The 54,351-nt window shown below is 67.0% G+C and carries 59 protein-coding genes (2 of these 59 cut by a window edge); 28 read left to right on the forward strand and 31 right to left on the reverse strand.

The annotated features are described in order from the left end of the window. From gdoA to ACFQI8_RS01160, 7 genes are all read right to left on the reverse strand, one after another. A protein-coding gene (gene gdoA, locus ACFQI8_RS01130; RefSeq protein WP_390242287.1) for a gentisate 1,2-dioxygenase crosses the window boundary here: on the reverse strand, positions 1–759 show its 5' portion. The gene continues 318 nt to the left of window position 1, outside the view; only the first 759 of its 1,077 coding nucleotides appear in the window; it begins with the start codon at positions 757–759; the stop codon falls past the left edge of the window. Between the two features lie 96 nt (positions 760–855). Then, the gene (locus ACFQI8_RS01135) at positions 856–1,032 is read right to left on the reverse strand and encodes a Trm112 family protein (protein WP_004967944.1); all 177 of its coding nucleotides are present in this window, start codon (positions 1,030–1,032) and stop codon (positions 856–858) included. A 70-nt stretch (positions 1,033–1,102) separates the two neighbouring features. Next, positions 1,103–1,513, reverse strand: a complete 411-nt coding sequence (locus ACFQI8_RS01140; RefSeq protein ID WP_390242289.1) for an acyl-CoA thioesterase — start codon at positions 1,511–1,513, stop codon at positions 1,103–1,105. After that, a complete protein-coding gene (locus ACFQI8_RS01145; RefSeq protein ID WP_390242291.1) occupies positions 1,510–2,211 on the reverse strand; it encodes an acetate--CoA ligase family protein in 702 nt (233 codons plus the stop codon). Before ACFQI8_RS01145 ends, ACFQI8_RS01140 begins: the two co-directional genes overlap by 4 nt. Beyond that, positions 2,204–3,619, reverse strand: coding sequence for an acetate--CoA ligase family protein (locus ACFQI8_RS01150; protein ID WP_390242292.1), 1,416 nt, complete (start codon positions 3,617–3,619; stop codon positions 2,204–2,206). Before ACFQI8_RS01150 ends, ACFQI8_RS01145 begins: the two co-directional genes overlap by 8 nt. A gap of 87 nt (positions 3,620–3,706) precedes the next feature. Beyond that, a complete protein-coding gene (locus ACFQI8_RS01155) occupies positions 3,707–6,733 on the reverse strand; it encodes an FAD-binding and (Fe-S)-binding domain-containing protein (protein ID WP_390242958.1) in 3,027 nt (1,008 codons plus the stop codon). A 420-nt stretch (positions 6,734–7,153) separates the two neighbouring features. Beyond that, positions 7,154–8,032 (reverse strand): fumarylacetoacetate hydrolase family protein, encoded by an 879-nt coding sequence (locus ACFQI8_RS01160; protein WP_390242294.1) that lies wholly within the window; start codon positions 8,030–8,032, stop codon positions 7,154–7,156. A 116-nt stretch (positions 8,033–8,148) separates the two neighbouring features. Here ACFQI8_RS01160 and ACFQI8_RS01165 point away from each other — a divergent pair, with 116 nt between their 5' ends. From ACFQI8_RS01165 to ACFQI8_RS01195, 7 genes are all read left to right on the forward strand, one after another. Next, complete coding sequence (locus tag ACFQI8_RS01165) at positions 8,149–8,658, forward strand: gamma carbonic anhydrase family protein (protein ID WP_390242295.1); 510 nt, start codon at positions 8,149–8,151, stop codon at positions 8,656–8,658. A 341-nt stretch (positions 8,659–8,999) separates the two neighbouring features. Then, positions 9,000–9,503: a hypothetical protein gene (locus ACFQI8_RS01170; protein ID WP_390242297.1), complete on the forward strand. Its 504-nt coding sequence runs from the start codon at positions 9,000–9,002 to the stop codon at positions 9,501–9,503. Next, a complete protein-coding gene (locus ACFQI8_RS01175) occupies positions 9,500–11,014 on the forward strand; it encodes a UbiD family decarboxylase (RefSeq protein WP_390242298.1) in 1,515 nt (504 codons plus the stop codon). The genes ACFQI8_RS01170 and ACFQI8_RS01175 overlap by 4 nt, the downstream gene beginning before the upstream one ends. Further along, positions 11,014–12,519 (forward strand): UbiD family decarboxylase, encoded by a 1,506-nt coding sequence (locus ACFQI8_RS01180; RefSeq protein WP_390242299.1) that lies wholly within the window; start codon positions 11,014–11,016, stop codon positions 12,517–12,519. The genes ACFQI8_RS01175 and ACFQI8_RS01180 overlap by 1 nt, the downstream gene beginning before the upstream one ends. Continuing rightward, positions 12,516–13,493, forward strand: coding sequence for an MBL fold metallo-hydrolase (locus tag ACFQI8_RS01185; protein WP_390242300.1), 978 nt, complete (start codon positions 12,516–12,518; stop codon positions 13,491–13,493). The genes ACFQI8_RS01180 and ACFQI8_RS01185 overlap by 4 nt, the downstream gene beginning before the upstream one ends. Before the next feature lie 56 nt (positions 13,494–13,549). Next, on the forward strand, positions 13,550–14,704 hold the full coding sequence (locus ACFQI8_RS01190; RefSeq protein ID WP_390242301.1) for an acyl-CoA dehydrogenase family protein: 1,155 nt from the start codon (positions 13,550–13,552) through the stop codon (positions 14,702–14,704). Positions 14,705–14,713: 9 nt separating this feature from the next. Beyond that, on the forward strand, positions 14,714–15,145 hold the full coding sequence (locus tag ACFQI8_RS01195) for a pyridoxamine 5'-phosphate oxidase family protein (RefSeq protein ID WP_390242303.1): 432 nt from the start codon (positions 14,714–14,716) through the stop codon (positions 15,143–15,145). A gap of 27 nt (positions 15,146–15,172) precedes the next feature. Here the strand turns inward: ACFQI8_RS01195 and ACFQI8_RS01200 are convergent, their stop codons facing one another. From ACFQI8_RS01200 to ACFQI8_RS01220, 5 genes are read right to left on the reverse strand one after another with little or no spacing between them, the layout of a single operon-like run. Further along, a complete protein-coding gene (locus tag ACFQI8_RS01200; RefSeq protein WP_390242304.1) occupies positions 15,173–15,436 on the reverse strand; it encodes a PaaD-like zinc ribbon domain-containing protein in 264 nt (87 codons plus the stop codon). Then, complete coding sequence (locus ACFQI8_RS01205) at positions 15,433–16,212, reverse strand: Phenylacetic acid catabolic protein (RefSeq protein WP_390242306.1); 780 nt, start codon at positions 16,210–16,212, stop codon at positions 15,433–15,435. The genes ACFQI8_RS01200 and ACFQI8_RS01205 overlap by 4 nt, the downstream gene beginning before the upstream one ends. Beyond that, positions 16,209–16,370 (reverse strand): phenylacetic acid degradation PaaB family protein, encoded by a 162-nt coding sequence (locus ACFQI8_RS01210; protein ID WP_255516603.1) that lies wholly within the window; start codon positions 16,368–16,370, stop codon positions 16,209–16,211. The genes ACFQI8_RS01205 and ACFQI8_RS01210 overlap by 4 nt, the downstream gene beginning before the upstream one ends. Positions 16,371–16,408: 38 nt before the next feature. Next, the gene (locus tag ACFQI8_RS01215; protein WP_390242308.1) at positions 16,409–16,783 is read right to left on the reverse strand and encodes a metal-sulfur cluster assembly factor; all 375 of its coding nucleotides are present in this window, start codon (positions 16,781–16,783) and stop codon (positions 16,409–16,411) included. A 1-nt stretch (position 16,784) separates the two neighbouring features. After that, the gene (locus ACFQI8_RS01220; RefSeq protein ID WP_390242310.1) at positions 16,785–17,660 is read right to left on the reverse strand and encodes a Phenylacetic acid catabolic protein; all 876 of its coding nucleotides are present in this window, start codon (positions 17,658–17,660) and stop codon (positions 16,785–16,787) included. A 198-nt stretch (positions 17,661–17,858) separates the two neighbouring features. Here ACFQI8_RS01220 and ACFQI8_RS01225 point away from each other — a divergent pair, with 198 nt between their 5' ends. The 4 genes from ACFQI8_RS01225 (at position 17,859) to ACFQI8_RS01240 (ending at position 20,674) form a co-directional block, all read left to right on the forward strand. Next, on the forward strand, positions 17,859–18,344 hold the full coding sequence (locus ACFQI8_RS01225; RefSeq protein ID WP_390242311.1) for a GNAT family N-acetyltransferase: 486 nt from the start codon (positions 17,859–17,861) through the stop codon (positions 18,342–18,344). A gap of 1 nt (position 18,345) precedes the next feature. After that, on the forward strand, positions 18,346–18,630 hold the full coding sequence (locus ACFQI8_RS01230) for a 2Fe-2S iron-sulfur cluster-binding protein (RefSeq protein ID WP_390242312.1): 285 nt from the start codon (positions 18,346–18,348) through the stop codon (positions 18,628–18,630). A 438-nt stretch (positions 18,631–19,068) separates the two neighbouring features. Next, entirely contained in the window at positions 19,069–19,890 is an 822-nt protein-coding gene (locus ACFQI8_RS01235; RefSeq protein WP_390242313.1) for an enoyl-CoA hydratase/isomerase family protein, read from the forward strand. A gap of 4 nt (positions 19,891–19,894) precedes the next feature. Further along, positions 19,895–20,674: an SDR family NAD(P)-dependent oxidoreductase gene (locus tag ACFQI8_RS01240; RefSeq protein ID WP_390242314.1), complete on the forward strand. Its 780-nt coding sequence runs from the start codon at positions 19,895–19,897 to the stop codon at positions 20,672–20,674. A gap of 70 nt (positions 20,675–20,744) precedes the next feature. Here the strand turns inward: ACFQI8_RS01240 and ACFQI8_RS01245 are convergent, their stop codons facing one another. The 3 genes from ACFQI8_RS01245 to ACFQI8_RS01255 form a co-directional block, all read right to left on the reverse strand. Further along, positions 20,745–22,385, reverse strand: a complete 1,641-nt coding sequence (locus ACFQI8_RS01245; protein ID WP_390242316.1) for an acyl-CoA synthetase — start codon at positions 22,383–22,385, stop codon at positions 20,745–20,747. A gap of 138 nt (positions 22,386–22,523) precedes the next feature. Then, entirely contained in the window at positions 22,524–23,369 is an 846-nt protein-coding gene (locus ACFQI8_RS01250; RefSeq protein ID WP_390242317.1) for a thioesterase family protein, read from the reverse strand. Positions 23,370–23,428: 59 nt separating this feature from the next. Further along, a complete protein-coding gene (locus ACFQI8_RS01255; RefSeq protein WP_390242318.1) occupies positions 23,429–23,890 on the reverse strand; it encodes a MaoC family dehydratase in 462 nt (153 codons plus the stop codon). Between the two features lie 282 nt (positions 23,891–24,172). Between ACFQI8_RS01255 and ACFQI8_RS01260 the strand changes: the two genes are divergently transcribed. From ACFQI8_RS01260 to ACFQI8_RS01270, 3 genes are all read left to right on the forward strand, one after another. Then, complete coding sequence (locus ACFQI8_RS01260; RefSeq protein WP_390242320.1) at positions 24,173–25,420, forward strand: ABC transporter substrate-binding protein; 1,248 nt, start codon at positions 24,173–24,175, stop codon at positions 25,418–25,420. Positions 25,421–25,505: 85 nt separating this feature from the next. Beyond that, on the forward strand, positions 25,506–26,366 hold the full coding sequence (locus ACFQI8_RS01265; protein ID WP_390242322.1) for a branched-chain amino acid ABC transporter permease: 861 nt from the start codon (positions 25,506–25,508) through the stop codon (positions 26,364–26,366). Next, complete coding sequence (locus ACFQI8_RS01270) at positions 26,363–27,388, forward strand: branched-chain amino acid ABC transporter permease (protein WP_390242324.1); 1,026 nt, start codon at positions 26,363–26,365, stop codon at positions 27,386–27,388. The genes ACFQI8_RS01265 and ACFQI8_RS01270 overlap by 4 nt, the downstream gene beginning before the upstream one ends. A 166-nt stretch (positions 27,389–27,554) precedes the next feature. Here the strand turns inward: ACFQI8_RS01270 and ACFQI8_RS01275 are convergent, their stop codons facing one another. Next, complete coding sequence (locus ACFQI8_RS01275; protein WP_390242325.1) at positions 27,555–28,247, reverse strand: ABC transporter ATP-binding protein; 693 nt, start codon at positions 28,245–28,247, stop codon at positions 27,555–27,557. Further along, positions 28,244–28,969, reverse strand: coding sequence for an ABC transporter ATP-binding protein (locus tag ACFQI8_RS01280; RefSeq protein WP_390242328.1), 726 nt, complete (start codon positions 28,967–28,969; stop codon positions 28,244–28,246). The genes ACFQI8_RS01275 and ACFQI8_RS01280 overlap by 4 nt, the downstream gene beginning before the upstream one ends. A gap of 212 nt (positions 28,970–29,181) precedes the next feature. Between ACFQI8_RS01280 and ACFQI8_RS01285 the strand changes: the two genes are divergently transcribed. Then, positions 29,182–30,411, forward strand: coding sequence for an FAD-dependent monooxygenase (locus ACFQI8_RS01285; RefSeq protein WP_390242330.1), 1,230 nt, complete (start codon positions 29,182–29,184; stop codon positions 30,409–30,411). Here the strand turns inward: ACFQI8_RS01285 and ACFQI8_RS01290 are convergent. Then, on the reverse strand, positions 30,405–30,746 hold the full coding sequence (locus tag ACFQI8_RS01290; protein ID WP_390242331.1) for a hypothetical protein: 342 nt from the start codon (positions 30,744–30,746) through the stop codon (positions 30,405–30,407). The two genes, ACFQI8_RS01285 and ACFQI8_RS01290, sit on opposite strands and share 7 nt — an antisense overlap. Positions 30,747–31,540: 794 nt before the next feature. After that, the gene (locus ACFQI8_RS01295; protein WP_390242959.1) at positions 31,541–31,762 is read right to left on the reverse strand and encodes a hypothetical protein; all 222 of its coding nucleotides are present in this window, start codon (positions 31,760–31,762) and stop codon (positions 31,541–31,543) included. A 209-nt stretch (positions 31,763–31,971) separates the two neighbouring features. Here ACFQI8_RS01295 and ACFQI8_RS01300 point away from each other — a divergent pair, with 209 nt between their 5' ends. The 3 genes from ACFQI8_RS01300 to ACFQI8_RS01310 all read left to right on the forward strand — a co-directional run bounded on the left by ACFQI8_RS01300 (position 31,972) and on the right by ACFQI8_RS01310 (position 34,508). Beyond that, a complete protein-coding gene (locus ACFQI8_RS01300; RefSeq protein ID WP_390242332.1) occupies positions 31,972–32,724 on the forward strand; it encodes a pirin family protein in 753 nt (250 codons plus the stop codon). Positions 32,725–32,817: 93 nt separating this feature from the next. Beyond that, the gene (locus tag ACFQI8_RS01305) at positions 32,818–33,786 is read left to right on the forward strand and encodes a ring-cleaving dioxygenase (protein WP_390242333.1); all 969 of its coding nucleotides are present in this window, start codon (positions 32,818–32,820) and stop codon (positions 33,784–33,786) included. Then, positions 33,786–34,508 carry an alpha/beta hydrolase gene (locus tag ACFQI8_RS01310; RefSeq protein WP_390242334.1) on the forward strand — a complete coding sequence of 241 codons (723 nt, stop codon included), beginning with the start codon at positions 33,786–33,788 and terminating at the stop codon, positions 34,506–34,508. The genes ACFQI8_RS01305 and ACFQI8_RS01310 overlap by 1 nt, the downstream gene beginning before the upstream one ends. 79 nt (positions 34,509–34,587) lie before the next feature. Here the strand turns inward: ACFQI8_RS01310 and ACFQI8_RS01315 are convergent, their stop codons facing one another. The 4 genes from ACFQI8_RS01315 to ACFQI8_RS01330 form a co-directional block, all read right to left on the reverse strand. Then, positions 34,588–35,172 (reverse strand): NAD(P)/FAD-dependent oxidoreductase, encoded by a 585-nt coding sequence (locus ACFQI8_RS01315; protein ID WP_390242335.1) that lies wholly within the window; start codon positions 35,170–35,172, stop codon positions 34,588–34,590. 393 nt (positions 35,173–35,565) lie between these two features. Next, positions 35,566–36,165 (reverse strand): superoxide dismutase, encoded by a 600-nt coding sequence (gene sod, locus ACFQI8_RS01320; protein ID WP_390242336.1) that lies wholly within the window; start codon positions 36,163–36,165, stop codon positions 35,566–35,568. Positions 36,166–36,302: 137 nt separating this feature from the next. Further along, positions 36,303–36,908: a DJ-1/PfpI family protein gene (locus ACFQI8_RS01325; RefSeq protein ID WP_390242338.1), complete on the reverse strand. Its 606-nt coding sequence runs from the start codon at positions 36,906–36,908 to the stop codon at positions 36,303–36,305. A gap of 84 nt (positions 36,909–36,992) precedes the next feature. Continuing rightward, positions 36,993–38,441 (reverse strand): cryptochrome/photolyase family protein, encoded by a 1,449-nt coding sequence (locus tag ACFQI8_RS01330; protein WP_390242339.1) that lies wholly within the window; start codon positions 38,439–38,441, stop codon positions 36,993–36,995. A gap of 388 nt (positions 38,442–38,829) precedes the next feature. On the opposite strand from ACFQI8_RS01330, the gene ACFQI8_RS01335 reads away from it, so the two are divergent. Continuing rightward, complete coding sequence (locus tag ACFQI8_RS01335; protein ID WP_390242960.1) at positions 38,830–39,591, forward strand: DUF8054 domain-containing protein; 762 nt, start codon at positions 38,830–38,832, stop codon at positions 39,589–39,591. Positions 39,592–39,647: 56 nt separating this feature from the next. Here the strand turns inward: ACFQI8_RS01335 and ACFQI8_RS01340 are convergent, their stop codons facing one another. Then, entirely contained in the window at positions 39,648–40,331 is a 684-nt protein-coding gene (locus tag ACFQI8_RS01340) for a 6-hydroxymethylpterin diphosphokinase MptE-like protein (RefSeq protein ID WP_390242340.1), read from the reverse strand. A gap of 188 nt (positions 40,332–40,519) precedes the next feature. Next, on the reverse strand, positions 40,520–41,659 hold the full coding sequence (locus ACFQI8_RS01345; RefSeq protein WP_390242342.1) for a dihydropteroate synthase: 1,140 nt from the start codon (positions 41,657–41,659) through the stop codon (positions 40,520–40,522). A 180-nt stretch (positions 41,660–41,839) separates the two neighbouring features. Between ACFQI8_RS01345 and ACFQI8_RS01350 the strand changes: the two genes are divergently transcribed. Genes ACFQI8_RS01350 through ACFQI8_RS01370 form a run of 5 tightly spaced genes read left to right on the forward strand, consistent with a single transcriptional unit; the run spans position 41,840 to position 47,089 of the window. Then, positions 41,840–42,409, forward strand: a complete 570-nt coding sequence (locus tag ACFQI8_RS01350; protein ID WP_390242343.1) for a response regulator — start codon at positions 41,840–41,842, stop codon at positions 42,407–42,409. A 22-nt stretch (positions 42,410–42,431) separates the two neighbouring features. Beyond that, positions 42,432–44,576, forward strand: a complete 2,145-nt coding sequence (locus ACFQI8_RS01355; protein ID WP_390242345.1) for a HAMP domain-containing sensor histidine kinase — start codon at positions 42,432–42,434, stop codon at positions 44,574–44,576. A gap of 52 nt (positions 44,577–44,628) precedes the next feature. Next, a complete protein-coding gene (locus ACFQI8_RS01360; RefSeq protein WP_390242346.1) occupies positions 44,629–45,642 on the forward strand; it encodes a PstS family phosphate ABC transporter substrate-binding protein in 1,014 nt (337 codons plus the stop codon). Between the two features lie 44 nt (positions 45,643–45,686). After that, positions 45,687–46,274: a hypothetical protein gene (locus tag ACFQI8_RS01365; protein WP_390242347.1), complete on the forward strand. Its 588-nt coding sequence runs from the start codon at positions 45,687–45,689 to the stop codon at positions 46,272–46,274. After that, complete coding sequence (locus ACFQI8_RS01370; RefSeq protein ID WP_390242349.1) at positions 46,271–47,089, forward strand: RNA methyltransferase; 819 nt, start codon at positions 46,271–46,273, stop codon at positions 47,087–47,089. The genes ACFQI8_RS01365 and ACFQI8_RS01370 overlap by 4 nt, the downstream gene beginning before the upstream one ends. Before the next feature lie 4 nt (positions 47,090–47,093). On the opposite strand, the gene ACFQI8_RS01375 is transcribed toward ACFQI8_RS01370, so the two are convergent. Continuing rightward, positions 47,094–47,561, reverse strand: a complete 468-nt coding sequence (locus ACFQI8_RS01375; RefSeq protein WP_390242351.1) for a MaoC family dehydratase — start codon at positions 47,559–47,561, stop codon at positions 47,094–47,096. 174 nt (positions 47,562–47,735) lie between these two features. Here ACFQI8_RS01375 and ACFQI8_RS01380 point away from each other — a divergent pair, with 174 nt between their 5' ends. Beyond that, positions 47,736–48,656, forward strand: coding sequence for a M48 family metallopeptidase (locus ACFQI8_RS01380; RefSeq protein ID WP_390242961.1), 921 nt, complete (start codon positions 47,736–47,738; stop codon positions 48,654–48,656). 1 nt (position 48,657) lies between these two features. Next, a complete protein-coding gene (locus ACFQI8_RS01385; protein ID WP_390242353.1) occupies positions 48,658–49,185 on the forward strand; it encodes a hypothetical protein in 528 nt (175 codons plus the stop codon). 39 nt (positions 49,186–49,224) lie between these two features. Here ACFQI8_RS01385 and gatE read toward each other — a convergent pair whose 3' ends face one another. The 4 genes from gatE to ACFQI8_RS01405 all read right to left on the reverse strand — a co-directional run bounded on the left by gatE (position 49,225) and on the right by ACFQI8_RS01405 (position 53,342). Continuing rightward, positions 49,225–51,099, reverse strand: a complete 1,875-nt coding sequence (gene gatE / locus ACFQI8_RS01390) for a Glu-tRNA(Gln) amidotransferase subunit GatE (RefSeq protein ID WP_390242355.1) — start codon at positions 51,097–51,099, stop codon at positions 49,225–49,227. A gap of 47 nt (positions 51,100–51,146) precedes the next feature. Then, complete coding sequence (locus tag ACFQI8_RS01395) at positions 51,147–51,311, reverse strand: HVO_2901 family zinc finger protein (RefSeq protein WP_013035362.1); 165 nt, start codon at positions 51,309–51,311, stop codon at positions 51,147–51,149. A 234-nt stretch (positions 51,312–51,545) separates the two neighbouring features. Beyond that, the gene (locus ACFQI8_RS01400; RefSeq protein WP_390242357.1) at positions 51,546–52,955 is read right to left on the reverse strand and encodes a class II fumarate hydratase; all 1,410 of its coding nucleotides are present in this window, start codon (positions 52,953–52,955) and stop codon (positions 51,546–51,548) included. A gap of 123 nt (positions 52,956–53,078) precedes the next feature. After that, positions 53,079–53,342 (reverse strand): BolA family protein, encoded by a 264-nt coding sequence (locus ACFQI8_RS01405; protein WP_004044717.1) that lies wholly within the window; start codon positions 53,340–53,342, stop codon positions 53,079–53,081. 93 nt (positions 53,343–53,435) lie between these two features. Between ACFQI8_RS01405 and ACFQI8_RS01410 the strand changes: the two genes are divergently transcribed. Further along, positions 53,436–53,870, forward strand: a complete 435-nt coding sequence (locus ACFQI8_RS01410; protein WP_390242359.1) for a DUF7988 family protein — start codon at positions 53,436–53,438, stop codon at positions 53,868–53,870. Between the two features lie 20 nt (positions 53,871–53,890). Here the strand turns inward: ACFQI8_RS01410 and ACFQI8_RS01415 are convergent, their stop codons facing one another. Then, the gene (locus tag ACFQI8_RS01415; RefSeq protein ID WP_390242360.1) at positions 53,891–54,214 is read right to left on the reverse strand and encodes a hypothetical protein; all 324 of its coding nucleotides are present in this window, start codon (positions 54,212–54,214) and stop codon (positions 53,891–53,893) included. A 105-nt stretch (positions 54,215–54,319) separates the two neighbouring features. Between ACFQI8_RS01415 and ACFQI8_RS01420 the strand changes: the two genes are divergently transcribed. Beyond that, positions 54,320–54,351, forward strand: the beginning of a protein-coding gene (locus tag ACFQI8_RS01420) for an HhH-GPD family protein (protein WP_390242362.1). 886 nt of this gene lie beyond the right edge of the window; the window shows 32 of its 918 coding nt (coding positions 1–32); the start codon lies at positions 54,320–54,322; its stop codon lies off the right edge, out of view.

Genomic DNA, 54,351 nt, shown 5'->3' on the forward strand with positions numbered 1-54,351 from the left:
GTGCGGGTCCGGCTCGTCGTTTTCGGCTCGCTGTCGGAGGGTCTGGAGGGTGTCTTTCCAACTGAATCGGTACGGCGGCGTCGCGGCGCAGTTCCCCTCGAAGGGTCCGGGAATCCCGTCTTCCTTCGTGTCCTCGAACGGGCGGGCACGCCCGTACTGCGACTCCCAGTAGCCCTGCGACTTCGTCACTGGCTGGCGGTCCAACTCGTGGTTTTCGAAGGTGTTGCGCGCGTTGAGCGAGTCGAGGACGAGCGGGAGGTCGAGCACGTCGAGCCACGCGGCCGTCTCGTCGCCGTCGTTGACGTGGTCGTGCCACTCCCACTGCGGCGTCGTGATGAGGTCGTTGTCCCGCATCGGGAACTCCTCGCCCGCGACGACGGTCTTCATGTCCTCACTCCCGTCGATAGTGAACCGAAGCGCGTTCGCCCCGTGTCGGTGTGCCGGCGCGGTCTCGCCGGGCGAGACGGTCTGGACGCCGAGGTAAATCGTGTTCGAGATGGCGTTTCGGTATCCCGTGTTGACGGGCACGGCGACGCGTCGCTGGAACCCCGGTGGGAGGTCCGCGATGGGGACGTCGTCTTCGATGGCGTCGATCGACGCCTGAATATCGTCCCACTTCCAGATGTCCGCCTCGAACCCGCCGAATTGGTTTCCGAAGTCCTTTTCGACTTCCCAGAGAGGTCGCAGGTCGTTCTCCTCGAGGAGACGCTCCGTGTCGGTACTCATCTCTAGGAGTTCCTCCGGCTCTTGTTCGGCCATGACGAAACGTTTCCGAGGATTGTTCATAAATGTATGGGTCCATTCTCGTCGCGTGACGCCGCTTCGGGCGGACGTCGTCGCCCCACTCCCGGGTCGCTACTGGCTCACCTGCGCGTCGAATATCTCCTTCGAGGGGTACAGCTCACGGCAGTCCTCGCAGACCATCTGCCCCTGAATGGCGTACTCCCAGAGCTTTCCGCCGCAGGTCGGACAGTCGAAATGGGCCCGGACGAACGGGTTCGATTTGGCGTAGATGTTTTCGAACTCGGCCATACGGCCACACGGTTCGGACGTCACAAAAACATGTCGTCGGTCGCCTCGACCACGGCGGCTCCGGCGTGAGTCACCCCTCGGTGTACGGTTCGATGGCCTCCCGGAGTTCGACCGGGAGGTCGCGCGAACTGACGTCGTCCGTGCTCGCACAGACGCGCGTCTCGTGTCCGGTGAACGTCACCGCGCCGTCTTCGTTGCGCGCGACGTAATCGAAGCGGAGGCTCCGGGTGCCGAGCGTCGGTGTGATGGTTATCTCGATGTTGTCGCCGGCTTCCATCGGGCGCTCGAACTCGAAGTCGATTTCGACGAGCGGGAGCCCGAAGTCGTAGTCCAGAGAGATTTCCCAGAGCGGAAAGCCGACCTCCTCCATGAACATATCCGAGCTCTCGTGGAGCGTATCGACGATGCGGGGGTAGTGCGCGATGCCGAAGGGGTCCGTATCGGAGAACCGGACCGTCCACGTGCGCTTGAAGCCGGTCATTCTTCGAGCACCACGAGCGCGTCGAGCGCGGTCGCACCGCTCGGCGTCACCAAAACCGGGTTCACGTCGATTTCGGCGATCTCCTCCCGCTCGACGAGCAGGTCGCCGACGCGCTTGACGACGCCCGCGAGCGCGTCGATGTCCGCTCGGTCGCGCCCGCGGTAGCCTTCGAGAAGCGGCACCGACCTGAGCTCCTGTACCGCCGCCCGCGCCGTCGCCTGCGTGACGGGGGCCAGCCGATGGGCGGTGTCTTCGAATATCTCGGTGAAGACGCCGCCGAGTCCGGTGAGCACGACGGGACCGAACGAGGGGTCCCGAAGCCCGCCGACGATGACCTCGGTGCCGGCGTCGACGTCGGCGGCGGCTTCGACCAGCACGTCGGCGTCGATACCGCTGTCGGCGGCGGCATCGAAGACGTCCGCCGCGACGGCCGCCGCCTCGTCAGCGTCCGAGACGCCGACAGTCACGCCCAGTCCACCCATCCACTCGCTTTTGTGGGTCACCGCCGGGGAGGAGACTTTGAGCACGACCGGGAACCCGATTCGCTCGGCCGTCGCGGCGACCTCGTCGGGTGTCGATGCGACCTCGAACGCGGGGGTTTCGACGCCCGCGTCGGCGAGGAGCGCCTTCGCCTCGGCCTCGGTGAGAGTCGTCCGGCCGTCGGCGCGAGCCCGTTCGATGGGGTCCGACTCACGCATTGTCGACCACCTCCGCGGGCGCGGCTTCCGCGTTGACGCGCGCGTACTCGGCCAGCGCGGCGACGGTATCGGCGGCCCGTTCGGGCGACTCGAAGACGGGGACGCCGACGGATTCGAGTTCCTCGCGGTCCGGTTCGAGGAGCGATTCCGGGCCGGCCGTCGCGAACACGACCGGCTTTCCGACGGACTCCGCGAGCCCGTCGAGGTCCTCGGTGGGGAACCCGAGCGCGGCCTCGTGAAGCTCGTACACGAGGACGGCGTCGACGTTCTCGTCGGCCGCGACCGCGCGGACGACCTCGCCGAACTCCGGCATCGGCCGCCCCGTATCGACGGGGTTCGCCGAGTACGTGATGCCGGGGAGAATCTCGTTCACCGTCGCCGTCGTCTCGTCTTCGAGCGGCGGGAGCGAGACGCCGGCCTGTTTCAGGCGGTCCGCGATGATGATGCCGGGACCGGCCTGCGCCGTCACGACGCCGACGTTCGTCCCGTCCGGAAGCGGCGCGGTCGCCGCGACGTGTCCGGCGTCGAGGAGCTGACTCGTCGAGTCGACCGTCGGCACCCCGTACTGTGCGAACCCGGCCTGATAGAGCGCGTGGTCGCCGGTGAGCGCGCCGGTGTGCGATTCGGCGAAGTCGCCGACGTCCGCCTCGCCGACCTTGTAGGCGAAGACGGGCGTCTCCGCGTCGTAGCAGGTTTCGAGGAGCGACCGCGCGTCGTCGGTGCCCTCGACGTGGAGCACGATTGCGCCGGTGTCTGGGTCGCCGTCGAGATATTCGATGACCTCCTCGAAGCCGACGTTCGCACGGTTGCCCAGCCCGACCATCGCGGAGAGCCCGCGTCGCTCGCGAGTCGCCTGAAACGCGATGGAGTGGGCGACGCCGCCGCTCTGGGCGACGATTGCGAGGTCGCCCGCAGGGAAGCTCTCGACGCCGGTGGCGAACGAGCCGTACAGCCCCGTCCGCGGGATGACGAACCCGCTCGTGTTCGGGCCGAGCAGGGCGATGCCGTGTTCGTTGGCCGTCTCGGTGAGGCGGCGCTGTATCTCCGCGCCGTCGTCGCCGGCCTCGGCGAAGCCGCCGGAGTAGATGACGGCGGCACCCACGCCCGCCGCGCCGCACTCTTCGATGACCTCCGGCACGACCGGCGCGGGAACACAGAGCAACGCGAGGTCGACGTCGTCGTCGATGTCGGTCACCGACGCGACGAACGGTTCGCCGAACGCGGCGCCCTCCGCGGACGGGTTGACTGGGTAGACCCGCCCGCCGAAGTCGTGGACGTTCTCCATCGCCTCGTAGCCGATTTTCCCCGCTTTCGTCGACGCCCCGACGACCGCGATAGAAGACGGGTCGAACAGCCTGTCGAGTTCGAATTTATGAGTCACGTCAGCACGTATTCGGAACAGGAGCATAGTGCTTTCGACCCCGCGAACCCCCGGCCGCGGGCGTCCGCGCGTCGCCGCTCAGGCCGACTTCGATGCGGTTCGGGACTGGCCGTTCTACCGTGTGGTCCGGACGGCCCGTTCGACCTGTTCGATTGGTGTCGGGGGGCGTTCCGCGTCGTCGTCGCGGTCACCGAGTTGGGTCCGGCAGGACGCGCCCGGCGCGACGACCCGCTGTCCGTCACTCGCCGCCACCTGCTCGAACAGAATCTCCCCGATGGCGTCGCTCATCGACCGGTGTTCGGCCTCGTAGCCGAAGCTCCCGGCCATCCCGCAACAGCCGGAGTCGAGCGGGTCGACGGCGTAGCCGGCGCGCCTGAGCACGCCGACCGCGTGGTGGTCTTTCTTCACGGACTTCTGGTGACAGTGGCCGTGATAGGCGAGCGACTCGCTCGGCGCGTCGAACGCCAGTCGCTCGTCGAGTCGGAACGAATCGAGGTACTCCATCACGCCGTAGGTGTTGCGAGCGACCCGCTCGACGGCGGGCCCCGAGAGCAGGTCGAGGTAGTCGGACTGGAGCATCACCGCGTCGGACGGCTCGACCAACACGACGTCGCGTCCCGCTTCGACCTTCGGGGCGAGTTCCGCGACGTTCTCGCGCGCCGTGTCCCGCGAGACGTCGAGAAAGCCCTTCGAATGTGCGGGCCGGCCGCTGTCGGTGTGGTCCGCGAGTTCGACGCGAACGCCCGCCGCCTCCAGCACGCGCACGGCCGCTTTTCCGGGGTCCGGGTGACTGTAGTTCGTGTACGTGTCGACGAAGAAGACGGCCGTCCGCTCGGCGTCCGCCGGGGCGACCTGCGACCCGCCGCGGGCCTCGAACCAGTCGTGGAGCGTCTCGCGCTCGAACGACGGGAGCGTCGCCTCGGACGTGATACCGACAGCGGACTCCAACAGGGACCGCGCGCCCGGGATTTTCGTCGCCCAGTTCGAGACGGGAGCGAACGCGCTTCCCACCTTCGAGAGCGTGTCGACGTTGGCGAACAGCTTATCGCGGAGGCTCGCCCCCTCGCGCTGGTGGTACTCGTGGGTCATCTCGGCTTTCAGCTTCGCCATGTCGACCTCGCTCGGACAGTCGTTCGAACAGCCCTTACAGCCGATACAGAGGTCGAGAACCTCGTGCATGAACTCGTCGTCGAACTGCTCGTCCGCCGAGAGGTCGCCGCTCATCGCCTGCCGGAGGAGGTTCGCGCGGCCACGCGTCGACTGTATCTCCTCGCCGCTGGCCCGGTAGGTCGGACACATCACGCCGCCGGTCGTGGCCTGGTCGCCGCGACAGCCGGCACAGCCGTGACAGAGCTCGGCCATCCCCTCGAACCCGTTGTCGTTCGCCCATTCGAGCGCGGGGTCGAAGCCGGCGTCGAACTCGTAGTCGGGGTCGTATCGCAGGTTTTCGGTCATCGAGACGCGCCGGGCGCGCTCGGGCGCGTCGTCCGGGAGCGACTCGTCCGGTTCGTAGCCGCAGACCTGACCGGGGTTGAGGAGCCAGTCGGGGTCGTACGCCGCCTTCAGCCCTCGGAACGTCTCCCACAGCGAGTCCCCGTAGAGTCTGCGGTTCCACTGGGTCCGCGCCCGGCCGTCGCCGTGTTCGCCCGAGACGCTTCCGCCGAGTTCGACGACGAGTTCGGTCACGCGGTCGGAAATCTCCTCGTACGTCGCGAGTCCCTCGGCGGTCTTCGTGGTGACGAGCGGGCGGACGTGCAGGACGCCCGGTCCCGCGTGGCCGTAGAACGCCGCGAACGTCCCGAGGTCATCGAGCACGTCGCGGAACCCGGTGACGAACTCGGGGAGGTGCTCGGCCGGGACGGCGCAGTCCTCGATGAACGAGAGGTGTTTCTCGTCGGTCGTCCGCGAGAGGAGAATCGGGTTCCCGGCCTTCCGGAGCTTCCAGACCCGGCCGCGGGCCGCCTCGTCGTGGGCCTCGATGGCGTCGACGGCGCTCTCGCCGACGCGGTCCGCGACGAGCGCGTCGACCTTCTCGCGGCCGGTCTCGCCGTCTTCGGCGTAGAACTCGACGAGGAGCGCGGCCCGCGTGCCGTCGGGGAGCATCCCCACGACGTCTTCGAACTCCGAGGTGTCGCCGGCGAGGTCGATGAGCGTGTCGTCGATGAACTCGACCGCCGCCGGGTCGTGTTCGAGGACCGCCACGACGTCTCTGACCGCCGTCATCAGCTCGTCGTAGGTGAGAAGCGCGACCGCTTTGGTCTCCGGGACGGGTTCGAGCGAGACGGTGACCTCGGTGATGAGCGCGAGCGTCCCCTCGGAGCCGGCGAGCAGTCGAGCGAGGTTCACCGACCCCGACTCGGCCTCGTCGACGAGCCAATCGAGGTTGTAGCCCGAGACGTTGCGCTTCAGGTCGGGGTAGCGTTCGCGGACGAGGTCCGACTCCGATTCGAGGATGCGGTGGACTTCGGCGTAGACGCGCTCTCGGATGCTCCCGTTGGGGTCGGCCCCCTCGCGAAGCGCGTCCAGCGTGACCTCGCCGAACGTCGTCACCGTCCCGTCGGCGAGGACGGCTTCGACTTCCTCGACGTAGGCGTCCGTCTTGCCGTACTTCAGCGAGTGCGACCCCGTCGAGTTGTTCCCGATAGCGCCGCCGATGACGCTCCGGTTCCCGGCGGCGGGGTCGGGCGCGAACTTCAGGTCGTGCGGCGCGAGCGTCTCGTTCAGCTCCGACAGCGTGACGCCCGGCTGGACGCGCGCCGTCCGCGCCTCGGGTGCGACCGAAAGCGGCGCGTCCATATATCTCGTGAAGTCGAGGACGACCGCCTCGTTCACCGTCTGTCCGGCGAGACTGGTCCCGCCGCCGCGCGGGAGCACGGGAACGTCTTCTCGCGCGCAGTATTCGACGACCGCCGCGACGTCCGCGGTGTCCGCCGGGAAGACGACCCCGATGGGCGTCACCTCGTAGGCGCTGGCGTCGGTCGCGTACAGCTGGCGGGAGTAGGAGTCGAAGCGAACGTCGCCGCTGACGCGCCGTTCGAGCGCGGCGACGAGGTCCGGCCGTTCGATATCGTCGCTCACGTAGTCGTAGTTCGTGTCCGATGCGTCTGCCGGGTCGGTGGCGGCTGTCTGTCGCGTCGTCATGCGGTGTTCTCGGATAGTAATCGCAACGTCTTGGTCGGTGGTCGCGTCGGCCGACGCCGAACGGCGAGCGCCGGTGTGGTTCGGGCGGGCGCTACCGGGCGTCTCCCCGGACCGGTCGAAGTCGGCGAACTCGGTGTCGGCTCGGTTCCGTTCGTCCGCGATGAGACCCCCGTCTCGGAGAGCCCCGAACCGACACCGGCGGCGGTCGAGTTGACTCTCGTACACGCGAACGGACGGCGTCATCGTATTAGTGGCTTACGCTACCACACGTCACCCGGTCGCTCGTCGCACCGGCGGCTGACCGGACCGTCGGGCGGCCGAAGCGACAGGACTGCCGACGACCGGAGCGACAGGACTGCCGACGACCGGAGCGACTGACGCGTGGGCGGTCAGTCGGCCCGCAAAAAACCGTGGCGAGGGTCAGTTCTGTCCGTGCTTTTGGACGTCCACGTCGGCGAACGACACGTCGCGTTCTTCGACGCCGACGGTCATCGAACCGATGTTCTCGATTGTCGCGTCGACGGTGTCGCCGTCCGCGAGGGGGCCGACGCCTTCCGGCGTCCCGGTCGTGATGACGTCGCCGACCTCTATCGTCGCGCCGATGGAGGCGTACTGGACGACGTCCGCGCACGTGTAGACCATCTCACTGGTGTTTTCGGACTGACGGACCTCGCCGTTCACGGCGAGTTCGAGGTCGAGCGACTGGGGCTCACCGATCTCGTCGGGCGTGACGACGCAGGGGCCGACGACCGTGAACGTGTCGTAGGACTTCCGGTTCGAGCGGTCTTGGTCGCCGCGGACGGAGATGTCGAGGAGAATCGTGTAGCCGAAGATGTTCTCCCACGCCTCGTCGTTAGAGACGTCTTTCGACTCCTCGCCCATGACGAACGCGAGTTCGATTTCGTGGTCGATTCGGCGGTCGGAAAACGGGATGACGATGTTCTCCGAGGGGCCGATGACGCTCGACGGAGCCTTCAGGAAGTAGCCCTTATCCTCGATGGAGAACCACTCGTCGGTCGTGATGTCTTTGTCCGCGATGGCCTCTGCGATGTGGTTCTCGTAGTTGAGCGGCGCGGCGATGACCTTCCCGGGGCGTTCGACCGGCGCGTCGAGCGTGACGTCCGACACGTCGAAATCGGCGTCTGCGTCGACGTACTCGCTCGCGTCGTAGTCTCCCTCCATGTACTCGACGAGCGGTTCGTCGCTCGTGAGCCCGAGGCGGTCGGTCACATCGACGATACCCTCGCCGTCGTCGGTCAACAGACCGAGTCGGCGCTGATTGAATCGAACGAACTTCATTACACTCGTTGATTCACCCGCAGGTGTTTAAATCACACCGGTTCAGGTAGAACGGGAACGCCATCCCGTCGCCGTGACACGAACCACTATACCGGTCGGCGTCGCATCGTGAGGTGATGCAACACACGTTCGACGGGATGGAACCCGTGATAGACGAGCGCGCGTCCGTCTCGGAGATGGCCTACCTCGTGGGAGACGTCGTCGTCGGGGCGCGCGCGAGTCTCTGGCCGTTCGTCTGCCTCCGCGGCGACCGGGGGTCCGTGACGGTCGGCGCGGACACCAACGTGCAGGAGTTCACGATGCTCCACGGCGCAACGGTCGGAGACGGCGTGAGCATCGGTCACGGCGCGGTCGTCGATTTCGCGACTGTCGAGGACGACGCGCTCGTCGGGATGGGGAGCCGCGTCCTCGGCGGGGCGACCGTCGAATCCCACAGCATCGTCGCCGCGAACGCCGTCGTCACCCACGACCAGACCGTGCCGTCGGGCCATCTCGCGTACGGCGTCCCCGCGGAAACCCGACCGCTTTCGGACGCGCAACTGGCCGAAATCGACGACACGCGCGACCACTACGTCGAACTCGGCCGGGAGTTCGTCGAAGCCGGGCCGCATCGCTACGTGGAGTGACCGCCGCCGCGACCGCCACCCCTGCGGGGCCACGCAATCGACAGCTCACCGCTGTTTAGACAATACCGTAGACGAACCGACGTGACGCGCCGACCGCGGTGAGGGGTCGCTACGAACCCAACCGTGCGGTTCGGCGGGTATCGCTCCGCCGAGACGGTGCCCGACTCGATTTTAAATCCCGAACAATCGTGTACAATCGGATGTATACTGTCCAGTATACTCATATAGTATTCTACGCTCTCGGACCGGATAGCCGCCGGTATCGGCACGATGACTTTATGCACCAGCAGTACGAGCGTGTCACCAATGGTGCTGGAAACCGAAGAAGGGGAGTGTGTCGGATGAGTCCGCAGTACATCACGTCTGAGGACCACCTACCGTCGGACACGGGGGGAGAAGTGACGGTTCAGGTGACGAATCAGGAGACAAAGGAGATTTTTCAGACGCGTGCGCGCCTCTCGCGGGACAGTCACGAACTCGACGACCCCGAGCCGCTGACGGTGCTCCGCGGCCCCCACGAGAACGTCGAAGAGCAGTGGTACATCGAGATAATCGAGGCCGACCTCGACGGGGCCCCGGTCGACGACCGAGTCCTCGACCGGTGCATCGAGCAGAGTCGAACGCAGTCCGACGTGGTCACGGTGCGAAGCGAGGACGTCCGCGCCCTCGTCACGTACCTCGTCGAGACCGGGGAGTACGACTCCGTCTCCGAGGCAGTCCGAACGTTCGTGACCCAACACCTCGCCGAGACCCGTCCGTTGCTCCTCGACCGATACGTCGAACGGCGGGTCCGCCTCGAACAGGACGACCTCTCGCGGCGGCTCACAGGTGGTGACGAGACGTGAACGCCGACCACCCCACAGAGAGCCTCCGCGAGTACGTCTCGCGTCTCGAACGCCGGGGCGACGTCGCTCGAATCGACCGGTCGGTCTCGTGGGACCTCGAAGCGAGCGCGATAACGATGCTCGCGAACCAGCGCGACGACCGGATTCCGCTCTTCGAGTCGGTCGCGGACACGGACATCGACGCGCGACTCGTCGGAGACCCGTACCGCGGCAGTCGGCGGCGGCCGTGGGACCGAATCGCCCTCGCGCTCGGACTGGACCCGGGGCTCTCTGCCGACGAGTACTACGAGACGGTCATCGACCGGCTCAAGCGACCCATCGCTCCCGAAACCGTCGACGGCGACGGCGCGCCCTGTAAGGAGGTCGTTCGGCGCAACGGGGACGCCAATCTGCTGTCGCTCCCGTGGCCGTACATCCACGCCGGCGACGGCGGACGGTACTCCAACCTCCACACGATGGTCGTGAAGGACCCCGACTCGGAGTGGATAGACTGGTCGGTTCACCGGGCGATGGTGCAGGACGGCGAGCGCGCGAGCCTGCTTCTCCTCGCGGGTGAGCAGACGCCGAACATCTACTACTACAAGTACGAACGACGGGGCGAGCCGATGCCGGTCGCGCTCGTCATCGGGGGAGAGCCCGCGACGCAGGTGACCTCCTCGATGTGGATACCCACGGGGCGCGACGAGGCGGGGTTCGCCGGCGGGCTGAAGCGCGAGCCGGTCGAACTCGTCGAGTGCGAGACGAACGACCTGCTGGTGCCGGCGAACGCCGAAATCGTCGTCGAGGGGCACGTCGTGCCGAACGAACGACTGGACGAGGGGCCGTTCGGTGATTACTTCGGCTACATGCACGGTCCCCGCCGCTCGATGCCGGTCCTCCAAGTGGACGCGATTACCCACCGACGACGCCCCGTGATACCGTTCTGCGTCGAGGGCTCGGGCGTCGGCCACACGCTGAACACGAGCGCGACAGTCGAAGTGGCGTGCGTCGGACCCGACGCCACGCTCGGTCTGCGAACGGCCGGCTACGACGTCGAGAAGTGCGTTCCGTGGCGGTTCACCTCCCGGACCGTCTACGTCGTTTCGACCGACGTGTCCCGCCCCGGCTACCTCCACGAACTGGCGAACTTCATCTTCACCACGTGGGGGATGCTCCACGTCGACTTCTTCGTGTTCGTCGACTCGGACGTGAACCCGCTGTCGGTTCGGGAAGTGCTCGAATCGCTCGCGCTCCACGCCGACCCGGAGTCGGATTTCCACCAGTTCGGCACGGTCGCGATGCCGAAAGTCCCCCTGAACATCTACCAGACGCCGGAGGAGAAGGGAGACGGCGAGACCGGCACGTCCAAGACCAAGACGACGAAAGCGTACATCGACGCCACCTCGGGCGACGACGACGGGAACCGCGCCGACGCAGGCCTCGTCGACGACGACTTCGTCCGGGAACGCGCCCGTGACATCCTCTCGGCGGCCGGTGTCACCGTCGACGGCACCGACGGAGGGAGCCTGTAATGCTCGGTGTTCGCGACCTGCTCGACCGACTCGACGACGCCGACGACCTGGTCCGAATCGACGAGCGAACGCACTGGGCGGACACCGCGTTCGCGGTGAGCGCCGAGGCGGCGCGGGCCAACGGGCCGGCCGTGCTCCTCACGGACGCCGGGGGCCACGCGCGACTCCTCGCCGGGGGACTCGGCGGCCCCGACCGGCTCGCAGTGCGTTCGCGCGACCCCTGGTCGCGTCTCGGCGCGGCGCTGGGGCTCGGCTTCGACGCGGGCTACCTCGACGTGCTCGACGCGCTGGTCGCCGCCCGTCACGGCGGTCCCGTGCCCGCGGTGGAATCCGCGGCCGCCACGGAGACGGTGTCCGACCTCCGCTCGCTGGGACTCCCGGCGGTATCGGACACCGGCGTCCCGTCGGTCACCCTCGGACTCGGCGCACACTCGGAAACGGCCAACGGTGGAGGCGATGCCGACAACGAGCGGGCGTCCGACGCGGTCGACACCAACGCAGTCGAGTGGTTCCCGGTTCGGGGCTCCGTCCGCGGGAGCAACGGGCTCAGGCTCTCGGTTCCGGCGGAGCTCGCCGCCGACGTCGCCGCGGGAACGACCGTCTCGTTCGCGCTCGGAACGCCGCCGGCGGCGCTCGTGGGCGCAATCATGCGCTGGGTCGGCGAGACGCAGGTCGCCGGCGCGCCGGCCATCGCGAACGTGTTCGGACCGGTTCCGGTGGCCTCGACGGCCGCGGGAGCCGTCCCGGCGGAAAGCGAGGTGCTCGTGGAAGCGACGATTACGGGTCGCGCCGACGGCGACGACGCGGGTCGAGCGCCCGAGACGCGTCGGGAGCCGTGGGAGGACGCGATGGCGACGGCGACCGTCGAGGCCCGCGCCGAACGAGTGACCGTCCGCGAGAACCCGGTCGTCCCGTTCTCACCGACCGGCGCACCGATGGCCGACGGCCGCGTGCTCCTGTCCGTCATCGAGGCCGCCCGTCTGTACGGCCGCGTGAACAACTACTGGGGCGTCGCGCCGGTCGAGTGGCTCGCGTTGCCCGCGGAGACCGGACTCGGCATCTGCCTCGTCGCCAGCGAAATCCTGTACGCGGGCTTCGAGTGGCAACTCGCCAACACGCTGTTTTCGTTCTCGCGGCTCTTCGACAAAATCGTCGTGCTCGACACGGAGACCCGCCCGATGGACCTCGCGCGGGCGTTCGACGACATCTGGGTGAAGGCGCACCCGGCAAACGACTGGGAGTTCTCCGACTCCGCCGCGCCGGCGGCGAGCGCGCCGTACTACCGACAGGACGGCTCGACGGGCGCGAACGTCTACGTCAACGCCGCGTGGGACCCTCGGTGGGACGAGGAGTTCATCGCCCCGCGGGTCACCTTCGAGACGATGTATCCCGAGGCGCTTCGAGAGGCCGTCCGGGCCGACTGGGCCGACATGGGGTTCGACCACGGCGACGAACACGAACCCCGGGGACAGCGAGGCGACGCGACGGACGGTGGTGACGAGTGAGCCCCGACGGGAGGACGGAACGCATCGCGCACACAGCCGCGAGCCCCGAAGGCGAAAACAGCACGTACGTGCTCCCGGACCGCGGCGTCGTCGTCGACCCGGGGCCGCCGGGAGACGCGTCGTGGGCGGTTCTGCGGTCGGGGTTGGCGGCGGCGGGACTCCCCGTCGAGCGGGTCGAGACGGTCGTCGTCACGCACTGGCACGCCGACCACGCCGGGTTGGCTCCCAGACTCGCGGCGGCCGCCGACGCGAGGCTCGCCCTGCACGAAGCGGACGCGCCGTTGGTCGCGGAGTACGCCACCGCGCGGAACTGCCGACTGGACCGAGACGCCCGCCGCCTCCGCGAGTGGGGGGTTCCCGACGCCCTCGTTTCGGGGCTTCGAGACGCCGACGAGCCGTCTCCGATGCCCGACGAACATCCCGTCGTCACGCTCACTGACGGCGCGACGGTGGGGGGCGTCGAGGTCGTTCACGCGCCGGGACACACCGCGGGACATGTCGTGCTCGACGCCGGTGACGCCCTGTTTCTCGGTGACGCGGTCCTCCCGACGTACACGCCGAACGTCGGCGGGACCGACACCAGACTGACCGACGCGCTCGCGACGTACCTCGCCACGCTTGACCGCGTTCGCGAGCGCGCCCGCGCGGCCGACGCCCCACCGGTCGCGTTCCCCGGCCACGGCTCGTCGGTCGAACTCCTCGACCGAATCGACGCGATTTGCGCCCACCACGACGAGCGGGTCCGCAACGCCGTCGCGGCGCTTCCCGACCGGGACGGTGACGGGGTGACTCCGTGGGCCGTCGCGCGCTCGCTGTTCGGCGAGATGCGCGGTATCCACGCGAAGATGGGGGCCGGCGAGGCCGCCGCGCATCTGGCGTTCGCCGCCGACCGCGGGCTGGCCGAACGGGTCGGTGTCGGTCCGGACAGATACGTCAGGGGCGACGCCCGGTCGTTCGACGGCGTCGACCGCTGACCGAGCGGTCGCCGTTTCGCGTTACAGATAAGGTCCTCGACACACGAGGGGAGGGTATGACGTTACTGGAGCGTGCTCTCTCCGAGGAGCACCACGACGTGCTGGACCGCGCGGAATCGTTTGCGACGGAGTCGCTCGCCCCCCGCGCCGAGGAAATCGAGCGAACTCGGGCGTTCCCCCGCGACGTCGTCGAGGCCGCCGGCGACGCCGGACTGTTGGGGATTCCCGTTCCCGAGGAGTACGGCGGCCTCGGCGGGGACTTCCTCTCGTACTGCCTCGCGATAGAGCGCATCGCCGAGGAGAGCGGCGCGGTGGCGGAGACGATTCAGGGCCACACGTTCGCGATGCTCCCCGTGTTGAACTTCGGCACCGACACACAGCGCGAGCGACTGTTACCCGATATGGTCGCCGGCGACGCTATCGGCTCGATGCTGTTGACCGAACCCGGCGCGGGGTCGTCGCCGACGGAACTCGGGACGGTCGCCGAGGCGACCGACACCGGCTACCGCATCTCCGGAGAGAAGTCGTTCGGGACGAACGCGGGCGTCGCCGACATCCACCTCGTCGTCGCGCGGAAACGGCCGCAACCCGAGGACTCCCACGGCGTGAGCGTCTTTCTCGTTCCCAACCCCGACGAGGTCGACGGGTTCTCGTTCGAGCGGGGAGAGTACCTCGGAATGCACGGTCACGTCACCGGCGATTCGACGTTCGATGACGTCGCGGTCGACGCGGACGCGCTCTTGGGAGCCGTCGGTCAGGGCTTCCGCATCGCGATGGGTACCATCGACATGGCTCGGACGGGGCTCGGGGCCATCGGCTGTGGAATCGGCCGAGCCGCGTTCGACGAGGCGGTCGAATACGCCGGCGACAGGCGGCAGGGCGGCAAGGCCGTCGGCGAGTATCAGGCCGTGCAGGTGCTCGTCGCGGAGATGGACTCCCGACTCGAATCGGCCCGCAGTCTCGTCTACGACTCCGCGGTCCGCATCGCCGACGGAGAGGGGGACACCCGCGTGTCGTCGCGGGCGAAGTTCACGGCGAGCGAGGCCGCGGAGTTCTGTGCGCGAAACGCCATGCAGGTGTACGGCGGGAAGGGCTACCGGACGGACTACCCCCTCGAACGGTACTACCGCGACGCCCGCATCCTCGCGATTATCGGCGGCACCACCGAGATTCAAAAGACCACGGTGGCGAGCGCGGCGCTGGGGCTCTGAGCGTCGTCTATGCCTCGAAACTACGACAGAATCGCCCTCTCTCGGGCGGAGCAGGTAGCGCTCATCGAGGAGGCGTCGGTCGCTCGCGTCGCCACCGTCGGTTCGGACGGGTTGCCGCACGTCGTGCCGGTCGCCGCGGCGGTCGTCGACGGTCGCCTCTGTTTCGAGACCGACGCGGACTCGGTCAAGGTCGAAAACATCAGGTCGACGGGCGTCGCCGCGGCGGTCGTCGACGCCGGGGAATCGGAATACGCCGAGCATCGCGGCGTCCAGTGGCGCGGCCCGGCCGCCGTCGTCGACGACCCAGAACGGGTGGCGGACATCGAGCGCGCGCTGTTCGGCACCGTGAAGTCCATCCCGGACGCGAGCGGTCACGAGCGCGTCAAAATCGCGGTGACGCCCGAGCGAACCGTCTCGTGGGACTTTCGAAAACTCGGCTAAGGCGGGGGCGAACGGGCGCGCTCCGGTTCAGCGCGTGCCGTCTCGGTCGCGGCCGGTCGACGGAATCGCGCCGTCGTACTTGATGCGCTCGAAGACGGTTCGACAGCCGTTGCAGTAGTACTGGCTCTTCGAGACTTCGCCGCCGAATCTCGACTCTCGTTCGGTGTCGCCGGAGCCGCAGAACGGACAGACGGCCTCGGGCGCGTCGCCGTCCCCATCGCCGTCGCCCGTGTCGGCTCCGCGGTCCGATACGCCGCCGCTCCCGTCGCCGAACGACTCGGTGGAACTCATTCGATGACGTACTCCCTGTTCGTGACGCCCTGCAGTTGGTCGGCGACGCTCCGGTCGATATGACCGTCACCGCTCCGGCGTCGTTTCTCGTCCCACTCGTCGGGGTCCGGCACGTCGTCCGTCAGCGCGGGGACGGTGACGTCGGTCCCCGCGAACAGGTCCACGTAGTGCTCGCGGAACGCGCCGCGAATCTCGGCGACCGCGCGGTCGGTGAAGCCCGCCTCGACGAGCGGGTCCTCGCCCGCGCCGTGGGTCGCAGGACCGATGAACGCGAGGATGCCCGGGAAGTAGCGTTCGAGCGCGGCTTCGACGGCCTCGGGCTGGTCGACCGCCAGCGTTTCGAGACGAGCGTCGTGGTGTTCGAGATGGAAGTACTCGTCTTCGCCCATCTTCTGGACCATGCCGGTGAAGTCCTCGTGTTGGATGGCGTCGAGCAGGAGCCACGCGGCCCGGTCGGCGAGGGCCACCTGAACCATGAACGTCGGCCACGCCTCGGCTTCCTCGTCCAGCGGTTGGGCGTTGGCGTACTCCGCCGGCTCGCGGTCGGTTTCGAGCCAGTCGCGGTCGACACCCTGCTTTTCGAGCAGGCGGAACAGCTGTCGGACCTGCCCGATTTCGTCCTGCCCGTTTGACGCGCCGGAGATGTCGTCTTCGAGGTTCGGACCCTTCAGCATCCACTCCCCGTAGCGCTGGCCGAGGAGCAACTTCGTGTCGGCGATGGCCTGCACGTAGTCGCGGGCGACCGCCGGCCAGCGACTCTCGGCGTCTGCGCTCATGCGACACCCCGACTGCTGATGGGTTCTTCGTCGACTTCGAGTAGGTCCTCCTCGCGGACGACGCCCATGAAGTCCCAGTCTTCTTCGTCGTACGTTCGGTGGGCGTAGATTCGCGCGAGGCGGTCCGAATCCGCCTGAACGGTTCCTGCGTGTATCATGTCGTCTCCGGATCTGTTGCGGGTGAATACGTGGTACTTCATAGGCCGATTCCTGCGTCTCGCAGTTCCTCTCTCGCGCGGTCGGTGAGCATGTCTTTCGACCAGACGGGGTCCCACGTCACCTCGATGGTGACGCCGGTGACGCCGCGGACGGTTCGAAGGACGGCGCGAACGTCGTCCTGAATCATGTCGTAGGCCGGACAGCCCATACAGGGGTAGGTCATCGTGACGGTGACCTCGCCGGCGTCGGCCTCGATGTCGTAAATCATCGCCATGTCGACCAGACTGACCGGGATGTGCGGGTCGGGCACCTCGTCGACGGTCGCCCAGAGCTCCTGTTCGAACTCGTCGGCGTCCTCCTCGGGTCCGATGGTGAATCCGGCCGTTCCGGTACCTGCGGTGTTCGCGCTCATACTACACTTCCACCTCTAACTTGCCGGACTGGAGCATGTTGACGTACTTCTCGTTGGCGGGGCCGCGCGAGCGCCACCGGTCGAGGACGTCGTCCCAGCCGATTGGCTCGTCGAAGCGCCACTCCTTGTTGTCGGCGTCGAACGCGACCGGCATGTCGTATTCGAGGACGTACTCCTCGCTCTCGTCGTCGAAGTGCGCGGGCACGTCGAGGTCCAGTTCGTTCGCGAGGGGAACGGTGTGGCTCATCCACTCCTGTCGGAGTTCGTCGTTGGTTTTCCCCTTGATGCGGTAGTCGAGCTGGTCCGTGTTGTGCTTTTTGCCGTCCGGCATGCCGAACCACTCGATTCCCATCGGGAACATCCAGTCGACCGCGTCCTGCACGCGCTGTTTCGTTTTCTCGGAGTTGTTGACCAGCCGGCGCATCCACGTTTCGCCGTGACGGAGGTGGAACTGCTCTTCTTTGCCGACTTTCCGGAGCGCACGTTTCCACGGGGCGTACGAGGTGTTCGCCTCGATGTCGCTCAGAAGCACCATCCCCGCGCGGTCGAACATCCCGTGCCCGCAGACGAGTTCGGCGAACGTCTCGAGGTGCTGGTCGAAGCCGTAGGTGTTGCGGAACTCGTGCGGCTCGCGCTCGTAGATGAGCTCTTCGCGGTCCTCACCGAGGTCTTCGAGCAGTCGGTAGGCGATGTGGCCGTGCCCGAGTTCGTCTTGGATGACGCTGATACACGACGCACGCGAGTCGAGCGTCGGCGCGTTCATCGACATCTCGTAGTACGCGGGCGCACTCATGAGTTCGGTGTCCGCCGAGACCTTGAGGGTCGCCTTCAGCGCCTTCTTGTACCCCTCGGTCATCTCCGACTCGTCTTCGATCATGCGACCGTTCTGTAGCTGGCTCTTAAATTGTTTTTCCGTTGGCATGGCTTATCTAATTGAACTCATCAGACAATTAGAGCCGAACGTTATGAATGTTTCTCTGTCTCACCCCCGACGCGAGCGACGCGCCGGCCGTAATGTAACTCGGTATATAGTTCGATACGAATATTTTAGGCAGTCCGGTCCAGTATCGGTTGTATGGGTATTCAGACGCGTCATGCTGAGAACGAAGATGGAAGCGATATACTGGAGCTCTGGCACGGGTTCACGAATCACCTCTCGCGGTTAGACGACCGATACGGGCACAGCGACCAAGCCGACGAGCGCTGGCTCCGCTACTTCGAGAACCAGCTCGTCGATTCGAAGTACGGCACCGTGCTCTTGGCCGAGGTCGACGGCGAGGACGACCCCGTCGGCGTCCTCGAAGCCCGCGTGATGGGCGACCACCCGATTTTTCGACTCGCGAACCACGGATACGTCCACGGTCTCTTCGTGCGCGAGGAACACCGCGGCGCGGGCGTCGCCGGCGAGTTACTCGACGCGGCGGCCGTGTGGTTCAAACAAGAGCCGCGGGCGGTCGATTACTACCGAATCGACGTGTTGGCGGACGACGACGCCGCCGCGAACATGCTGGAGTCCCACGGGCTGGACCCCGTCGAACTCGTCTACGAAGAACGCCTCTAACATGGTCGAATACTACGAAGTCGAGTTCGTCGACGAAGGGCGCACCATCCAAGTTCCCGACGACCGGCCGGTGTTGGAGGCCGCCGAAGAGGTCGGAGTCGACCTTCCGTACCAGTGCCGAATGGGCGTCTGCGGCGTCTGTTCGGCCCTTCGGGTCGTCGAGGGCGAGGTCGACCAAGTGGAGGCGATGTTCCTCTCGGAGTCCGAAAAAGACGAAGGCTACGTCCTGACCTGCGTCGCAAAAGCGCGGTCGGACCTGAAGCTTCGGTCGAACTGCGGCCCCTGAAACCCATCTTTTCGTCCGTTTTTGGGCTGGCGCTACGACTTTCGAGCAGTCGCTTCTCGAACGCCACGACGAGATCACTGTGCCAACGAGTTCCCACCGCGGCGCTCGAACGACGGTCGTGTATACGGATGTGTATACAGTTTCGGACCGGGATTTGTCACGGTCGTTCTATAATATATCTGCGATGATAGTTACAACCATATGCCTGTAATTGAATCGCTCTTGCCGCCGTGCGAATCCAAATCGGTCGGACTCGACGACGGTCTCCAACGTCAGAAATTACAGACATATGTCTGTAATATATAGGTCGCCTCAGCCGACTTCACACGAGATGGCACGACGACCGACGGGTCGTATACAGTTCTGTATACGCACCGGCTGTGAAGGCAGGTACGAGCGTCGTTAAGTATTAATAGCCCGCTAGGGAAATGACAGTCGATGTCAGACACCGACTTCGAGACCATCGACTGGTCGTTCGACGAGGAGACCGGGCTGGGGCGTATCACGCTCGCCCGCCCGAAGGCGATGAACGCGATTAACATCCAGATGCAACACGACCTCATCGACGCCTTCGACGCCTTCCAAGCGCTGGACGACGAGGCCGATGGCATCGCAGTCAGGGCCGTTATCGTCGACTCGGCGGGTGACAAGGCGTTCTGTTCGGGGTTAGACGTCGGCGAGATGAGCGACTTCTCGACGTACCACCAGAAAAAGCGTGTTCCCGACCTCTTCTGTGAGATGTGTGCGGCCTTCGAAGAGTACGATGCGCCCGTCGTCGCCGCCGTCGACGGACTCTGTCTCGGCGGCGGGTTCGAAATCGTGATGTCGTCGGACTTCCGGTTCGCCGTCGAGGACGCCTCGTTCGGACAGCCCGAAGTGAACTTCGGCGTCCTCCCCGGCGGTGCCGCGGCACAACGGCTGACCACGATGGTCGGTGCCAGTCGAGCCAAGGAGATCACCATGACCGGTGACCAACTCAGCGCCACCGAAGCCGCCGAGAGCGGCATCCTGACCGACGTCGTCGCCGACACCGACGAACTCGACGACCGGGTCGACGAACTGGTGTCGAAACTCGCGAGCAAACCGCCGCTCGCGGTCCGCTCTATCAAACAGGCGGTCAACATCACGCGCAACGTCGGCTACGACGCCGGCATCGAGTACGCCAGCCACGCGTGGCCCGCCCTCGCGCAGTCCGACGACTACGCGAAGGCAATCGACGCCTTCGGAAGCGACGAGCAACCGGAATTCGAGGGGAAGTAAAGCCGTGACCATCGACTCGCCGGACATCAGAGACGGCTTCGACTTCGAGGGGCGAACCGCCTGCGTGACCGGCGCCGCACAGGGCATCGGCGAGGCCGTCGCCGAGGCCTTCGCCGCCCTCGGAGCGAACGTCGTCGTCGCCGACATCGACGGCGCGGGCGCGGAGGCCGTCGCGGAGCGGGTCGCCGACGCCCACGGCGTCCGTGCGGTCGGCCTCGAAACCGACGTCTCGGAGTACGACGCGGCGGTGGCGATGGTCGAAGCGACCGTCGAAGCGTTCGGCTCGCTCGACGTCCTCGTCAACAACGCCGGAGTGGCGGGCGTCGAGAACTTCCTCGACTCGGAGCCGGCCGACTGGGACGAGAAGCTCGGCGTCTCGCTGTACGGGACGCTCAACTGCACGCACGCGGCGCTCCCCGGAATGGTCGAGCGCGGTGACGGCGTCGTCATCAACTACGCGAGTTCGTCCTACCGGGGGAACGACCCCGGACTGGCGGTGTACGGCGCGGCGAAGGCCGCGAACCGCTCGTTCACGAAGACGATGTCCAAGGAGGTCGGCGGGTCCGGCGTCCGCGTCAACTGCGTCTGTCCGGGCACCGTCGAGACGCCGTCGACCAAGGCGTTCGTCGAGAAGTACCGCGAGAAACTGGGGCAGTCGTACGCGCTCGAACGGGTCGGCCGCCCCCAAGAAGTCGCCAACGCGGTGGTGTTCCTCGCGAGCGACGCCGCGAGTTGGATCACCGGCGAGACGGTTCACGTCGACGGCGGCTACGTCCGACGGTAGTCGTCCGACTCCGACCGAGTTCGCTCGGGGCGAAACTACCCCGATACCCCATCACCCCATCGCCCGATGCTCAGGCTTCCTGATGCTGGCGCTCGCGCTCGCGGAGCTTCACGCGCTGAATCTTGCCGGTCTCGGTCCGCGGAAGCTCGTCGACGTACTCGACGCGACGCGGATACTTGTACGGCGCGAGCGTGTTCTTGACGTGGTTCTGGAGCGACTCGGTCAGCTCGTCGCTCGCTTCGAACCCGTCTGCGAGGATGACGAAGGCCTTGACCACCTGTCCGCGTTCCTCGTCGGGTGCGCCGACGACGGCAACCTCGGAAACCTCATCGAGCTCCTGCAGAACGGACTCGACTTCCGGACCGGGGATGTTGTAGCCGCTGGAGATGATGAGGTCGTCCTCTCGGGCCTTGTATTCGAGGCGGCCGTCCTCGCGGTGAATGTAGATGTCGCCGGGGAGGCTCCAGCCGTCGACGAGCGCGTTCTCCTGTTTCTCCGGGCGGTTCCAGTACGAGATGCCGGTCGGCCCGCGAACCGCGAGCAGACCCGCCTCGCCGCGCGGAAGCTCGTCACCGGTGTCGGGGTCGACGACCTTACACTCGTATCCGGGGACCGGGTAGCCCGTCGCTCCGGGGTCGATGTCTTGGCCCTCCCGATGGCTCACGAAGATGTGGAGCATCTCGGTGGTGCCGATGCCGTCGTAAATCTCCACGCCGTAGCTGTCTTTGAACTTGTTGAACGTGCTCGGCGTCAGGGGTTCGCCGGCGCTGATTGCCATCCGGAGCGACGAGGTGTCGTACTCCTCGGGACCGTCGGGGTAATTCTGCAGAATCTGGTTGTACGCGGTCGGTATCGAGCAGATAATCGTGATTCCGTGGTCTTCGACGGCCTGAAGCAGGTCGCCGGGAGACGCGTTCTCGACGAGGCTCGTGGTCGCGCCGAACCGGAGCGGCATCGTCACCAAGTCGCCGTAGCCGTAGGCGAAGGGGAGCGGCGGATTCCCGCCGAACACGTCGGCTTCGGTGGGGTTGAGACAGTACCGGGCGTAGCTGTCCGCGGTCGCCAGCACCTGTCTGTGCGTGTGCGTCGCTCCCTTGGGTTCGCCCGTCGTCCCGGAGGTGTAGAGCATGAGCGCGAGGTCGTCGCGGGTCGTCTGGTAGGCGTCGAGGTCGTCGTCGGCCGCGGCGGTCAGCTCGTCGTAATCCGTGTGGTCGTGTTCGACGCCGTTTCGCTCGACGACGACGACGTTCTCGACCGCGTCGGTCCGCGGGAGCGCCTCGTCGATCTCGTCGAGAAGCGCGTCGTAGACGACGACCGTCGAGGCCTCGGCGTTGTTGATGATGTGAACGAGCTCGGCCGCGCGGAGCAGTTTCATCGAGGGGAGCGCCACCGCACCGATCTTCTGGGCGGCGAGACAGGAGACGATTGCCTCGGGGCGGTTCGTGAACCGAACGACCACGCGGTCGCCGGGCTCGACGCCCAGATTCACGAGGCCGCTCCCGAGGCGGTTGACCTGTCGTTGCAGTTCGGCGTACGTTATCTCCTCGTCTTCGAACCGAATGGCGACGTTGTCCCCCCGCCCCTCCGAGACGTGTCGGTCGACCAGTTCGGTAACCACGTTGACGTGCTCGGGGTAGTGAAGCTCCGGCAACGCGTGAACAAGCTTCGGTCCCACGTCTGGTAGGTACGACTCGGGTATCTTCTCTTGCATGGGCTGGCTGTATAATCAGGATTAATCACGAAATATCTTGCGGTGTGTTCAGTAATAACCACCTGTATGCCGAGGGGGCCCGCCGTCGGGGCGGTTGACGCGAAAACACCGACGAGAGGCAAGAGACGGGGGATTTCGCTAGTCTTCGAAGGGAGCCTGCATCTCGGGAGAGAACGTCGTGGGGTTCCCCGCTCGGTCGAAACACCCGTACTCGGTGACACCCGATATCCGAACGGTCCCCTCGGTTCGGAACGCGTGTTCGACTCGAATCGCCTCGTCGTCGACCGCCCGAACGTCGCTTTCGACCGCGAGTTCCGAGTTGAATCGGACGGGCGATTTGAACTCCCAGTGCCAGTCGCGGATGCGGTACGGCTGTCGGTCGCCCGATATCGCGGCCAAGCTCACCCCGTCCGCCGCGAGAAACGACTCCAGTGAGACGTCGGCGAACCGCGGGTACTCCTCGAAGTACGCGAGCTCAGACGACTCGATGTGCGGCGCGTTCACGCTGAACGACTCCTCGAACGTGGGATATCGATTCGGGTCGCTCTCGGGCTCGTCACCGGGGCCGACGTCGACCGTCCGGTCGACCCGGTGGTCGACCAGTGTTTGTTTGACGTCTGCCGGGAGCGAGAGCGCACCCCCTTCCGGGGCAATCGTCACGTGGGTCATCCGCGCTGTCGAGAGCGGCTCGCCGTCGCCGTCGGTCGTCTCGTAAACCAGTTCGAGACTGGAGTCGCCGACGTGGGTCGCCTCGACGTCGACCGAGACCGTCTCGCCGAAGGCGGGATACCGATAGACGGTCGTATCGACGCCGACGGGCGCGTAGGGAATCGCGCCGTCTGCGACCAGTCGCTCGAACGGGTAGCCGACTTCTCGGGCGAACACCTGCGTCGATATCAGTTGCCAATCGAAGAACTTCGCCCCGTGGACGAGCGGGCCGGCCATCTCGCCGAAGCGGAGTTGGTGACTGTCAATAACTCGCATGAGAGGTGATTTACTATCGGTGTACAATAGGATTCAGATGTCGGCAAGGACGTGGCGTATCACCGGGGGGCGTCGGTCGGCTTCGTCAGGAAGATATTCGTCGCTCGCCAGTAGATGACCTCGTCGTCGGCCTCGTTCGTCGCTTCGACTTCGGTCGTGATGTACCCCCTGTCGTCTCGGCTGGTCGACTCGGTCTTCTCCAGTATTCTGGCCACCACGTGGATGGTGTCGCCGGGGTACACGGGCGTCTTCCAACGGAGTTCTTCGAGTCCGAACGACCCCAGCGTCGCCGTCTCCGCGAGGAATCCGTCTACCAACAAGCGCATGCACGACCCCGCGGTGTGCCAGCCGCTGGCGATGACGCCGCCGTACATCGTCTCCGCGGCGACGTCCGGGTCGGCGTGAATCGGCTGTGGGTCGTAGCGCTCGGCGAATGCCAGGAGTTCCGCTCGGTCGGCCGTGTAGGTGCCGAGGTCCCGAACGTCTCCGACCGGGATGTCTTCGTAGTAGCGTTGTGACATCGAACAGTAAGTCACGCAAACGGAGTAATAAGTGCTCGTGTCCGACGCCCCGCTCTCGCGTGGGCGCGCGACCAGCCACGTCTCCCACACTACCGACAAGCCTACCACGCGACCGACAACCACGTCTCCCACGTCGACCGCCGAACCCGCCGTTCGCTGACAGGGGACCGCAGAGGTGTCAGCCAGTCTAGTCGGACGACAACACACCACAAAGTTATTTAACCCCACTAATCGATGATGATATTCATGGCCGAGAAAAACCTAATTCGCAGACGGAATTTTGTGAAACTGAGCGGTGTTGCGGGCGTCGGACTGCTCGCGGGATGCGCCGGTGGGGGGTCCGGCACGGACGACGGGACGGGAACCACCGAGGGCGAAACCGGAGGCGGCGGGACGACGGGGCAGACCGACAGTTCCGGGGGCGGCTCCGACGAGTCCATCGTCATCGGCTCGCTCCAGCCGCTTTCGGGGTCGTTCACCCCGTGGGGGAACGCCCACCGCGCCGGGCTCGCGTTCGCCGTTCAGGAGGTCAACGAGGACGGCGGCGTCTTGGGCCGACAGCTGGAAATCGTCGAGTCTGACACGCAGAGCGACGCCGGACAGGCAGACACCATCTTCCGCCGGTTCGTCGAACAGGAGAACGCGGTGGCGACGGTCGGTCCCGTCTCGTCAGACGTCGGTATCCGAACCGCACGCACCGCACAGGAACTCGAAGTCCCGATGCTCCTCCACATGTCCGGGACGAACCAGGCAATCACCCCGGAGACGACCTACACGTTCCGAGTCGGATTGCTTCCGGCGGCCACGACGATGCAGGCGCAGGCGAGCCTCGTTTCCGACGCCGGCTACTCGAACGTCGGCGCAATCATCGGTGACTACGCGTGGGGCCGCTCGGTCGAGGCGGGGATTCAACAACACTTCGACGTGGACGTGAACGTGCAGGCCGCGCCGGTCGGCGCGAGCGACTTCAGGTCGTTCATCCGGAGATATCCGCAGGACATCGAGATGATGGTCGCGACGGGCCACCCGCCGGGCTCGCTCAGCATCGCGGGCCAGCTGAACGATCTCGGCTACTCGCCGGAGGTCGTCACCGGCCCGAGTTTCCCGCCGAGCGTCATCGCGGGCGCGCTCGGTGACCTCGCCTTCGAAGGCGGGTTCACTCACGTCCACAACACCGACGTGTACAGCGACGAGTTCGCGGAAGTGGCGCGGCGCTTCGGCGAGGCGACGGGGAACCAGTTCGACACCCACACCGCGTACGGCTACGTCTCGGGGAAGATGCTGGCGCAGGCCATCGAAGACGCCGGTTCGACGGACTCGACGGCCATCGCCGACGCCATTCGGAACATCAGGTTCGACACCCTGTTCGCGAACCCCATCGAGTACACGGAGAACGGCGAGCTGAAAAACCAGGTGCAGATATACAGCCAACTGACGTCGGAAGCCCCGTCGTACTTCCCCGAGGGGAACTTCGGCTTCGAAGAGCAGTTCCGGACCGACGCACTGCCCGCACTCCCCGCCGACCAATGATGGCGCGAGTCGGTCGAGGTACCGCGGTCGTCCCATTCGCCGCTCGGAGCGGAGCGACGGCGACTCGGGACAGGGGGTGTCGGGGATGGTGACGGCGAGTACGCTCCTCGGCGTCGCCATGGACGGCCTCGCCTTCGGCGTGTTCCTCGCCCTGCTCGGCGTGGGCATCACCCTCGTGTTCGGTCTCGGCGAGGTTCTCAACCTCGCTATCGGCACGTTCGCCGTCCTCGCGGTGCTCGTCGCGACGCTCGTCGTCAACAGCGGGATGGGTCTCGTCGTCGCCGGCGCGGTCGCACTCGTCGCGGTCGCGCTGTTCGGACTGGTCGTCGACCGGACGATTCTCTCGCTCGTCTACCGGTCGGACGGCGAGGAACGCATCCTCCTCGGCATCTTCACGACGCTCGGGTTGACCGTCTTCCTCGACGGCGTCCTCATCAACTACTTCCCGTCGCGGTACACGCTCCCGTTAGACGTGGGCACCGTCTCCGTCGGCGGCGCGTCACTCACCGGAAGTTCGCTCATCATCGTCGCCATCGGCACCGTCGTCCTCGCGGTCCTGTTCGGATTCTTACGCGGCACGTTCCTCGGGAAAGCCACCCGAACCGTGTTTCAGGACGAACGCGGCGCGCGTCTCGTCGGGGTCAACCCGCGGCGCATTCGGACGCTCATCTTCGTCCTCTCGGCCGCGGTGGCCGGACTCGGCGGGCTGGTGTTCGCCGCCGGCTCCGCGGTCGCGGTGTCGAACGGGTTCGAGTTCACGACGTTCGCGCTCATCATCTCCATCGTCGGCGGCGTCCGGAGTCTCGTCGGCGCGATTAGCGCCGGCGTCTTCCTCGGGCTCGTCAACCAGTTCGCCAACTTCTTCGTCGGGTCGTACGTCGCGACCATCATCCTGTTCGCGACCGCCATCGTCGTGCTCCTCGCCCGGCCGGAGGCGATATCATGAGTACCAGACCGCCGCTCGGTACTGAGGTGCGAAACGTCGCCATCGTGGCGGTCGTGTTCGCGCTCGCACCGCTCGCGGTCCTCGGGAGCAGTTACTACGAGAGCGTCCTCGCGCACCTCCTGCTCATCGCGCTGTTCGCGGTCGCGCTCAACATCGTGTTCGGTCACACGGACCAACTGTTCCTGTTCATGGGCGGGCTGGCGGGGTTCGGCGCCTACACGACGGCGCTCTTGGCCGACGCGTTGGCCATCTCCGCGTGGGTCACGCTCCCCGTGGCGGCGCTGGCGTGTGGCCTCGTCGGCCTGCTCGTCAGTTACGTCTCCGCCAAACGCAATTTCACCGTCGTCCTCATCTCCATTCTCACGCTGAACCTCCAACTCGTGTTCAGCGAGATATTCGTCGGTGCTCGGGGTATCACCGGCGGGTCGACCGGCTTCCCGTACGAGTACTTCGGACTCGGTGTCGTCGCCGACGCGGTCGGCATCGAGACGAAGCTCGTCCTCTACTACCTCGTGTTGCTCCTGCTCGTGGCGACGCTGGGGTTTTACCTCCGCCTCGTCCATTCGAAGTACGGCATCGCGTTCGACGCCATCAGGGAAGACGAGGTCGCGGCCGAATCCATCGGCATCGACGTCGTCCGATACAAGACCATCGCGGGGTTCGTCGCCGCGTTCCTCATCGGCTTGGTCGGCGCGTTCTTCGCCCGTGAGTCGGGGTATATCCTCCCCGGTGGCTTCACGTTCATCGCCGTCGACGTCATCGTCCTCATCGTCCTCGTCGTCGGCGGCCTGCGGACCACGATGGGACCCATCGTCGGCGCAACCATCATCGTCGGTATCGAGGAGTTCCTGAGTTCGGCCCAGAGCCTCCAGACGTGGCGGTCCGCCATCTTCGGCGCGCTCCTCATCGTGTTGTTCCTCTACTTCCGACAGGGCGTCGTTCGCTCCGCCCGAGACGTGCTGAGCGACGTCGGTCTCACTGACGAACCGGAGGGAGGTGGCACGGACGTCGAAGGCCGCTGACTCCGGGTGATTCGGACTCGGACGTTTCTTTCCTGTTCTCATTCCAACGCGGGCCGTTCGTTCTCACACCACTACAGTGACGGCTCACCTCTCCAACGACCGAGAGTGACAGTCCGACAGCCCGCAGAAAAGCGACCGTCCCGTGAGAACCAGAACCGCGTCGGCGCTACAGGTACGCCTCTTTGATGTGGTCGGACTCCAGGAGCGACGGCCCCGTGTCTTCCGTGATTATCTCTCCGTTCTCTAAGAGGTACGCCCGGTCGGCCAGTCCCAGCGCTTTGTGAACGTGCTGTTCGACGAGGAGTACGGTCACGTTATCGCTGATTTCCTCGATTTTCTCGAACACCCGGTTCGTTATCTTCGGCGCGAGCCCCTCCGAGGGTTCGTCGAGCGCCAGAATCTTCGGCCTCGCCATCAGTCCGCGACCGATAGCGAGCATCTGCTGTTGGCCCCCGCTCATCGAGGCCGCACGTTGGTCCTGTCGCTCTTCGAGAATCGGGAAGAGTTCGAACACCTCCTGCATCGTCTCGTCGAGCGACCCCCGCTGGGTGTACGCGCCCATCTCCAGGTTCTCGCGGACGCTCATGTCGCCGAACAGGTTCCGCTCCTCCGAGACGTGGACGAACCCGCGCTTGACGATATCTGAGGGCTCCATGCCCGCCACGTCGTCGCCCCACGCGGTCACGCGGCCGTCGTCGACCGGGTGGAGCCCCGACATGACCCGAAGGAGCGTCGATTTCCCCGCCCCGTTCGGCCCGACGATAGATACCACGCGGTCGTCTTCGGAGATGGTGAACGACAGGTCCCACAGCACCTGAATGTTGCCGTAGGATACGTCTATCTCGTCGACTTCGATCATGCTTCGTCCCCCAGGTAGGCCTCGACGACGGCCTGATCGTCCCGGATTTCGGCGGGTGTCCCCTCCGCGAGCTTCCGCCCGCTGTTCAGGACGATAATGCGGTCCGCGACGCCCATGATGGCGTCCATGATGTGTTCTATCCAGAACACGGAGATACCGCGTTCGTCTCGGAGTCGCCGTATCGTGTCGGTGAGGTCGGCTATCTCGCCGGGCGTAAGCCCGCTCGCAATCTCGTCTAAGAGCAGTAAGTTCGGCCGAGAGGCGAGCGCGCGCGCCAGTTCCAGTTGCTTTTTCTGCGCAATCGGGAGGTTGCCCGTCGTCAGCTCCGCTTTCTCCGCCAGACCGATAAACGCCAGCGCGTCGTGAGCGCGTTCTTCGGCTTCTTCCTGTGAAATCGACTCGTCGGTGCCGAACAGCGCGCCCGTCATCACGTTCTCGAAGACGGTCATCTCGTCGAAGACGCGGACGATTTGGAACGTCCGAACCAGACCCCTCCGCGCGATGTCGTGGGTCTCCAGCGCCACGATGTCGGTTCCGTCGAACGTGACTTGCGACCCGTTTTCCGGCTGGAGAACGCCCGTGATGCTGTTGAACAACGTGGTCTTGCCGGCCCCGTTCGGACCGATGAGCCCGACGATTTCCCCGCGGCCGATCTCGAAGTTCACATCGTCGACCGCGACTAGTCCGCCGAATTCCTTGCGGAGATCGGCCACTGATAACATAGTTCATTAAGATTCGGCAACCGTTATAATGTTTTCTCGTGGGTGCGGAACCGCCAACGCCCCAAGACAAGTCGGTGACTGCCTCGTGACGAGCGGCCCGTCGAGCGCGAGCGCGACCCGGTGAGTACGCCGTCAGACCACCCCTCAGCCGACGAGAATGACTGCGCTGACCACAACGTATATGCCAGTCGTATCGTGATATGATGTTATCTATGACGAACGATGACACGGAATCACCAGTGGTAGTCGCGGGAGCCGGCCCCGTCGGCATGACCACGGCGCTCGCGCTACACGCCCGCGGGGTGCCCGTCACGATTGTCGAAGCTGAGTCCGAAGACCGCGACCGTTCGGGGAGTCGAGCGATTTACGTGCACGGTTCGACGCTCCGAACCCTCGAACGCGTTCATCCCGGACTCGGGATGGGCCTCGTCGAGGAGGGCCTCGTCTGGCCGACTCGGCGGACGCTCTATCACGGGACAGAGGTGTTCTCGCGGACGTACGACAGCCCCGGCGGGTCGGGCGATATCCCCCACTTCACGAGCATTCCGCAGGTGACGACCGAGGCGTACATGCACGAGGCGCTCGCCGAAGCCGGCATCGACATCCACTGGGACGCGGCGGTCGAGACCGTCGAATCGCGTCCCGACGGCGTCCGCGTCGAGACGGCGGACGGGCAGACGTGGGAGACGCCGTATCTCGTCGGAGCCGACGGCGGGGGGTCGACTGTCCGGTCGGAAATCGGTGCACAGTTCGAAGGCGACCAGTCGGAAAACTCCTTTATCATCGCCGATGTCGACGAGGTCGAAGACGACCCGCTTCCGTTCGAACGGCTGTTTCACTACGCTGACCCGACCGTCGGCGGCCGGAACGTCCTCCTCGTTCCGTTTACCGGCGGGTGGCGGCTCGACATCCAGTGCATTGAGGGAGACGACCCCGAAGAACTCACCAGCGACGAACGGATTCGTGAGTTCGTCAGCGCGGTCATGGGCGAGCGCTACACCGACAACGTCTCTTGGGTGTCGAGTTACAAGTTCTTCCAAGTGATGGCCGACAGCTTCGTCGACGAGCATCGCCGCGTTCTCTTGGTGGGCGAGGCGGCGCACCTGCTCGCACCGTTCGGCGCGCGGGGGATGAACTCCGGGGTCGCCGACGCGGACGAGGCCGCGTCCGCTATCGCGGTCGGCTATCGGGCGCACAGCGACGCGGTCGCCCGCGACGAGGTGGAGCTGTTCGCCGCTCGCCGTGAGAAAGCGGCGGAGTACAACCTCGACGCCGCGGGTCAGGCCCTCGACTATCTGCAGGGCGACGACCCGGTGACGGTGCTCCGAAAAGAGGCCGCGGCGTCGCTCGCCGCGTACTTCGAACCGGCCGGCGAGTACCTCGACGACGCGCCGTACGGCCCCCACACGCCGCCGCCGATTGTCACGACCGGGAACTACTGACTCGACACCGATTCGTCGAGCCCGAGTTGCTCTGCGACCCAGTGGTCGCGGACCGCGAACACCATCTCTGTTTCGTCGTCGAACGCCGTCGTCTCGGCGACGAACTCGTCCCACGTCCCGTCCGGAACCAACGACAGGTCGTCGGCGGCGGTCGCGTCCGACGGACTTGCCTCGACCATCTCGTCGAAGCTGTCGAAGTCGGTGTAGGCGGTCATGAACGCCGCATCGAACAGTTCCCGAATCGGAATCGCTTCGCGGTCCTGTACGATGTCCTCCGCATCGGGGAGGTCATCTGCGGCCTCGGCAGTCGCTTCAAGTTCGAATTCGAACGACATACCGAACGCTCGTTCCAGAGGTACCTAAAACCACCCGCTCGTGCGTGTTCGCGCGGGTGTTGGCCCGCGCGTGAGTTCGGTTCGACACCCCGACACCTCGCAGGGTCGGTAGTCCGCTCCCGCGTAGCGGTTCGTCGTTGCGAACATACTATAGATAATAGTTCGTGATATACAGTTGGTAGACTGTACAACCGTCCAGTCGCGGTGACTGCGGTCGAATCGTCGACTGAGAAAACACCAAACTGTCAAGTTAGTATTGTATATATAAAACAATACCATCTAAGGGAATATATCTCCATCCAGATATGTGCTCGTGTGAAAATACAGATAGAAGCGTTATACCACTGGATTTCTGGACTCTCGTCTGTCAGGCGTCCTATCGCTCGTCGGCGACAGCGGTAGAATCTCTGTCGCGGTCGAAGAGCGCCCCCCAGCCAAAATTATCTCTAATATTAGACCGATATAAAGCTCATTCCGCAAAATATCACGGAGCATTAGCGCCCGTTTCACGTGTGTGGAGAGGTCAGGTCGACGTTTCGCAGACTGCATTAAAAATACAATATCGTATGAGATATTCCAGATATAATATATTTGAGCGCCGTGCAGAGTGCTGGACGAACTGCGTCGCGGAAGAGACGCCTCGGAGAGCACCACAGAGATGAAACCGGCGCGCTCGCAACCCGAAGACGAGGTAAGTACCCTCCTGCTCGCCGTGTTCGGGCACGCCGCCTTCGTACTGCGGCAGGGGTGGTGACGCCGTGGGTCGCTCAGAGTCGGTCGAGTCGGGGACGAACTCAGGGGAGAAGCGACAGCAAATCGAGGAGCGCCTGTTTCACCCGCTCGTTCGAGACCGCGTAGCCGACCGCGAACATGAGACTGACCACGCCCCCGACCGCCACCGACGCGAGGACGCCAGCGTCGGCCGGGCCGAACACGTAGACCACTCCCGCCGCGACGATACCGCTCAGCGCGACGAACAGCCAGCTTTGCCGTGGCGTCCACCGACTCGTCTCCATGTCGACTACCTTGTTGGTTGTCACGAACAAAACTGTTGTCACCTGAACGGTCGACGCGGAACCAGACCCTCGCCGTCTCGTGAGTCCCGCCGACTGGCGGCCGGCCATTCCTCAACGGTCCCGATTCCGAGCCCAGTGACACCGATGTCACCTGCTTTCGGTCACGTCGCCGAGAAGGTATATAGAGTCGACGCGTAGGTGCGCACGTAATGAATGTCGGCTCCGAGACGAAGCTCTACAAGGCGGAGCGCACCGACGTCTCCCAGAATCAGGGGAAGTTCCGGACCCACTTCAACTTCCCCGGCCGCGCCCTCCCGGACCACGCGGACCACGGCTACGGCCCGCTCGCGACCATCGTCGAGTCGTTCATGGACCCCGACACGCACATCGCGATGCACCCCCACCGCGACGAGGAGATTATCTCGTGGGTGCCAGCCGGCGTGATGCGCCACGGCGACCAAGACGGCAACGACCTCGTCACCGACGCCGACCACCTGATGGTGATGAACGCGGGCGAGACGTTCTGGCACGAGGAGTTCACCCGCGCGGACGACCCGCCGCTCCGGATGCTCCAGATGTTCGTCCGGCCCCACAGCCTCGGGCTGGAGCCGACCGTCCAACACGAACCCATCGACGCCCCCGTCGAGGGCGAGTGGCGGCACCTGCTCGGCCCCGAGGAGTCCGACGCGCCGCTTTTCGTCCGCAACGAAGTGGACCTCTTCGACCTCCGCCTCGACGCCGGGTCGAGCGCCGACCTCCCCAATATCGAGGGCCGGGACGCGTACTTCTACGTGTTCGACGGCGCGGTCGAGGCCGCGGGCACGCGCTTCGGGAAGACCGAAAGTGCCCTGCTCGTCGGCGACGCCGGCGTGACGCTCACCGCCGACGAGGACGCCACCGTCGTCGCGTTCCTGATAGACCCCGACGCGCCCGTCACCCGACAGGGGACCATCGGGCGCTGACCGTCCTCTCGCGACTACTGCACCCACCGTCACGCACCACTCACCACCTTCACCCTCCATCAACCCATCCACCGAGACAAGACACCCGATTCGATGCTCACAGACACCGCCGGAATCCACCACGTCACGGGAATCGTCCGCGACGCGCAGGCGAACGTCGACTTCTACGCGACGACGCTCGGCCTGCACCTCGTCAAGCAGACGGTGAACTTCAACGAGAAGTTCACGCGCCACCTGTTTTACGGCGACGAGACCGGGTCGCCCGGGACGGCCCTAACGTTCTTCCCGTACCCCGCCGAGGAGCCGGGACGCCCCGGCACGCCGCAGATTCGGACCGCGTCGCTGGTGATTCCACCCGACGCCGTCGACTACTGGACCGACCGCCTCGCCGACCGCGGCGTCGGGGTCGACGGCCCGGTCGAGCGATTCGACGAGACCGTGCTCCGGGTTTCGGACCCCGACGGGACCGACCTCGAACTCGTCACCGGCGAGTCGTCGGTCGAACCGTGGGCCGACGGTCCGGTCCCCGCCGAGCGCGCGATTCGCGGCATCCACGGCGTTACGCTCCACTCGACGAACCCCTTCGTGACCGCCAGCGTGCTCGACACGCTCGGGTTCGACCTCGTCGCACAGGAGGGCGACCGCGTCCGCTACCGAGCACCGGGCGACCGGGCGACCGTCGTCGACCTCCTCGACCGAGACGGGGAGTTCGGCCGCGAGGGCGCGGGAAGCATCCACCACGTCGCGGTCCGCGTCGACGACGAAGCCCAACTGTACGAGTGGCACGACCTGTTCCGCGAGCGCGGCTACGATGTGTCACGGGTGAAAGACAGACACGTGTTTCACTCGCTGTACGTCCGCGAGCCGGGCGGCATTCTGTTCGAACTCGCGACCGACGGCCCCGGTCTGACGTTCGACGCCGACCCGGAGACGCTCGGTCAGTCGCTGTATCTGCCGCCGTGGTTGGAGGAGGACCGCGAGATGATACAGAGCCAACTGGGTCCGCTGGCCCTGCCGACTGGCGTTGGACGCGACGGCGGGGGCGACGGCGGGTCGAACTGATGTCACCCCGACCGACTGCGCCCGCGTCCGCGACCGACCCTCACGAGGGACAGGAGATTGCGACGGCCGGCGCGCCGCCGCAGGTCGCCGACTCGGCCGTCGTCATGCTCCACGGTCACGGGTCGAACGCACGGCACGCCCTCACGCTCGTCGACGAGTTCCTCCACCGCGGCGTGATGTACCTCGCGCCGCAGGCCGCCGGAAGTTCGTGGTATCCGGCCCCGGCTACCAGTCCCATCGAGCGAAACGAGCCGTGGCTCACCTCCGCGCTCGGCCGGGTGTCGGCCGCGCTCGACATCGCCGAGGACGCCGGGATTCCGCCCGAACGAGTCGTCTGCTTCGGGTTCTCGCAGGGCGCGTGCCTCGCCGCCGAGTTCGCGCTTCGAAACCCCCGCCGATACGGCGGCCTCGTCGCGCTCTCGGGAAGCCTCCTCGGCCCCGACATCGGGGGACGAACCGACGGCCACGGCGGCAACGACGGCGACGACAGCGATGGTGACCGCGACGGTCACGCCAGCGACGACAATCTCGACGGCACACCGGTCTTCTTCGGAAGCGGTCGCGACGACCCCCGCATCGACGCCGACCGAGTCGAGGCGTCGGCTCGACTCTTCGCGGGGCGCGGAGCCGACGCGACGAGTCGGCTGTACGAGGAACTGGGCCACGCCATCAACGACGACGAAGTTCAGGTTATCAACTCGTTCATCGAGCGATTCGACTGACCGGGTAGACAGGTCTCGGGAGTTCGGCAAAAAAAACGAGCGTGCGTGGTCGCGTTCGAGTCGCGCCCGAGTGCGTGGATTAGACCTCGTCGACGAGGGAGCCGTAGACGGACTCGGCGTCGGCGGGCACGTCGAAGTCGTGGTAGTGCTCTCCCTTCTCCTTCGAGAGGATGTTGAGGGCGGCGGCCGCGCCGTCGCCGGCGGAGATGACGGCCTGCCACTCCTCGGCGCGGACCATCGCGCCCGTGGCGTAGGCCCCTTCGACGCTCGTCTCCATCGTCACGTCCACGTCGACGACGTCGTCGTCGAAGGCACAGCCCAGCGCCTCAGCGAGGTCGCGGTTCGCGCCCGTGGCGAGCACGACGTAGTCGGCCTCGTACTCGTCGTCGTCGGTCGTGACCACGAACCCGTCGTCGCGCTCGCTCACGTCGGTAACTTCCTCGCTCTGGTGGCGCTCCGCGGCGAAGTGGTCGACCTGCGTGCGAAGCGTCTCCAGGTAGTCCGAACCGTCGATGGAGCCGATTCCGGGGTAGTTGAACAGATGCGCCTTGTGCATCCACGTCTTGTCGGTGTCGAAGACCGTCGTGGAGAGCCCGTTCTTCGCGGTGAAGAGGGCGGTTGTCAGACCAGCGGGACCGCCGCCGATGACGATAATGTCTGCCATGTCTCATGTACTGGCGTACTCGATAAAGAACCTCGGTAAAGCGGATATTTTGTGTTCCTCTCGATTACGTTCCACCCGGGCGTGCGTCTCGGTGCGCCCCGCGGCGTCCTCCTCGTGAACGCCGACTGACGGAGTGGGCTTCGTCGCGTCGAACGGGCCCGGAACCGACCGGCGTGACGGCTTCGACGTCTACTCCTCCAGTTGCGACTCGGCGAGTTCGACGGCACAGTCGGGGAGTTCAGCGCGGCGAATTCGGGGGTTGACGGTGGGTTTCTCAGAAGGGTTCCGGTCTGGCGAGGTGAACCCACCCCCCCGGATGCCCTCGGGAGGGCCTTTCACGGTAACCTGTGGTGGTCGCGGGGAAAACGTGTGTTTCGTCTGCGCTACGCGGTGTTACTCGAAGAGTTCGACGGCCTGGTCGTAGCGGGCCGACGGTTCGTCCCAGTCGACGACCTCGAAGAACGCGCTCACGAAGTCGCCGCGGGCCGGGCCGTAGTCGTGGTAGTACGAGTGTTCCCAGACGTCCAGCGCGAGAATCGGGTGAGAGCCCCAGAGCGCGCCCTGGTCGTGCTTGTCGACGACGACGTTCCGAAGCTGGTTCGAGAACGAGTCGTACACCAAGAGCGCCCAGCCGCCGGCCGCGCCGGCCGCCGCTTCGAATTCACCTTTCCACGCCTCGTAGGAACCGAAGTCCTCGGCGATGCGCTCTGCGAGCGCACCCTCGGGCTCGTCGCCGCCTTCCGGCGACATGTTCTGCCAGAACAGGTCGTGCAGAATGTGTCCCGAACCGTTGTGGGTGACGTTGCGGAGCGCGCCGGCGGACGAGCCGAACTCGCCTGCTTCGCGGTTGTCGGTGAGGGTCTCCTCGGCCGCGTTCCAGCCGTTGACGTAGCCCTGGTGGTGGGTGTCGTGATGCCACGTCAGCACCTGCTCGGAGATGTGGGGTTCAAGGGCGTCGTACTCGTACGGAAGCGGGTCGAGTTCGTGGCTCATAATGTGTAACCTCCATATCATGGGTCGGGCGGAATCCTGTTAAAACTTGAGGAGAGGTATGCTAGCACAAACCACGGTGTTCGGGTCGCTCTCAGTCGATTTCTCCGCTTCGAGAGACCCCGGTTCGCGCGAGCGTGTCAGCCGTCGAACGGCTCTGTCCGGCGCTCGTATTCGATTTCGGTCGAGACGGCGTCGGCGACCGCAGACCCGAACTCGCGTTCGACGACGTGTAACGAGAGGTCGAGTCCGGAGGTGACGCCGCCCGCGGTGAGCACGTCGCCGTCGTCGACGACGCGCGCTTCGACGACTTCGGCGGCCGTCTCGCGGAGGTCGGAGAGCGCGCCGCCGTGGGTGACCGCGGGGCGGCCGTCGAGGATGCCGGCGCGGGCGAGAAGCATCCCGCCGGTACAGACGCCGGCGACGGTCGTTCCGGCCTCGTGGAGCGCGGCGATGGCGTCGGGGATCTCGCCTTTCTCGGCTTCGGCCCACGCGCTCTGTTCGGCGCGGGAGTTCCAGCCGCCACCGGGGACGACGAGGAGGTCCGGGCGGTCGGTCTCGGGGTCGAGGACTCCGTCGACGCCGACGCGCATCCCGTGGCTCGCGGTCACGGACTCGCGGTCGTCGAGGGCGACGAGTTCGGCCTCGCAGTCGGCTCCGGCCGCGCCGGCGTTCTGGAACACCTCGAACGGGGCGACGGCGTCGAGTTCGTCGAAGCCGTCGTACAGGATGATAGCGACGTGCACGCGTTCGGAGTCGGTCCCCGAGGAGAAAGTCGTTCGTGCCGCGGCGACCGACGGCGGAGAACAGCAGGCGGAGTCGGTGGTCGCTCAGTCGTCGCCGCGGGCGGCCTCGAACATCGAAATCGCGTGCTCGCGGCGCTCGGAGTGGTCCACGATGGGCTCCGGGTAGTCCGGCGCGAGGCGCTCGCGTTCGAGGTTGCTCAGTTCGTGCCACTCGTGGATGGTGTTGGCCGTCACGTCCGATAGCTCGGGGATGTATCGCTTGATGTACTCGCCGTCGGGGTCGTAGCGCTCGCCCTGCGTCATCGGATTGAAGATGCGGAAGTACGGCTGGGCGTCGGTCCCGGTCGAGGCGGCCCACTGCCAGCCGCCGTTGTCGTTTGCGGTGTCGTGGTCCGCGAGGTGCTCGCGGAAGTGCGCGTAGCCGTGTCGCCAGTCGCACAGGAGGTCCTTCGTGAGGAACGACGCGACAATCATCCGGACGCGGTTGTGCATGTACGCCTCCTCGCGGAGCTGTCGCATCCCGGCGTCGACGATGGGGTAGCCGGTTTTCCCCTCCTTCCACGCCGCGAGCTCTTCGGCGTCGTCGCGCCACGCGATGTCCTCCTCGTACTCCTTGTAGTTCTCCGTGACGACGTTCGGGTGCTCCCGGAGGACGTGGGCGTAGAACTCCCGCCACGCCAACTGCGACTGGAACTCCTCGACCGACTCGTCTCGCTCGCCGCCGACGCCCTCGCGGGCCGCGGCGGTCGCCGCGTACACCTCGCGGATGCCGATGGTCCCGAACTTGAGATCCGTCGAGAGCCGGGACGTGGCGTCCCGCGTCGGGTAGTCGCGGTCGTCGGCGTAGCGGTAGATGGCGTCCGCGCAGAACGCCGACAGGCGCTCGCGGGCCGCCTCGGTCCCCGCCGACTGCACCGCCGCCGCCGGCTCCTCGAAGCCGAGGGCCGAGATGGTCGGGAGGTCGCCGACGGCGATGTCGAACTCGGCGTCGGAGAGGCTCTCTGCCGCGGTTTCGAGCGCGGCGGCGTCGACGAGGTCGTCGGCCGTCGGTTCCGGGTACGGCTCGGGCTTGTCGCGGTCGCGCCACTTCTTCCAGAAGTAGGTGTAGACGGCGTAGGTGTCGCCCGCGTTGGTCGTGATGCTCCCCGGCGGGTGGAAGATGGCGTCGTGGACCGGTTCGCGAGCGATACCGGCGTCGTCGAGGGCGAGCCGCACGTCGGCGTCGCGCTCGCGGGCAAGCCCGGAGTAGTCGATGCCCCACACGGCTCGTTTCGCGTCGAGCGCCGCGGCGACCGCCGGCACGACCGTCCGGGGGTCGCCGCGGGCGACGAGCAGGTCGCTTCCGCGTTCCCGGTACGCCTCGCGGAGCTCGGCGAGCGCGTCGAGCAAGTACCTGACTCGGGGCGCGCCGGCGTGGTCGAGCACGTCCCGGTCGAAGACGAAAAGCGGAGCGACGGGGCCGGCCTCCGCGGCCGTGACGAGCCCGCGATTGTCCGCGATTCGCAGGTCCCGGCGGTGCCAGTGCAGTTGCATGTGCGCGCCTCAGGACGGCGGCTATGTGAATGTAGCGGCAGTCCGACCTCGACTCGCGAGCGAGACCGGCCAACCGGTCCGTTCGACTGAACTTAATCGCCCGGAGACGCTGGAAACGGCTTCCTACCACGTCTCACGGCGGCAGTCGCTCGTTTTCGGACGTCTGTTGGCATGGATGTGGTACGATAGTCGACACTCGCGGCGGCGCGACTGTCGCGGGTAATATGATGTTATCGACCGAATTCCGGGACGGGAGCACGTTTACGTTCTTGCTATCTGGTGTACCCGGTTCATACCTATACGGTGTCGTACCCACGGTTCTGGTATGTCCGGGCATCGCTTCCTTCCCGACTCCGGGGTCCGACAACCGCGTCTCCGGTCCCCGCTCGTGTTTCCGCTCCTCCTCTTGACGTTCGTCTGCGGGACGCTCGGCTGGCTCGTCTGGGTGCCGTACGGCGCGTTCCTCGGCGCCCTGCCGCCGGTCGTCGTCTTCGGTTTCGCGCTCGTCGAACTCTCGTCGCCGTCGCCTCCGCAACTCCCGTCGGCGCGACCGTCGCCGCCGCTCTCGCTCGACGGCCGGGTCGACCTCGCGGCCGCGCTACACGGCGCGGGCGTCCTCGCGCCCGACGCGGACGGCACGCTCTCTTTGTCGCCGCAGTTCGCCGAGGAGTGGCGCGCCCGCGTGCTCGACACGGCGGGGCGGGACCACGACTGCGAGGCGCTGGCGGCGCTCCTCGGCGTCGACTCGGACAGAATCGAGATGGGCTGGGACGAGCGAGGGCTGTTCGCGCGCCTCGACCGCGGGACGGTGGGCCGGTGGGCCTCTCGCGCCGCGTTCGTCGCCGACCTCACGGCGGTCGCGACGTTCCGGCGGTACTACCCCGGGTGGTGGCGGCTCTCGACGGCGGACCGAAACCGCGTCCTCGGTGCCCTTCGGCTGTGTCTCCGGACCTGTCCGACCTGCGACGGCGCGGTCACAGTCGAGACGAAGCGGGTGGCGGCCCCCGAGAGCGACGGGACGAAGCGGCGCGTCTCGGCGACCTGCCGCGGCTGTGACGCGTCCCTGTTCGATGGCGTGGTCGAGCAGTCGGCGGACGAGCCGACCTCGACCGAGGAGGGGGCCGACGTGCACCCGCAGAACACGAGGTAATCGGGGCGCGAGCGCGAGGAACGCCGCGCCGACGAGCCGGTGTGGGCGCGGGCCTCTCAGGGGAGCGGGTCGATGCCGTCGCGTCGCCCGTCGAGCACGGAAAAGCGCTCCTCGCGGCGTCGTTCGAGCCACCGAAGCAGGCGCTCGGCCCACCGGAGCTTCCGCGCTTTCATCGCGTCCACGGTCGGGTCGTCGAAGTCCCAGCCGGCGAAGACGAGCCGCTTCGCCCCGAGCTCGTCGGCGACGAAGGCCGCCCGGTCGCCGTCGGTGAAGCCGCCCCAGTTGACGACGGGACCGACCGGGGCCGCCTGCGTCGTCCCGAGGACGTGGTCGGCGTCGAACCGCGGCACCCACTCGCGGACCGCGGGGAGGTTGTCACCGTGGGCGTGGGCCGCGACGGGCACGCCCGATTCGGTCAGTTCGACCGCCGTCTCGGGGTTCTTGTCGAGGTCGGTCACCATCAAGTCGAGGTCGAAGCCGGCGTCCCGGACCGCGTCGGCGGCGGTGGAGGCGGCGACGACGACGTCCACGTCCGGGGCGTCGAGCCTGTCGAGTTCGTCGTCGAGCGTCGGGGCCGCCCCGCAGACGGCGACGGTCGCGCCCGCCCAGTTCAGCCGGTCGCGGTCGAACGGTTCCACGAGGTCCGCGAGCGCGTCTCTGGCGCGCTCGTCGCCGGTTCGGTCGAAGCCGAAGTCGTCGAGAATCCGCCCGTAGACGGGTTCCCACGTGGTGAAATCCATGGTGTAGCTGTCGCTCAGAATGTAACTGTATGGGCCGGAACGGCACTCGTGTACCCCTACCCGCGTGCCCTTCCGGCGTCCACAGGACCGTTTTAGAGTCGGATGGTATAAGTTTTCTCTTAGTAGAACGGTCAACGTCTGCCGAACGTCAGACGGGGAGACGGGTCTGTGAAGGGTTCTCGACCGGGTTAGCGCGTCGCCCGCTCGACCGTCTCCAATGCGGCTTCGAGGGCGTCGGAAGCGTCCGTGACGAGCGCCGAAAGCCGGGCGAGCGCGGCGGGCGTCCCGACCAGAAGCGCTCCGGTGTCGCCGCCGGCCAAGACGGCTCCCGCATCACCGACTGCGGCGGCGAGGGCCTCTCGGTCGTCGGCCCCGAGCCCCTCCAGTTCGAAGACGCGCGTCACGCTCTCGGCGGCGACCTCGCGGTTCGCGCCGACGCGGTCGAGGTGCCTCGCGGCCTCGCCGGGCGTCGTCACGTCGAGTTCCTCGACCGACACGTCGCCGGGTTCGCGGACGCGACGGCGCGCGAACTCGTGGCCGATGAGGGCCGCGTCGCGGGTCTCTCTCACGTCGTGGGTCCTGACGACGTGGGCACCGCGTTCGACCGCCATCGACGTGGCGGCGAGGCTGACGGGCAGGGCCTCCTCGGTCGGGCGGCCGGCCACGTCTCGGAGGAAGTTCTTGCGGTTGATAGAGACCAAGATGGGGTAGCCGTAACCGCGGAACTCCCGCAGGCGGTCGAACGTCTCGCGGTCGTGTTCGAGCGTCTTCGCCTCCGACCAGCCGCCGAAGGCGGGGTCGACGATGGTTTTGTCGGTGAAGCCGTTCAGTTCGAGGGCGTCGTAGATGTCGTCGACTTCCTCTATCGCGCCGGGGCGTGTGAGGTCCGGGGGACTGGCCATCTTGCCGACGGCGGCGTCGAACTCCTCGCAGACGCGGGGCATCTCCGGGTCGGCGAAGCCGCAGATGTCGTTGACCATGTCGAAGCCGCCGTCGAGCGCCGCTTCGGCGACCTCGTGGTAGCGCGTCTCGATGGAGAAGACGGCGTCGCCGGAGACGCTGTCGAGGACCGAAAGCGCCGTGTCGAGGCGGTCCAGTTCGTCTTCGGCCGACAGCACGTCGAGGCGCTTGTTCGCCGATTCGAGGCCGACGTCGACGATGTCGGCCCCCTCGTCGATGAGTTCGCGGTCGACGTACTCGGCGGCCTCGCTCGGGTCGTTGAACACGCTCGGCTTGTACGGGGACTCCTTGGAGACGTTCAGCACACCCATGATTCGGGGCGGGCGGTCGTCGCCGATTTCGAGTCCTGCCGCATCGACGGTTCGCATACGGGTGGGTTGGACCACACGAACATATGCCGACCGGTCGCGGAAGGCGGGCGAACTCGTCGAGTACGACCCCGGACGCGGCGGAATTGAGAGCTATTGAGCCCTCATAGCAACCGCTTAATAGCGCTCTCTGGACGACACAGCCAACCGGGTTCCTTCCGGGCGCACCCACATACGATCATGACTGGCGACGGACCCCCGACGATACTCGCCGTTGACGACGAACCGTCTCTGACGACGCTGTACGAGGCGTGGCTCGCGGACGACTACCGCGTCGAGACGGCGTCGAGCGCGGAAGCGGCGCTGGAGCTCGTCGCCGAGGAGTCGTTCGATGCCGCGATGCTCGACAGGCAGATGCCCGGCGGCACCGGTGACGAGGTGCTGTCCGAACTCCGGGCGCGCAACCACGACTTCCCGGTCGTGATGGTGACCGGCGTCGACCCCGACACCGACATCGTCGAGATGCCGTTCGACGACTACCTCGTCAAGCCGGTCGGAAAACGAGAGGTCCGGCGCGTCGTCCGCTCGCTCGTGGCCCGCGGGTCGTACAACGACCAGCTCCGCGAGTACTTCGCGCTCGCCCGCAAGCGGGCCGTGTTGGAGGCCGCCTGCGACCGCGAGACGCTCGAAGACTCGGCGTCGTACCGCGCACTCACCGCCTCGGTCGACGACGCGGCGGCCCGCGCCGACGCCGCCCGCGCGGAACTGCTCGACGGCGCGTTCGAGGAGGCGGCGCTCGACTTCGGATGACAGACCGGAGGTTCGACCGGCCGTGACGCGACGCCTCCTGCCGCGGTTCGTCAGGAAGCGGTACGCGGTGCAGTTCGCGCTCGCGCTCGGCCTCGTCACGCTCGCCATCGCCGCCGTCGGCGGCTACTCGTATCTCCACGCCAACGAGGTCATCGGCGACGAGACGCGCGACGACCTCGTGACGAACGCCGAGATTCAGGCCCAGAACCTCGACGAGTGGCTCACGCGGATGGAGGTGCAGATGCGGTCGATATCGGAGTCCGCGGCGTTCCAGTCCGGCGACGGCCGCGACATCAACCTCTATCTGTGGTCGGTGGTCGAACGCGACCGAGACATCGACGCCGCGTACTACATCGACACGAGAAACGAGACAGTTCTCACGAGCACGGGGAGCGCCAGCGTCGCCTCGGCCGAGTCGGTGACGACGTACTACGGCCGGCGGGAGTTCACCTCGCTCGCCCAGCAGTCCCACGGCGACGTCGTCGTCTCGGACCCGTTCCGCCCGTCCGAGGGAGCCGCGCCCGTCGTCCTCTTCGCGACGACGATTCCCGACCGACCGAACCGGGCCGTCATCGCCGTGGCGAACCTCCGAGACATCTCCGAGACGCACCTCCACGACATCGACGCCGGCCGGTTCGTCGTCGTCGACGCGGGGGGGACGGTCGTCCTCGCGGAGGACGAGTCGCGGCTGTTGGAGACCGACGCGCTCGAAACGACCCGGTACGACGCGGCGTCGGGGTTCGTCCCCGGGCAGTCGCTCGCCGGCTCGTCGACCGAGGTCGGGTTCGCCCGGATGGTGACCCACGACTGGGTCGTCACCTCCCGCGTCCCCACGGGCGAGGCGTACTCCCTGCGGACGGACATCCTCACGCAGATACTCGCGACCCTGTTCGTCGTCGGCGCGGGTTCGGCCCTGCTGGCGGTCACCATCGGTCGGGACACCGTCGACGCGGTCCGGACCCTCGGGTCGAACGCGCGGGAACTCACCGACGGCAACCTCGACGTCGCCATCGACCGCGACCGCGAAGACGAGTTCGGCGACCTCTACGAGGCGTTCGACGTGATGCGGGTCTCCCTGCGCGACCAGATTCACGACGCCGAGCGCGCCCGCGAGGAGGCCGAGGCGGCGAGAGAGGAGGCGTGGGCCGAAAAGGAGGCCTCCGAGCGCCGCCGCCGCCACCTCGAACGGACCGCGGCGGCCTACGGCGAGGTGATGCGGGCCTGCGCCGACGGCGACCTCGCAGAGCGCATCGACCCCGACGAGGAGAGCGAGGCGATGGCAGAGGTCGCCCGGTCGTTCAACGAGATGATGGCCGACGTGCAGGAGCGAAACGAACAGCTCCGAACGGTCTCGAACGTCCTCTCGCACGACCTGCGAAACCCCCTCAACGTCGCGGTCGGCCGGGCCGAACTCCTCGCCGACGAAAGCGAGAGCGACCACGTCGAGTCGCTCGTCGAGTCGCTCGACCGCATCGACGCCATCATCGACGACGCCCTCGTGTTGGCGCTCCAGCGGCGGGTCGAAGACACGCTCCCGGTCGCGCTGTCCGACGCGGCCCGGCGGGCGTGGGCCCACGTGGAGACGGGGGACGCGACGCTCGTCGTCGAGGAGAACGCCCGGTTCGCCGCCGACCCCGACCTCGCGGCCCACGTCTTCGAGAACCTGTTTCGGAATGCTGTCGAGCACAGCTCGACGGGTAACCAGACTGCGTCCGGTGACGCCGTGGAACACGGTTCCACGGGCAGTCGGATTTCATCCGACGACGCTGTTGAGCACAGCTCGACGGGCAACCAGACTGCGTCCGGTGACGCCGTGGAACACGGTTCCACGGGCCGCCGGGATACTCCCGGCGACGCCGTCGAACACGGCGACCCCGACGGGGTGACTGTCACCGTCGGCGCGCTCTGCGACGCTCCCGGGTTCTACATCGAAGACGACGGCCCCGGCATCCCGGAGACCGACCGGGCGAGCGTGCTCGAACCGGGCTACACGACGAACCGCTCCGGCGGCGGGACCGGCTTCGGCCTCCCCATCGTCCTGCAGGTCGCCGACGCCCACGGCTGGGACCTCGCGCTCTGTGAGTCGGCGAGCGGCGGCGCGCGGTTCGAATTCAGCGGCGTCGAGCGCGTCGGCGGCGGTACCGACGACGCCGTCTCCACCGTGTGACTATATATCCCACTTAGCAACCACCATGACCGGACGCGAGAAACGACCGACCGTGAAGCCACCTTGTCGGGGCGGAGACGGACCGAGTCGGCGCGGGTTCCTCGGCGCGCTCGGGGCGGCGGGGGCGGTCGGACTCGCGGGCTGTCTCGGAAGCATCGAGTCGGTTCCGGGGTCGACCACGAACCGGACCGCGACCGCGACCGCGACGACCGACGACGCGCTCTCGGGGCGTATCGCCATCGCCGGGAGTAGTACGGTCTACCCGCTGACGCTCTCGCTCGGCAAGTCGTTCTCGGAGGCGCACCCGGACGTGACGGTGTCCGTCGCCTCGACCGGGACCGGCGGGGGGTTCGCCGACTTCTTCTGTGCGGGCCGAACCGTCGTGAACGACGCGAGCAGGGCCATCGAGGCGGACGAGCGCGACGCCTGTGCGGCCGCCGACATCGACCCCGTGCAGTTTCGCATCGCCACCGACGCCGTCTCGGTCGTCGTCAACCCCGACGCCGACTGGGTCGATTGCCTCACGCTCTCCGAACTCGCCGCGATATGGCGCGTGGGCGGGGCCTCGTCGTGGAGCGACGTGCGCCCCGAGTGGCCCGACGAGCCGATTCGCCTCGCCGGGCCGACGACCGCCTCGGGCACGTTCGACTACTTTTCGGACGCCGTCCTCCCGAGCGCGGTCCAGCGGACGGACCACCTCACGACCGAACAGGACACGGTCATCGCCAAGACCGTCGGCGACTCGATGCACGCGATGGGCTACTTCAGCCTCGCGTACTACCTCCAGAACCGCGATACCGTCCGCGCAGTCCCGATTTCCGAGCCCGACGGATGCGTTCTCCCGTCGCCCGCGAACGCGAAGAACGGGCGCTACGACACCCTCTCGCGGCCCCTGTACGTCTACGTCGCCCGCGAGGCGCTGTCGCGCCCGGAAGTCGCCGCGTTCGTCCGCTACTACCTCGAACGGTCCACGTCGGAGCCGGCGGTCGTCGGCTACGTGCCCGTCACGGAGGAGACGGCCGCCGACAACCTCGACCGACTGGACGCGCTCCTCGCGGACGGCTGACCGGCATCACGCCATTTTTATCCGCCGCTCGGCTACCTCGAACCATGGCGAAGGTCAGCGTCGGACTCCGCGGATGGCGGTTCGAGGAGGCCGAGATATTCACCGACGAGGGCGAGTTCAAACCGCTCGACGAGATTCCTGAGGACCCGCGGGAGCGACTCGTGCGCCTCGTCTCGCTCGTCGAGGAGCCGTGCGACGCCTGCTATCTCGTCCACGGCGACGAGGAGATACAGCAGTGCCGACAGGCGTCCATCGTCTACGGCGAGCCCCGCGAGGAGGTGCTCCTCTGCGAACACCACGAGCCGGACTTCCTCTACTGGTTCCGCGAGGAGGACGGCCGCGAGCTCGTCGGCGACGCGGTGTTCGCCGACGCCTTCCACGAGTGGTTCGCGGACGGCGGCCGCGCGCCCGACGGCTACGGCGGACTGGAGTACGTCGACACCGAACCCGACGAACTGCCGTCGCCCCCGGACGCCAACGAGATACAGCGCCGGCTGGAGGAGAACTTCGTCGAGGGCGAGCGCATCGACCTCCGCGACTACGGCCCCGACGCGGACGACGAGGACGCGACGCCCCTGACCGAAGCCGACCTCGACGGCGTCGACCTCGACACGGACTACCCGACGAAATGAGCGGCGACCGAGACGCCGACGCCGACGGGGGCCGCGAGTTCGCCGTCGTCGTCGTCGAACCCGAGACGCCCGGGAACGTCGGGACCATCGCGCGGGCGATGAAGAATTTCGGCATCTACGACCTTCGCCTCGTCAACCCGCCGCCGCTCGACCCCGACGGCGAGGCGTACGGCTTCGCCGGCCACGCCCGCGAGGACGTGCTCCCGAACGCCACCGAGACGACCTTAGAGGAGGTCGTCGAGGAGTTCCACACCGTCGGGACGACCGCGGTCTCCCACGAGGACTCAACCCGGCATATCCGCTACCCGTTCAAGACGCCGGTCGAAGTCGCCGACTCGCTTGCGTCGGTGGAGACGAAGACCGCGCTCGTCTTCGGCCGCGAGGGCACCGGCCTCGACAACGAGGAGTTGGCGATGCTCGACGAGGTCTGTTGTATCCCCGCCGACGACCGCTACCCCGTGCTCAACCTCGGGCAGGCGGCGACGATTCTCATGTACGAGCTTCGCCGCTTCACCGTCGAGGAGACACAGCTCCCCGACGTGGAGCGCGAGCGCGCCTCCGAGGCCGAAATCGAGGTCGTCTACCGCTTTTTCGACGAACTGCTCGACGCCGTGGACTACCGCGAGCACAAGCGGACCAAGACCTCGCGGATGATGCGCCGACTGCTCGGCCGCGCCCACCCGACCGAGCGCGAGGCCGCGACGCTGACGGGCGTGTTTCGCCGGGCCGCCGAGGCCGTTCGCGACCCCGACCGCTTCCGCGACGACGATGGCGACCGCGGCGACCGCGACGCGGACCGCGACGCCGAACCCTGACGCCCTACGGGCTTCCCCACGTCCCGTTCCGCCGGGCGAACATCACGTCGCTCACGAACGAACAGACCAGTTCGACCTCGCCCGACTCGCGCTCCGCGAAGGTCCGCGTCCGAATCTCGACGAGCCCGCGGTCGTCGGTCTCGACGGTCGTCTCCAGCACCTCGCTTTCGCCGACGAGCGTGTCGCCCGGATACACCGGCTTCCACCACCGAAGCTCCTCGACGCCCTTCGCGCCGAGCGAGGCGGCGTCGCTGAGGACGCCGTCGACGAACAGGCGCATCGTCATCGCCGCGGTGTGCCAGCCGCTGGCGATGACGCCGCCGTACATGGACTCGGCTTCCGCCCGCTCCGGGTCGGTGTGGAACCACTGGGGGTCGTACCGCTCGGCGAATTCGAGAACCTCCGACAGCGTCACGTCGTACTCGCCGAACTCGTCGGTGTCGCCGACCGCGAAATCCTCGAAAAACTGCATGTACCCCCTTTGCCCAGCCCCGTTGAGAATGTAGCGATGCCGGCGGCCCGGGCGACGCGCTCGCCCGGTCGCGTTCGCCCGTGTTCGTTCCCCCGACGCGCCAGACAGCTTTTGCGACCTGACGCCCTATCGTCACGCGAGATGGCAACGTCCCCGCGCCGCTCTCGCCTCCCGATGGTCGCCGTCGGCGTCGTCGTCCTCGCGTTCTACCTCTCGCTCAGCGCGCTCAGCGCGTTCGCGGTGGTGACGCTCTGGCGACTTCGCCCAGACCCCCTAACCGCCGCCGTCGGCGGCGTCGCTGTCGCCGTCGTCCTCGGCTATCTGAGCTTCCGCTTCGGCACGGTGCGCCTGCTCAGCCAACTCGACGCGCGGGACATGTCGCCCGCGGAGTCGCCGTCGGTCCACCGCCTGCGGGACCGCCTCGCCGAGCGGATGGAGCTCGACCCGCCCACGTTGAAACTCGCGCGTTTCGCCGCGCCGAACGCGATGGCGCTCGACCCGATGGGCCGCGACGTGGTCGTCCTCGACGCCGCGCTGTTCCGCCTCCTCGACGCCGACGAGTTCGAGGCGCTGTTGGCGCACGAACTCGCGCACCTCGAACGGAAAGACGGGCTGGTCCAGTCGCTCGTGGCGAGCGTCCTCCAGACGGTCGTCGGCGTCGGCTACCTGTTCGTCTCGCCGGTGACGTTCCTGACGACGGGGCTCGCCCTCGGCTCGGCGTGGATGCGCGGCCGGCCGGGATCGTGGCCCGAGACGCTCGCCGGACGGATTCGCCTTCGACTGGACGAGTTCGTCGGCCTGTTCGGCTTCGGGCTCACCGTGTTCGTCCGGTCGCAGTCGCGAAAGCGGGAGTTCGCGGCCGACGCGCGGGCCGCCGAGGTGACGGGTAAGCCGATTGCGCTCGGGTCGGCCCTGCGGAAGTTAGAGCGCGCCGCCCGGCCGCAACTCGGGCTGTCGCCGCTGTGGGTGTACGGCGAGGTCGAGGTCGAAGACTCGGTGTCGGACCTGCTTTCGACCCACCCCTCGACCGACGAGCGCGTCGAGCGGCTGGCCGCGATGGCCGACGACTCGATGACGCGAATCGAGGTGCGGTGAGATGCCCGGCTCGCCCGACCCGGTGCTCGGCGACTGGCTTCTCACCCACGCCGTCGCCGTCGCCGCCGCGGTTGCCACCGTCGGCGTCGTCTACGCGACCCGCGCTCGGAGCGCCCGCGGCTCTCTGACGCCCGCGCTCCTCGGCGGCGGCTACGCCCTCGCCACGCTCGCCGTCTGGACCGTCGCGCGACTCGTCACCGACGCGTTCCCCTCGGAATTGGTCGCGGACCCGCTGACCGCGGCGGGCCTCCTCGGGTTCTCGTTCCTCCTGCTCGCCGGGTTCGTCGTCGTCGCGGCCCTGCTGTTCGCTCGTCGCGGGCTGGTCGCGCCGCTCGTCGGCCTGTTCGGCGTCACCGAACTCGTCTGGTGGGCGTTCCTCCACGTTCGCGGGGAGACGGACCCGCTCGGGATGTTCCTCCTCGTCGGGCCGGCGCTGTTGGTGCTCCTCCTCGTCGCGGCCGGCGTCGAGTACGCGGGTCGGTGGGTCCGACGGCGGTTCGTCCGCGACGGCGGGCGCTCGGCGTCGTGAGAAGGAGAGAAACCCGGGTTCGGTTCGAACGCTCGGGTTTCAGGCGCGCTTTTGAATCTCCTCGCGGAGCACGTCGCTGACGACGCCGCCGTCGGCCTTGCCGCGGAGCGCGCCCATCGCCTCGCCCATGAGCGCCGAGAACGCGCCCATGCCCTGCTGTTCGACCTGGTCGACGTTGCGCTCGACGACCTCGGCGATGGCCTCGCGGACCTCGTCCTCGGAGACGCCGGAGAGGCCGGCCTCCTCGACGGCCGCCTCGGCCGTGAGGCTCGGGTCCTCGGCGATGGTGGCGAGCACGTCGTTGACGCCCTCCTTGGCGAGGTCGCCGTCCTCGACGAGGTGCATGACCGCGAGCAGGTGGTCGTCGGTGAGTTCCGAGACGGCCACGTCGTCGCGGCGGAGTTCGGTCAGCGTCGATTCCAGCAGGCCCGCCGCGAAGGTGGCGTCGATGCCCGCGTCCACGGCCTCCTCGAACAGCGGCATCGTCCGGCCGTAGGCGACCTGTTCTGCGAGGCCGGCGTCGAGGCCGAACTCGGCCTGATAGCGGTCGACCTTCTCGGTCAGGAGTTCGGGCGTCTCCACGTCGCTCGGGTCGAGGTCGACCGGGAGCACGTCCGTCTCGGGGTACATCCGTGCCGCGCCGGGGAGCGGGCGGAGGTAGCGCGTCGTGCCGTCGTCGTTGGCACCGCGGGTCTCCTCGGGGACCTCCTCGATGGCGACTGCGGCGCGCTCTGCGACCGCGTCGATGGCGAGGTCGGCGGTCTCGGGGTCGTCGGCGACGATAGCGACCGCGTCCTCGGGGCCGGCGTCGACGGCGGCGCGGAGCGCCTCCACCTCGGCCTCGGTGACGCCGTAGGCCGGCAGTTCGTCGGTGTGGAAGATGCCGCCCGCGCCGTGGCGCTTGGCGTGGTCGGACAGCTCCGTGCCGAGGCGGCGGTCGGGCTGGAGTTCGCGGCCGACGAGGCCGTCGAACCCGTACAGCGGGACGGCCGTGACCTTCCCGCCGGCGTCCAGCGCGCCCCGGATGACGCCGGAGTCAGAGTCCTCGAACACGCCGGTCACGTCGGCCACGTCGCCGACCGAAGCGTCGCGCGCCCGGAGTTCGTCGCGAATCTCGACCAGTTCGGCCTGCCGACCGACCTCGAAGCGGACGATTTCGTCGATCTGGTCGAGCGCCTGCACGCCCTTGATTTCGACGCGCGCGCCGTCGGCGATGGAGACGTTCACGTCCTGCCGGATGGTGCCGAGGCCGCGTTTGACCTTCCCGGTCGAGCGCAGGAGCATACCGATGGTCTGGGCCGCCTCGCGCGCCTGCTCGGGCGAGGAGATGTCCGGGCCGGTGCCGATTTCGACGAGCGGGATGCCGAGGCGGTCGAGGCTGTAGAGGACGCCGTCGTCGCGCTCTTCGACCCGCTGGGCGGACTCCTCTTCGAGCATGAGGTCGACGACGGAGACCGGGCCGTTTTCGGTCTGTATCTCGCCTTCCTGCGCGATGAGCGACGAGCGCTGGAAGCCCGAGGTGTTCGAGCCGTCGATGACGAGTTTGCGCATGACGTGCGCCTCGTCGACGACGTTCATGTCGAGCAGTTCGGCGATCTGCATGGCGACCGTGCGCGCCTCGTGGTCGAGTTCGTGCGGCGGCTCGTCGTCCTCTTCGACCAGGCAGGTCGAGTCGTAGGCGAGGTACTCGAACTCGCGTTCGACGCGGCTCTCTTCGAGCGCGGCGTCGTCGAGTTCGCCCAGTTCGCTCTTGGTCGGATGGAGGAACCGCGAGAACGTGCGCGCGGCCTCGTCTGGCTCGCGGAGGTCGGTCGGACACCCGCAGAACAGCTTCGTCTCGGTGTCGAGTTGCTGGTGAATCTCCAGCCCCGCCACGAGGCCGAGGTCCTCGTAGTCGTAGTCGTAGTCGGTCATTGCTACTCCCTGCGTTCGGGGGGAGTAAAAAAGGATTCAGTCTGCCGTCAGAGACGGCGCAGACCCTCGCCGATACCTTCGACCTGTTCACACTCGGGACAGACGTACGTCCACCCGTCGTTCGTCGCTCGTCCCTCCGGGAATACGGCCCCACAACCTCGACACTCCAACATGTCTCGCCCGCGGGCCCGCTGCTGTTGCAGTCCGGCCATACTGGTATAATCGTCAAAATCAGGCTTCAAAATACCGATTTTCGAGATTTCGTGACAGTTCTTCACTCGAGAGTGACTATCACGGCGACGCGGGAATGCGATTGCTATCGCGAGCCGAGTAAATATAACCGTCTCCGCGGCTGAACTGACCGAAATCGACGCGAACGCGACCCGAACCGAGCGGTTCGCCCGCTCGACCCGACGTATCAAAAACTGGACCGTTATTCGGCCTGCTCAGTCGTCGCCGAGGATGCCGCGATGCGTCATCTTCTCGGGGTCGAGCACCTCGTCGGCTTCCGCCTCGGTGAGGTAGCCTTCGTCGACGGCGACCTGCCGGACGCTCTTGTCCTCTGCGAGCGCCTTCTTAGCGACCTTCGAGGCCTTGTCGTAGCCGATTGCGGGATTGAGCGCCGTCGCCAGCGCCATCGACTGCTCGACACGCGTCTCGCAGTGGTCCTCGTTGGCTTCGAGCTTGGCGACGAACCGCTCGGCGAACACCTCGGAGGAGTTCGCCAGCAGTTTCGCCGATTCGAGGACGTTGTGGGCGAGCACGGGCTTGTAGAGGTTGAGGTCGATTTGGCCCTCGGCCGCGCCGGCGGAGACGGCGGCGTCGTTGCCGACGACCTGCTTGTGGACCTGATTGACCGCCTCGGCGACGACCGGGTTGATTTTCCCGGGCATGATGGAGGAGCCGGGCTGGTTCTCGGGCTGTTCGAGCTCGCCGAGGCCGTTGCGCGGGCCGGACGCCAAGAGGCGGAGGTCGTTGGCGATTTTGTTGAGGGAGCCGGCGACCGTGCGGAGCGCGCCGTGGGCCTCGTTCATCGCGTCGTGGGCCGCCTGCGCCTCGAAGTGGTTGTCGGCCTCGCGGAACTCGACGCCGGTCTCCTCGGTCATATACTCGGCGGCCTTCGCCGGGAACTCGGGATGTGTGTTGAGCCCCGTGCCGACCGCGGTGCCGCCGAGCGCGAGTTCGCCGAGGTGCTCGCGGACGTTCTCGACGCGGCGGATGCCCTTTTCGACCTGCGTGCGGTAGCCGCCGAACTCCTGTCCGAGGCGGACGGGCGTGGCGTCCTGCAGGTGGGTGCGGCCGGTCTTGACGACGCCGTCGAACTCGGCTTCCTTGTCGCCGAGCGCCTCGGCGAGCGTCTCCAGCGCGGGAAGCAGGTCCTTCTCGACGGCTTCGAGGGAGGCGACGTGCATGGCCGTCGGAATCACGTCGTTCGAGGACTGGCCGAAGTTGACGTGGTCGTTCGGGTGGACGACGCGGTCGCCGATACCCTCGCCCATAATCTCTGCGGCGCGGTTGGCGATGACCTCGTTGGCGTTCATGTTCGAGGACGTGCCCGAGCCGGTCTGGAACACGTCGACGGGGAACTGCTCGTCGAGGTCGCCGGCGATGACCTCGTCGGCGGCCTCGACGATGGCGGCCGCGACGTCCGCGTCTATCATGCCGAGGTCGCGGTTGGCCTGCGCGGCGGCCTTCTTCACCACGCCGAGCGCGCGGACGAACCGCCGCCCGAAGGTGATACCGGAGATGGGGAAGTTCTCGACCGCCCGCTGGGTCTGTGCGCCCCAGTAGGCGTCGACAGGCACTTCCATCTCGCCGAGGCTGTCCCGCTCGATTCGATAATCATCGTCGCCCATGATTCGGGGGTCGTTTTGGCAGGCGGTAAAATCCATTGGTCCGTGCGCCTCACTGACAGCCGCGACCGCCGGCGCTCGTCGGCATCTGTCGGCGTCCGTCAATGCGTCGCCGCGACGGCGCAGTTACTCCTCTCGCGCCGCGTACTCCTCGGGCGTGTACGTCTTCAGCTCCATCGCGTGGATGTCGGTCGTCATGTGGTCGCCGAGGGCGTCGTAGACGAGTTGGTGCTGTTGGACGAGCGACTTCCCCTCGAAGGCGGGCGAGACGACGACGGCGGCGTAGTGGTCGTCCTCGTGGTCTTGGTCGACCGTCCGCGGCCGCGAGACCGTCGCGTCGGCGTCCTCGATGTGCGATTCGATGAGGTCCTCGATTGCGGCGAGTTCCATGTCCCAACTGGCGGCCCGCGCCGGGAAAAAGCGTCCGGGAAGTGGCGAACGCGCTCGCGGAGGTTTTTATCGGGGGACGACCCACCTCGTGTCGTGACTGACGCGACACCCACCACCGGGACGGCCGAGGAGGCCGTCCGTGTGCTCCGCGACGACCACGAGCGACTGCTGACCGTCGTCGGCCAGTGCGCCACTGCCGTCGCCGCGAAGTGGGACGGCGACTCGGTGACCGACCGCGAGCGCGTCGTGCTCCCGCTCAGGCGCGCGCTCGACGGCTCCGGCGCGCTGTCTCGCCTGCCGCGGGCGCTCGCCGACGCGGTGACGGCCACCGGCCGGCCGATGGCCGCGCCGCCGGTCGCCGCACCGCCCTACGTGGTCGTCACCGGCGAGGGCGTCGTCCTCCGCGCCAACCTCGGCGACGGCCGACTGGTGGTGCTCCTCCGGACGTTCGAGGTCGACCGCGACGGCGACGGGGACCACCGCTACCGCCGCATCGACGGCGTCGAAATCGAAGCCGAAATCGTCTGAATACCCCGTCTCGACCGCGGTTACATCTGATAGCGGCGCACATCGTCCCGCGGCGGGGCCTGCGACTGCCCGGTCATCTCCTCGTAGGTCATCCCCGCGAGGTACTCGTCGTAGGTCACGTCGTAGCCCTGCCGGAGGTGGAAGTCGAGCTGGCCGCGGTCGAGTTCCGACTGGAACAGCGCGTGGACCGCTCGGCGGACGAGTTCGTCCGCGTCGTCGGGGTCGAACAGGGCGACGAGCATGGCGAGTTCGTGCCGCGTCTCGCGGTCGAGCGACACGTCGAGGCCGTCGCCGAGGTCTCCGTAGGCCGCGTCAACGTCGTCTGTGAGTTCGTCGAGCGTCATCGCCCGGCGATGGGGCCGTCACGGGGATACGCGTTTCGACCGCGAGGGAGAGACCGCGCGTCGCTCATCGCCACGGCTAAACGCGGGCCGTCCCAAGCCGGGGCGATGAGCGACGCGTCGTCCGACCTTCCCGCCGA

This window comes from Haloferax chudinovii (assembly GCF_042663345.1).
Lineage (GTDB): Archaea > Halobacteriota > Halobacteria > Halobacteriales > Haloferacaceae > Haloferax > Haloferax chudinovii.

Bases quoted from the DNA above. Each gene is read 5' to 3' on its own strand.
- ACFQI8_RS01135 (WP_004967944.1), bottom strand. From the start codon at position 1,032: ATGGCCGAGTTCGAAAACATCTACGCCAAATCGAACCCGTTCGTCCGG.
- ACFQI8_RS01140 (WP_390242289.1), bottom strand. From the start codon at position 1,513: ATGACCGGCTTCAAGCGCACGTGGACGGTCCGGTTCTCCGATACGGAC.
- ACFQI8_RS01145 (WP_390242291.1), bottom strand. From the start codon at position 2,211: ATGCGTGAGTCGGACCCCATCGAACGGGCTCGCGCCGACGGCCGGACG.
- ACFQI8_RS01150 (WP_390242292.1), bottom strand. From the start codon at position 3,619: ATGCTCCTGTTCCGAATACGTGCTGACGTGACTCATAAATTCGAACTC.
- ACFQI8_RS01155 (WP_390242958.1), bottom strand. From the start codon at position 6,733: ATGACGACGCGACAGACAGCCGCCACCGACCCGGCAGACGCATCGGAC.
- ACFQI8_RS01160 (WP_390242294.1), bottom strand. From the start codon at position 8,032: ATGAAGTTCGTTCGATTCAATCAGCGCCGACTCGGTCTGTTGACCGAC.
- ACFQI8_RS01165 (WP_390242295.1), top strand. From the start codon at position 8,149: ATGCAACACACGTTCGACGGGATGGAACCCGTGATAGACGAGCGCGCG.
- ACFQI8_RS01170 (WP_390242297.1), top strand. From the start codon at position 9,000: ATGAGTCCGCAGTACATCACGTCTGAGGACCACCTACCGTCGGACACG.
- ACFQI8_RS01180 (WP_390242299.1), top strand. From the start codon at position 11,014: ATGCTCGGTGTTCGCGACCTGCTCGACCGACTCGACGACGCCGACGAC.
- ACFQI8_RS01190 (WP_390242301.1), top strand. From the start codon at position 13,550: ATGACGTTACTGGAGCGTGCTCTCTCCGAGGAGCACCACGACGTGCTG.
- ACFQI8_RS01195 (WP_390242303.1), top strand. From the start codon at position 14,714: ATGCCTCGAAACTACGACAGAATCGCCCTCTCTCGGGCGGAGCAGGTA.
- ACFQI8_RS01200 (WP_390242304.1), bottom strand. From the start codon at position 15,436: ATGAGTTCCACCGAGTCGTTCGGCGACGGGAGCGGCGGCGTATCGGAC.
- ACFQI8_RS01205 (WP_390242306.1), bottom strand. From the start codon at position 16,212: ATGAGCGCAGACGCCGAGAGTCGCTGGCCGGCGGTCGCCCGCGACTAC.
- ACFQI8_RS01210 (WP_255516603.1), bottom strand. From the start codon at position 16,370: ATGATACACGCAGGAACCGTTCAGGCGGATTCGGACCGCCTCGCGCGA.
- ACFQI8_RS01215 (WP_390242308.1), bottom strand. From the start codon at position 16,783: ATGAGCGCGAACACCGCAGGTACCGGAACGGCCGGATTCACCATCGGA.
- ACFQI8_RS01220 (WP_390242310.1), bottom strand. From the start codon at position 17,660: ATGATCGAAGACGAGTCGGAGATGACCGAGGGGTACAAGAAGGCGCTG.
- ACFQI8_RS01225 (WP_390242311.1), top strand. From the start codon at position 17,859: ATGGGTATTCAGACGCGTCATGCTGAGAACGAAGATGGAAGCGATATA.
- ACFQI8_RS01230 (WP_390242312.1), top strand. From the start codon at position 18,346: ATGGTCGAATACTACGAAGTCGAGTTCGTCGACGAAGGGCGCACCATC.
- ACFQI8_RS01235 (WP_390242313.1), top strand. From the start codon at position 19,069: ATGTCAGACACCGACTTCGAGACCATCGACTGGTCGTTCGACGAGGAG.
- ACFQI8_RS01245 (WP_390242316.1), bottom strand. From the start codon at position 22,385: ATGCAAGAGAAGATACCCGAGTCGTACCTACCAGACGTGGGACCGAAG.
- ACFQI8_RS01250 (WP_390242317.1), bottom strand. From the start codon at position 23,369: ATGCGAGTTATTGACAGTCACCAACTCCGCTTCGGCGAGATGGCCGGC.
- ACFQI8_RS01255 (WP_390242318.1), bottom strand. From the start codon at position 23,890: ATGTCACAACGCTACTACGAAGACATCCCGGTCGGAGACGTTCGGGAC.
- ACFQI8_RS01265 (WP_390242322.1), top strand. From the start codon at position 25,506: ATGGTGACGGCGAGTACGCTCCTCGGCGTCGCCATGGACGGCCTCGCC.
- ACFQI8_RS01270 (WP_390242324.1), top strand. From the start codon at position 26,363: ATGAGTACCAGACCGCCGCTCGGTACTGAGGTGCGAAACGTCGCCATC.
- ACFQI8_RS01275 (WP_390242325.1), bottom strand. From the start codon at position 28,247: ATGATCGAAGTCGACGAGATAGACGTATCCTACGGCAACATTCAGGTG.
- ACFQI8_RS01280 (WP_390242328.1), bottom strand. From the start codon at position 28,969: ATGTTATCAGTGGCCGATCTCCGCAAGGAATTCGGCGGACTAGTCGCG.
- ACFQI8_RS01285 (WP_390242330.1), top strand. From the start codon at position 29,182: ATGACGAACGATGACACGGAATCACCAGTGGTAGTCGCGGGAGCCGGC.
- ACFQI8_RS01290 (WP_390242331.1), bottom strand. From the start codon at position 30,746: ATGTCGTTCGAATTCGAACTTGAAGCGACTGCCGAGGCCGCAGATGAC.
- ACFQI8_RS01295 (WP_390242959.1), bottom strand. From the start codon at position 31,762: ATGGAGACGAGTCGGTGGACGCCACGGCAAAGCTGGCTGTTCGTCGCG.
- ACFQI8_RS01300 (WP_390242332.1), top strand. From the start codon at position 31,972: ATGAATGTCGGCTCCGAGACGAAGCTCTACAAGGCGGAGCGCACCGAC.
- ACFQI8_RS01305 (WP_390242333.1), top strand. From the start codon at position 32,818: ATGCTCACAGACACCGCCGGAATCCACCACGTCACGGGAATCGTCCGC.
- ACFQI8_RS01310 (WP_390242334.1), top strand. From the start codon at position 33,786: ATGTCACCCCGACCGACTGCGCCCGCGTCCGCGACCGACCCTCACGAG.
- ACFQI8_RS01315 (WP_390242335.1), bottom strand. From the start codon at position 35,172: ATGGCAGACATTATCGTCATCGGCGGCGGTCCCGCTGGTCTGACAACC.
- sod (WP_390242336.1), bottom strand. From the start codon at position 36,165: ATGAGCCACGAACTCGACCCGCTTCCGTACGAGTACGACGCCCTTGAA.
- ACFQI8_RS01330 (WP_390242339.1), bottom strand. From the start codon at position 38,441: ATGCAACTGCACTGGCACCGCCGGGACCTGCGAATCGCGGACAATCGC.
- ACFQI8_RS01340 (WP_390242340.1), bottom strand. From the start codon at position 40,331: ATGGATTTCACCACGTGGGAACCCGTCTACGGGCGGATTCTCGACGAC.
- ACFQI8_RS01345 (WP_390242342.1), bottom strand. From the start codon at position 41,659: ATGCGAACCGTCGATGCGGCAGGACTCGAAATCGGCGACGACCGCCCG.
- ACFQI8_RS01350 (WP_390242343.1), top strand. From the start codon at position 41,840: ATGACTGGCGACGGACCCCCGACGATACTCGCCGTTGACGACGAACCG.
- ACFQI8_RS01365 (WP_390242347.1), top strand. From the start codon at position 45,687: ATGGCGAAGGTCAGCGTCGGACTCCGCGGATGGCGGTTCGAGGAGGCC.
- ACFQI8_RS01370 (WP_390242349.1), top strand. From the start codon at position 46,271: ATGAGCGGCGACCGAGACGCCGACGCCGACGGGGGCCGCGAGTTCGCC.
- ACFQI8_RS01375 (WP_390242351.1), bottom strand. From the start codon at position 47,561: ATGCAGTTTTTCGAGGATTTCGCGGTCGGCGACACCGACGAGTTCGGC.
- ACFQI8_RS01380 (WP_390242961.1), top strand. From the start codon at position 47,736: ATGGTCGCCGTCGGCGTCGTCGTCCTCGCGTTCTACCTCTCGCTCAGC.
- ACFQI8_RS01385 (WP_390242353.1), top strand. From the start codon at position 48,658: ATGCCCGGCTCGCCCGACCCGGTGCTCGGCGACTGGCTTCTCACCCAC.
- gatE (WP_390242355.1), bottom strand. From the start codon at position 51,099: ATGACCGACTACGACTACGACTACGAGGACCTCGGCCTCGTGGCGGGG.
- ACFQI8_RS01395 (WP_013035362.1), bottom strand. From the start codon at position 51,311: ATGGCCGGACTGCAACAGCAGCGGGCCCGCGGGCGAGACATGTTGGAG.
- ACFQI8_RS01400 (WP_390242357.1), bottom strand. From the start codon at position 52,955: ATGGGCGACGATGATTATCGAATCGAGCGGGACAGCCTCGGCGAGATG.
- ACFQI8_RS01405 (WP_004044717.1), bottom strand. From the start codon at position 53,342: ATGGAACTCGCCGCAATCGAGGACCTCATCGAATCGCACATCGAGGAC.
- ACFQI8_RS01415 (WP_390242360.1), bottom strand. From the start codon at position 54,214: ATGACGCTCGACGAACTCACAGACGACGTTGACGCGGCCTACGGAGAC.